This window comes from Paraburkholderia phosphatilytica, from assembly GCF_003443895.1.
Lineage (GTDB): Bacteria > Pseudomonadota > Gammaproteobacteria > Burkholderiales > Burkholderiaceae > Paraburkholderia > Paraburkholderia phosphatilytica.
In genome coordinates, this window is sequence record NZ_QQOA01000054.1 from 1 (window position 1) to 43728 (window position 43728).

Below are 43728 nucleotides of genomic sequence, written 5' to 3' on the forward strand. Positions count from 1 at the left end.
GGTGATCGCGCCGTTCGCGTTCGTGTGTGCATCGCTGATCCTGTACTGGGCGAAGTGGCCGCTGACGGGCGAGATCATCCTGCTGATGGTCGTGGCGCTGCCGGTGTTCTTCTACTACCAGGCGAAGGTGGGCTTCACGGGCTTCAACCAGGACATGAAGGCGGCGTGGTGGCTGGTTGCGTACCTGCCGATCATGGCGCTGCTGTCGCTGATCGGCAGCAAACAGTTCGGCGGCCACGACGTGATTCCGTACGGCTGGGACATGCTGACGGTGATCGTGGTGTCGCTGGTGTTTTATTTCTGGGGCGTGAAGTCGGGGTATCGTTCGTCGTATCTCGATGAGCGTGAGACGCACGACGAAATTCTCGAAGGCATCGGCGCCTGATCACGCTGTACCGGTTTTCTCGCGCTGCGGCTGTGCGTAGCGGCGGCGCGGGAGGCAAGCAAAAAGCCCGTCGGACCCCAACGGTCCGACGGGCTTTTTTTCGGCTGTCGTCCTTGCGAAGGCGCCTTCGCTCAGGCGCTTACGCCGTCCCGAACACGTAGTTCGTCATCGCCAGCACGCGCTGGTAGGTGCCGAGCGACTGGATGTCGAGCGTGTAGTCGTCGTCCGCCGCGCCGAGTGCGGAGAAGACTGGCAGCAGGTGCTCGTCGGTCGGGTGCATCAACGCTGCATGCGGCGCCTGGCGGCGGTAGTCGAGCAGGGCATCGATGTCGTGCGCGGCAAGACGCGTTTCGAACCATTCGATGAACTCGTCGACGCGCGGGTCCGCATCCTCCCGCCGCGCCGAGAAATCCGCCGCGCGCAGATTGTGGGTGATCTGGCCGGAGCCGATCACCATCACGCCCTCGTCGCGCAACGCCCGCAGCGCACGGCCGACGCGGAAGTGGTGCGCCGGATCCATGCGCGGCTGGATCGACAGCTGGGCGACGGGCACGTCCGCCTGCGGGAACATCAGCAGCATCGGCACCCATGCGCCGTGGTCGAGACCATACGGCTGCGTGGCGGATTCGATGCCGTGGTCGCGCAACGCCTGCGCGGCGCGGCGCGCGACGTCCGGTGCGCCCGGCGCCGGGTATTCGATCTCGTAGAGCGCGCGCGGGAAGCCGTAGAAGTCGTGGATCGTCTCCGGCGTTTCGGCTGTGCTCGCGACGGGCGCGAGCGTGCCCCAGTGCGCGGACAGCATCAGGATGGCGTCGGGGCGCGGAAGCGCGTTGGACAGCGTCGCGAATTCAGCCGACGGCAACGCGGGGTCGATCGGCAGCGTCGGCGAGCCGTGCGACAGGTACAACGACGGTAAGCGGTTCATGGCGGCGGTCGCCGGCAAGGCGACCCGAAAGGTGAGGTTGCCGTAGAGAATAGGGGCGCACCCGTCAGAAATAAACGGCGCCGCTGGAATTGATTGTCTCGTGCCGGTTGGGAATCGACTGGACGGCTATACGGCTGGCTATTCGTCTACGGAGCCGCGCAGCCCCGGCCACGCCGGCGAGAGCGGTTCGCCGAGCGAGAACAGGTCGAGCACATGCGCGACGCTGTGATCGACCATCTCCTCGATCGATGCCGGCCGCTGGTAGAACGCAGGCAGCGGCGGAAAGATCACGCCGCCCATCTCGGTCACCGCGGTCATGTTGCGCAGATGCGCGAGGTTGAACGGCGTCTCGCGCACGAGCAGCACGAGCCGGCGGCGCTCCTTCAGCGTGACGTCGGCGGCGCGGGTGATCAGGTTGTCGGAGAGGCCATGCGCAACGCTCGCGAGCGTTTTCATCGAGCACGGCGCGATCACCATGCCGGCCGTCGCGAACGAACCCGATGCGATGCTCGCGCCGATATCGCGCACCGAGTGCACGACGTCGGCAAGCGGATGCACCTCGTCTTTCGTGAGCTGGAGCTCGTGCTGGATATTGAGCCAGCCGGCGCTGGAGATCAGCAGATGCGATTCGACGCCGCCGACGCGGCGCAGCATCTGCAGAAGGCGGATGCCGTAGAGGGCGCCCGTCGCGCCGGTGATGGCGACGACGAGCCGGCGAGGCGCCGCGGCACGCGAAAGCGACATGGCGGGCGGCGCGTCGCGAAAGAAGCGGCGCTTAAGCCGCGGCGAACAGCTGTTGCAGCTCGCCCGACTGGTACATCTCCATCATGATGTCCGAGCCGCCGACGAACTCGCCCTTCACGTAGAGCTGCGGAATGGTCGGCCAGTTCGAGAATTCCTTGATGCCCTGGCGGATCGCGTCGTCTTCGAGCACGTTGACGGTCTTCGGCGCATCGACGCCGCAGGCCTTCAGAATCTGGATCGCACGACCCGAGAAGCCGCACATCGGAAATTGCGCAGTGCCCTTCATGAAGAGGACGACCTGGTTCTCGTCGACGATTTGCTGGATGCGTTGTTGCGTGTCCATGAGGCTGACCTTGCGGTTTCTGAAAAGGGTGAAGACAGGCTGAAATGATAGCGGATTTCGTGCGGTGGGGCTGACGGCGGTGCGGCGCGTGGGCTCGCGCGCTCACCCGCGCAGCACGCCGCCGCTGATCCGCTCGATGCCCGCGAGGTCGCGCAGCGACTCCACTTCGCTGAAGCCCGCGGCTTCGAGCAGCGCGCGCACCGCGGCGGCCTGGTCGTAGCCGTGTTCGAGCCACAGCACGCCGTCGGGCAGCAGCCAGCCGGACGCGCCCGCGACGATCGCGCGGATCGCATCCAGCCCGTCCGCTTCGTCAGTCAGCGCGCCGCGCGGTTCGAAGCGCAGGTCGCCTTCGTCGAGATGCGGGTCGTTGCGGGCGATGTACGGCGGGTTGCTGACGATCGCGTGGAAGCGCGGTGTCGTCGCGGCATCGAGCGCGTCGTACCAGCTGCTTTCGATGCAGCGCAGCGGGCCGCCCGCGCGCGATGCGTCGAGCAGCTTCGCCGCGTTGCGCGCAGCGACGGCGAGTGCGTGCGGTGAACGGTCGACGGCGGTCACGTCCGCATCCGGCCGTTCAGCGGCGATCGCGACGGCGATCGCGCCGGTCCCCGTGCCGAGATCGAGCACGCGTGGGCGTGCGATGCCATCGAGCGCGGCCAGCGCCGTTTCGACCAGCAGTTCGGTTTCAGGGCGGGGAATCAGCACGTCGGGCGTGACCTCGAAGTCGAGGCCGAAAAACTCGCGCGAGCCGATCAGCTGCGCGACCGGTTCGCCCGCCACACGCCGCGCTTCGAGCGTCCGATAGTTCGTCACCGCGTCCGCGGGCAACGCTTCACCGGCGCGCGTGATCAGCTCCGTGCGGCGCCAGCCGAGCGCGTGTCCGAGCAGGATCCGCGCTTCGAGCGATGGCAACGGCGACGCGCGCAGCAGACTGTCGACGGTATCCACGCTGATGCTCAAGCAGTTCTCTCCACAGCGCTCACGCCGCATCGCCGAGCGACGCGAGCAGCTCGGCCTGATGCTCGGTGACGAGCGCGGCGATCAGCTCGTCGAGGTCGCCTTCCATGAGCGCTTCGAGACGGTACAGCGTCAGATTGATCCGGTGATCGGTGAGCCGCCCCTGCGGGAAGTTATACGTGCGAATGCGTTCCGAGCGGTCGCCCGAGCCGATCAGGCTCTTGCGGGTCGCGGCTTCCTTCGCGTGCTGCTCGTGGTACTGCTTGTCCTTGATGCGGGCCGCGAGCACCTTCAGCGCACGGTCCTTGTTCTTGTGCTGCGAGCGGTCGTCCTGACATTCGACGACGATCCCCGTCGGCATGTGCGTGACCCGCACCGCCGAATCCGTCTTGTTGATGTGCTGGCCGCCGGCGCCGGACGCGCGGAACGTGTCGATGCGCAGATCGGCCGGATTGATCTCGACCTCGCCGATTTCGTCGGCTTCCGGCATCACCGCGACGGTGCAGGCCGACGTGTGGATGCGACCCTGCGTTTCGGTGGCCGGCACACGCTGCACGCGATGGCCGCCGGACTCGAACTTGAGCTTCGAATACGCCGCCTCGCCCGCGATCCGCACGATCACTTCCTTGTAGCCGCCAAGATCCGATTCGCTCGCCGACATCATCTCGACCTGCCAGCGATTGCGCTCCGCATAGCGCAGGTACATGCGCAGCAGGTCGCCGGCGAACAGCGCGGATTCGTCGCCGCCGGTGCCCGCGCGAATTTCGAGGAAGATGTTGCGCTCGTCGTTCGGGTCTTTCGGCAGCAGCATCTTCTGCAGTTCGGTTTCGAGCTGCGCCATCCGGTCGCGTGCGCCGCGTACTTCCTCTTCGGCGAACTCGCGCATCGACGCGTCCGACAGCAGCTCCTGCGCGGTCGCTTCGTCGTTCAGCGCCTGGCGCCACAAGCCGTAGTGCTCGACAACCGGCCCAAGCTCCGCGTGCTCGCGGGTCAGCTTGCGGTATTGGTCGAGATTCGCGGTGACGTCGCCGCGGCTCAACAGATCGTTCAGTTCGGCCAGCCGGGTGGTGAGCTGGTCGAGCTTGCTTTGCATGCTCGTTTTCATCGGACGGTGTGCGGAAACGGATTCCGGAAAGAACGGCTGGATCGAATGAAGCAGGGTGTGGACCCGGAAGTGCGCTGCCGGACCGGAATGCTGCGAAGGACGATGCGAAGCGGTCGGCGCGGGAGCGCGAAGCGGCAGAGCGCCGCTAACGGTCCGACGGATGGTTGTGGCGATAGAAGCCGCTCATCAGCTCGATGAGCGAGTCGCGATCGTTGCCGCTCGCGCTGTTAAGCGCGTGAGTGGGGCCGTGGATCAGCTTGTTCGTGAGCGCCTGCGACAAGGCTTCGAGCACGGCGGCGGGGTCGTCGCCGCGCGCGAGCATCTTCTGCGCGCGTTCGACTTCGGCGCGACGCAGCGCATCGGCCTGGGTGTGCATGTGGCGGATCACCGGCACGATGCTGCGTGCGTCGAGCCACTGCATGAAGTTCTGCACGCGCGTTTCGATGATCGCCTCGGCCTGCGCGACCGCGGCCTGCCGCGACGCATTGCCCTCGCGAACGATCGCGCCGAGGTCGTCGACGGTGTACAGGAACACGTCTTCAAGCTGACCGACTTCGGGCTCGATGTCGCGCGGCACCGCGAGGTCGACCATGAAGATCGGGCGGTGACGCCGCGCCTTGATCGCGCGCTCGACGGCGCCCAGGCCGATGATCGGCAGCGTGGACGCCGTGCAGGACACGATGATGTCGAACTCGTGCATGCGCGTGGGCAGATCGGCGAGCGGGATCGCGTGACCGTTGAAGCGCTGCGCGAGCCGCGCGCCGCGTTCGGCGGTGCGGTTCGCGACGACCAGTTCGCGCGGCTGCTGCGCGGCGAAGTGCGTCGCGCACAGCTCGATCATCTCGCCGGCGCCGATGAAGAGCACCCGCTGGTTCGCGATCTTGTCGAAGATGCGCTGCGCGAGGCGCACGGCGGCCGCCGCCATCGAAACCGACTGCGCGCCGATTTCCGTCGTGCCGCGCACTTCTTTCGCAACCGCGAACGTGCGCTGGAACAGCTGGTTCAGATAGGTGCCGAGCGCGCCCGCTTCGGACGCGGTGCGGACCGCATCCTTCATCTGGCCGAGGATCTGGGTTTCGCCGAGCACCATCGAATCGAGCCCGGAGGCGACCCGGAAGGCATGGCGCACCGCCTCGGACTGCGGCAGCGCATAGACGTGGGGGGCGAGTGTCTCGACCGGCAGGTTGTGGTACTTCGACAGCCACTGCAGCGCGGCTTCGCGCACCGCTTGGTCGTCGGTTGCGCAGTAGAGCTCGGTGCGGTTGCAGGTGGAGAGAATCGCCGCCTCAGGCGCGGCCCGTTCGAGGGTTGGCCGCGCGCCGGTACGCGACTGCCACGCCTCCTTGAACAGGGCCAGCGCGGGTTTGATCTGTTCGAGCGGAAACGCCACGCGTTCGCGCAAGGCGACGGGCGCGGTGTGGTGATTGATTCCGATCGTGAGCAGATGCATAAGTGGGGCTATCGTTAAGCCCCATATTATAGCGGTTCCGACAGTCTTTCATTCGGGTCGACTGATACCGGGACGCAGCCTTTACCGATGTCGGGGTCGTCCGCAAGTACCTGATTCAACTGATAACCGTAGCCGTAGAGCGGCTTCAGGCTGTAGCCGTGCTACGGGCGCAGGTCCAGCTTGTTCAGGACCCGTGACGCATGCGTATCCAGCGTGCGCGACCGGATGTCGCGGCGGCGCCCCCAGACCGTCTCCAGGATATGGGCGCGGGACACGGGGCGGGACAGGTTCGCGAACAGCAGGTGGGCGAAGCGGAATTCCTTCGGTGTAAGTGTCGCGGTCCGGCCCCGAAAGGTGACCGAATATCGCACCGGATCGAATGCGTATTCGCCGAAGGTATCGCGGGCGCGGTTGCGCGGCCGGCGGATTCCGGTGCGGCGCAGGATCGCGTCCACGCGCGCGAGCATTTCGGGTCCGCGTACGGGCTTTGCGACGCAGTCGTCGGCGCCGGCGTGCAGGCAGGCCACCACCTCGCTTTCGCGAGGTGCGCTCAGCATGACGATGACGGGCAGCCCCGGCAGTAGCTGGTGCAGGCGGGCGATTACCTCGTCGGCGGGCAGGTCGCCGCCCCAGTTTTCGGTGATCAGAAGGTCGAAGGTTTCGGCGCGGGCGCAGGTGAGAAGCGCAGCGGCGGAGGTGAAGTGCTGGCAGACGTGGCCGCCGGCGAACAGCAGCCGGTTGACGATTTCCGCATGCCGGAGGTCGGGCTCGAGAAGGGCGATTCGCATGAAGAGCGCGGCAGCGGGACCGGCGCGGGATAATGACAGGATAGTGTCTGCTTGCCTAAAGCTATCCCTGACCCCTAAACTCAACCGCTACGCGGAAAGCGCCGTGCTGACTTGCGATCTGTTAATGAGATAAAAATGCTAGCTGTCGATACGTCCCCCGCCCATGAGACTAATCTGAATTTGTGCGCGGGGCGTGATTGATGGGTTGGCTCGGTATCGTGGTGCTGGGCGCGGCGATCGGTCTGGCGGGCTGGTGGCTGCACCCGCTGCGCCGCACGAGTCGCGCCCGTGCATGGCTCGGCGGCCTTGCCGGCGTGCTGGGCGCGGTGCTTGCCTCGATGGCCGGCAACGTGACCGGCCTCTTCCACGATGGCGATACGCTCGAATGGCCGGTCTGCGCCGGCCTTGCGCTGATCTTTGTGGCCGTGACGGTCGGCCTGCTGTCCCGTCGATGATTGCTTGCAGGTTACTACCATGAACGCCCGACTTTCCGATCCCACCACCATTCCCGAGCGTCTCGCGCTGCTGCGCCGTGCGATGACCGATGCGGGCCTCGCCGCGTACCTGATCCCCTCGGCCGATCCGCACCTGTCCGAATATCTGCCCGGCCGCTGGCAGGGGCGCCAGTGGCTGTCCGGTTTCACCGGCTCCGTCGGCACGCTGGTCGTGACCGGTACGTTCGCCGGCCTCTGGGTGGACAGCCGCTACTGGACCCAGGCCGAAGCGCAGCTCGCCGGCACCGGCGTGCAACTGATGAAGATGCTGGGCGGCCAGCAGACGCAGCCGCACGTCGAGTGGCTCGCGGAGAACGTGCCGTCCGGCGGCACGGTCGGCGTCGACGGCGCAGTGCTGGGACTCGCGGCCGCCCGCGCCCTCGATGCGGCGCTGACCGCACGCGGCGTCAAGCTGCGCACCGACGTCGATCTGCTCGACACGATCTGGCCGCAGCGCCCAACCTTGCCGGTGGAAACGGTGTACGAACACGTCGCGCCGCACGCCGACCTGACGCGCGCCGACAAGCTCGAACGAGTTCGCCAGCAGATGCGCGAGAAGGGCGCGCAGTGGCACTTCGTGTCGACGCTGGACGATCTCGCGTGGCTCTTCAACCTGCGCGGCGCCGACGTCAACTACAACCCGGTGTTCCTCGCGCACGCGCTGATCGGACTCGAACACGCGTCGCTGTTCGTCACGGACGGCAAGGTGTCGGCGGATCTCGCCGATGCACTGGCGCGCGACGGCGTGCAGGTCGAGCCGTATGCGAAAACTGCCGCGGCGCTCGCCGCACTGCCCGCCGGTGCGACGCTCCTGATCGACCCGCGCCGCATCACGTTCGGTTCGCTGCAGTCGGTGCCGCAGGGTGTGAAGGTGGTCGAGGCGGTGAATCCGAGCACGTTCTTCAAGTCGCGCAAGACCGAGGCCGAGGCCGCGCACGTCCGCGCGACGATGGAGCAGGACGGCGCCGCGCTCGCCGAGTTCTTCGCGTGGTTCGAAAGCGCACTCGGCCGCGAGACGATCACCGAGCTCACCATCGACGAAAAACTGACCGCCGCCCGCGCGCGCCGCCCCGGCTTCGTGACGCTGAGCTTCGCGACGATCGCCGGCTTCAACGGGAACGGCGCGATGCCGCACTACCGCGCCACGCCTGCGGACCACGCGACGATCGAAGGCAACGGTCTGCTGCTGATCGATTCGGGCGGCCAGTACCTGAGCGGCACCACCGACATCACGCGCGTCGTGCCGGTCGGCACCGTCAGCGCCGAGCAGCGTCGCGACTTCACGGTGGTGCTGAAGGGCATGATGGCGTTGTCGCGCGCGCATTTCCCGCGCGGCGTCCGTTCGCCGATGCTCGACGCAATCGCGCGCCAGCCGATCTGGGAAGCGGGCATGGACTACGGCCATGGCACGGGGCACGGCGTCGGCTATTTCCTGAACGTGCACGAAGGTCCGCAGGTGATCGCGCACGCTGCGGCGGCCGAAGCGTGGACGGCGATGGAGTCGGGCATGATCACGTCGGTCGAGCCGGGCATCTACCGGCCGGGTCGCTGGGGCGTGCGGATCGAGAATCTCGTGTTGAACCGCGAAGCCGAAAAGACGGAATTCGGCGACTTCCTCGAGTTCGAGACGCTCACGCTGTGCCCGATCGATACGCGCTGCATCGAGCTTTCGCTGCTGCGCGACGACGAGCGCGCATGGCTCAACGCGTATCACGAGATGGTGCGTACCCGCGTATCGCCGCATGTGACGGGCGATGCGAAGGCGTGGCTCGACACGCGCACGCAGCCCATCTGACCCGCGCGACGGAGCCCACGCATGCCGATCAAGGCGGTCGTATTCGATTTTGGCGGCGTGATCGTCGACTGGAATCCGCGTCATCTGTACCGTCAGCTGATTCCCGACGAGACCGAACGCGAGTGGTTTCTCGCGAACGTCTGCACGATGGACTGGGTGGTGCGTCAGGATGGCGGCCAGCCGCTCGCCGAAGGCACGGAGCAGCTGGTCGCGCGGTTTCCTGAGCATGAAGCGCTGATCCGCGCGTTCTACTCGCGCTGGCACGAGATGATCGGCGGACTGCTGGACGGCGGCGTGGCGACGTTCGAAAAGCTCGACGCGGCCGGCGTGCCGCTGTTCGGTCTGACGAACTGGTCGGCCGAGACATTCCCGTATGCGTGGGACAACTTCCCGATCCTCCGGCGCTTCCGCGATATCGTCGTGTCGGGCCGCGTCGGCCTGATCAAGCCGGACCGCGCGATCTACGACGAGATGACCCGCCGCATCCACGCGGCGCTGCCCGACGTGCAGCCGCACGAGATCGTCTTCATCGACGACAATCCGAAGAATGCCGAAGCCGCAACGTCGCTCGGCTGGCATGGCATCCATCACGTCGACAATGCGCAGACCGATGCCCGGCTGCGCGAACTCGGTCTGCCGGTTTAAGACAACTTGCGGACCTAGCGGGCCGGCGCCGGACCGAGCCGTTCGGCCACCGCGGCACACGCCGCGCGCAGCGGCGCCACATAGGTGTCGAGCGGCGTGTCGCTGCGGCGAAACAGCGGAATGCTCACACTGATGCACGCCACCGGTGATCCATCCGAGCCGGGAATCGCGCTGCCGTAGCAAAAGATCTGTGCTTCGTTTTCCTCACGGTCTTCCGCGTAGCCGCGTTCGCGCGTCGCATCGAGTTCGGCGCGCAGTGCCGCGCGGTCGGTGATCGTGTTCGGCGTGAAGCGCGCGAGCGTCAGGCTGTCGAGCAATGCATCGCGCGCCGTTACGTCGAGCGATGCGAGCCACGCCTTGCCGACCGAGCTCGAATACAGCGTGACACGCGTGCCGATGCGCGACGCCATCCGCACCGCATGCGGACTCTCCAGCTTCTCGATGTAGACCATCTCGCTGCCGCTGCGCACCGCGAGGTGCACGGTTTCCTGAGTCGCGTCGCGCAGCGCCTGCAACGCATCGGTTGCGGCAACGCGCAAGTCCGAGCGTTCCCAGCTGCGGCTCGCGAGCGTCAGCAGCCGCGGCCCCAGTTCGAACGTGCCGCCACGCTGGCTTTCCACGACCAACCCTTCGGCGATCAACGCACCGACGATCCGATACACAGTTGGCCGCGGAAAGCCGCTCGCGACTGCCAGTTGCGGCACGCTCGGCGCCTGCCCGGCATCGGCGATCAGCTGCAGCACCGTCATGAACTTCGCGAAGGCGGCGGTGCCGGTGGCTCGGGCGGCTTCGAGCGCGCTGTCGGTAGCGATGACTTTCATGCGGCGACTCACGCGACGAGGTAGCCGCCATCGACGGGCAACACGACGCCCGTGATGAACGATGCTGCCGGCGAACACAGAAACGCGACCGCGGGCCCTATGTCGTCGGGCGAGCCCCAACGGCCGAGCGGCGTGCGGTCGAGTATCGCCCGCGAGCGCGAGTCGTCGTCCTTCAGCGCCTGCGTGAGTGGCGTCGCGATCCAGCCCGGCGCGACCGCGTTTACGCGAATCCGGTCCGCCGCATACGCGATCGCGAGCGACTTCGTCAGTTGCGCGACGCCGCCTTTGCTCGCGCTATAACCGGGCACGAGGCCACCGCCGAAAAAGCTCAGCATCGATGCCGTGTTGACGATCGCGCCGCCGCTCGCGCGCAGCAACGGTCGCGCGGCCGCGCAGCAGCGCATCGTGCCGGTCAGGTTCACGTCGACGACCTGCGCGAACACATCGGGGTCGAGCTCCTGCTGCTGGCGGCGGATCACGCCCGCACAGTTGACCAGCACATCGAGCGACGTCAGCGACGCGAACAGCGCATCGACGTCCGCCCTCGACGCGACGTCGAGCGGCGCGACCTCGATGCTCTCCGCGGCGAGCGTGCTGCGCTGCTCGTCGGTGGGCGAGAGCGCGGCTGCGATCACGCGCGCGCCGAGCGCCGCGAGCTGTCGCGCGATGCCCGCGCCGATTCCCTGCGTGCCGCCAGTGACGACGGCCGTTTTGCCTGCGAACAGATCCGGTTGAAACGTCATGATGCTTGCTGTTTCCTGCGATGAAAGGTCAGGCGAGTTCGACGGACGCGCCCCGATCGGCGGTCTCCGCAATCGGCACGCGAACGACGAACATGTACACGAGCGCCGCCGCGAACGACACGCCGGCGCTGATCAGAAACGCGTTGACGAATGAGTGCGTGCGGTCGACCACCACGCCCGTGATGAACGGCGCGAACGAGCCGCCGAAATAGCCGCCGAAGTTCTGGATGCTGCCGAGCGACGCGACGAGATGCCGGGGCGCGGCGACGCTGACGAGCGCCCACGCGGCGCCGCTCGCGAGATTGACGAAGTACATCGCGAGCGACAGATAGACGATCGCGAGCGTGAGGTTCGGCGTGTAGGCGGCGGGCACCGTGAATACCGCGGCGCCGATCAGGCCCGTGCAGATCGGCCACTTGCGGCTGCGCATGCGCGCCATGCCGCTCGCCATCAGACCATCCGCGATGAAGCCGCTCGACAGCATGCCGAGCGTGCCGAAGATATACGGAATCGACACGATCCAGCCAGTCTTCGCGATCGTCAGATGCCGTTCGTGTTCGAGATACGCGGGCAGCCACGTGAGGTACAGCCACACCATGTAGATCACGCCCATGAAGCCGAAGATCATGCCCCACGTAGTGGGCGAGGCGAACAGGCCGCGCCATTCCGCGAAGGTCATCCGGCGTTCGAGCCGCGCGAGCGGTTCTTCCTCGGTCAGATGCTTGACCTCGTCAGGCGCGAGCGATATTTCGGCGCGATTGCGATAGACGAGATACCAGCCGACGGCCACCGCGATGCCGAGCACGCCCATCACGACGAACATGCCGCGCCAGCCGATCCAGAGCAGCAGCACGGTGAGGATCGGCGGCGCGAGCGCCGGGCCGATCGTCGACGACGTGGTGAAGATGCCGGTTGGCCGGCCCCGTTCGCGCAGCGCGAACCATTCGCTCACCACCTTTGCGCCAGCCGGAAACTGCGGCGCTTCACCGATGCCGAGCGCGATCCGCGCGACGAGAAACTGCGGCAGCGTTCGCACGAGCCCGCCGCACAGTTGCGCGCACGACCACACGAACATGCCGAGGCCGAGCATCACGCGCGCGCCGAAACGGTCGAGCAGCGCGCCCATCGGCAGCTGCGAGAACGCATAGGAAAACGAGAACGCGGACAACAGCAGACCCATCTGCGATGCGGACAGACCGAGTTCGCCGCTCACCGAATGATTGGCGATGGACAGCGTGCTGCGGTCCAGATAGTTGACGATGCCGGCCAGCGTCAGAATGACGAGCGCGATCCACTGGATGCGCCGGATGCGTGGTGTCTTCTCCTGCATGATGTCTCCTCCGATGCTCGTACGAGTCTGTGGAAGGTGCGTGGTGACTGCCTGGATGAAGCGTCGGTAATGCCTGGGTGATCCGCCTATCGCACGAACTGGTCGACGTAACTCGCGCCGAGGCCCACGCGTTCGTAATGGGCGCGGCACATGTCGAGCTTCGTGAACACGTCTTCGTAGCCGGTGTAGTTGCCGTACGGGTCGCAGTAGTACATGACGCCGTTCACCTGGAAGTACGTGATCATCTCCTCGACGTCTTCCGGCACGTAGAGCGTGTGCGTCTCGCCGGGCGGCTCGAACACGTAGCTGCCTTCGTTCGCGACCCAGTCGTGCTCCAGATAGCGCCAGCGCCCTTTGAGCACCAGGCCGTGCACCGCCTGCGGATGGCGATGACGGCTCAGCACGCCGGACTTGCGCACGCGCAGCAGGTTCATCCAGTAACCGGTCGACACGTTCAGGCACAGCGGGCGGAACCACACGTTCTCCGCCTGCGGCACCCATAGACGTTCGTCCTGCGGGATGGCCGATTCGACGACGATTTCGCGCTGCGCTTCGGGCGGATTGGGAAGCTGATAGGGCGTCATGGCGTCGACGCCGCTGGAGGGGGCGGGCATCACATCTCCTCGCTGTCCATAATATGGATCAATCGATCGTATTATGGACAAATGCTCTGCCTGATTCGACCGGTTGTCAAGCAACCGGCGTGGACGACGATTTACTTGCCGAGCAGATTCTTCAGCGCGTTGCCGAGGCCTTTGACCGTGTCGTTGACGCCGTTCGCGACGCCTTCCACGCTCACGCCGAGCGCGCCCGCGAGCCCTGCGCCGATCTTGGTCAGCAGGCTTTCGTTGACGGAGAACTTCGGATCGCGCAGGTTGCCGTCGAGCTCGAAGTGCAGCGTGATGTCGCCGTTGTGATGCTTGAGCGCCGCGACGATAGCCTGAGTCGGGATGGAGAGGAAGGTGTCGACCGGATTGCCGCTGCTGTCGAGCTGCAGGTTGTGCAGCGTCACCGTACCCGGCGCGTGAAGCTGATAGTTGCGCACCGTCGACGTCACGTGCAGATCGACCGTGCCGCTCTTCACCTGCGCGTGTGCGCCGGTTTTTTTCAGCAGATACGGATCGAGCGTTGCGATGTCGACGCCCTGAAGGTTGGTCGTGGTCTGCGAGTCCTTACTGGAAATCACGATCCAGCCGGAGAACGAGACCGTACCCGTGTGCTGCGGACCGGCGATCGAACCGGTGACGTCGAGATTGGTGGGATCGGTGAGATCGGGCAGATGCAGCGGGCCGACTTTGGCCTGCGCGTTCTTCACTGCGATGTGATACGGCGGGTTGCTGACGGACCGGTCGTAGAAGTTGAACACGCCCTGCTGGAACACGACGCTGTCGATCTGCTTCTCGCGCGGCATTTCCGGGCCGCCGCCCGGACCGCCGCTCGCCGACGTTGTCTGCTTTAGCGAGTCGCGCAGGTTCGGCAGAATTTCGAGGCGGCCGCCTGCTGAGCGCACCAGCGGCAGATCGAAGCCCTGCACCGTGACGCTGCGTATGTGCATGCGCCGCGCGAGCAGGTCGCGCAGATCGGGGACCAGCGTGATCGTGTCGGCGTGCAGCGAATACGGCGTGGGCCAGTCGGCGGGCGCCTTCAGCTGCACGTTTACGAGCTTGACCTCGGTCAGTCCGACGTCGATGCGCTCCGCGCTGCCGATCGGCGCCAACGCTTGCACGACGCGAGACTTCACCTCGCGCTGCGCGACATAGAGCGCCACCAGCGCGAGCACGACCAGCAGCACGACGCCGCCAAGTGCGGCTAAGGCCATGCGTTTGCCCTTCGACATCGCCATGCCTCGTTCCTCGTATGCGCTGTCGCGCGTCGAACTGCCGAAGCGCCGCGCGCGTCGTGGGGATTGCGCGCGGCGTCGTGACGACTGCATGCTTACCGCGAGATCGGCTTGTAGCGCAGGCGCTTCGGTCGTGCGGCCTCTTCGCCCAGACGCTGGCGTTTGTCCGCTTCGTATTCCTGGTAGTTGCCGTCGAAGAACGTCACCTGCGAATCGCCCTCGAACGCGAGGATGTGCGTCGCGATCCGGTCGAGGAACCAGCGGTCGTGCGAAATCACCATCACGGAGCCGGCGAATTCGAGCAGCGCATCTTCGAGCGCCCGCAGCGTTTCGACGTCCAGATCGTTCGACGGTTCATCGAGCAGCAGCAGATTGCCGCCCGCGATCAGCGTCTTCGCGAGATGCAAACGGCCGCGTTCGCCGCCCGACAGGTTGCCGACCACCTTCTGCTGGTCGCCGCCCTTGAAGTTGAAGCGGCCGATGTACGCGCGCGACGGCGTCTCGTACTTGCCGACCGTGAGCACATCCGCGCCGCCCGAGATCTCTTCGAACACCGTCTTCGAGCCGTCGAGCGCATCGCGGCTCTGGTCGACGTACGCGAGCTTGACCGTCGGCCCGACCGCGATTTCGCCCGAGTCCGGCTGCTCGCGGCCCGTCAGCATGCGGAACAGCGTGGACTTACCGGCGCCGTTCGGCCCGATGATGCCGACGATCGCGCCCGGCGGCACCTTGAAGCTCAGGTTGTCGATCAGCAGGCGATCGCCGTACGACTTGCTCACGTTCTTGAACTCGAACACCTCGTTACCGAGACGGTCGCCGACCGGAATGAAGATTTCCTGCGTCTCGTTGCGCTTCTGGTAGTCCTGGCTGTTGAGTTCCTCGAAGCGCGCGATACGCGCCTTCGATTTCGCCTGACGGCCCTTGGGGTTCTGGCGCACCCACTCCAGTTCCTTCTTGATCGCTTTCTGGCGCGCCGATTCCGACGCCTCTTCCTGCTTCAGGCGCTCTTCCTTCTGGTCGAGCCAGCTGCTGTAGTTGCCCTTCCACGGAATGCCGTGGCCGCGGTCGAGTTCGAGAATCCACTCCGCCGCGTTGTCGAGGAAGTAGCGATCGTGGGTGACCGCGACGACGGTGCCCGGAAAGCGCGTGAGGAACTGCTCGAGCCATTCGACCGATTCCGCGTCGAGGTGGTTGGTTGGCTCATCCAGCAGCAGCATGTCGGGCTTTTCGAGCAGCAGCTTGCACAGCGCGACGCGGCGCTTTTCGCCGCCCGACAGGTGCTCGATCTTCGCGTCCCACGGCGGCAGGCGCAGCGCGTCCGCGGCCACTTCGATCTGCTGTTCGGGGCTGCCGCCATCGCTCGCGGCGAGGATCGCTTCGTACTTCGCCTGTTCGGCCGCGAGCGCGTCGAAGTCGGCGTCCGGCTCCGCGTACGCCGCATAGATTTCGTCCAGCTTCTTCTGCGCGCCGAACACTTCGCCGAGGCCTTCCTCGACTGCTTCGCGCACGGTCTTCTGCGGATCGAGCTGCGGCTCCTGCGGCAGATAGCCGATGTTCAGGTTCGGCATCGGCGTGGCTTCGCCTTCGATGTCCTTGTCGACGCCGGCCATGATCCTGATCAGCGTGGACTTGCCCGAACCGTTCAAGCCGAGCAGACCGATCTTCGCGCCCGGAAAGAACGACAACGAGATGTCCTTCAGGATCTGGCGTTTGGGCGGCACGATCTTGCCGACCCGGTTCATGGTGAAGACGTATTGGGCCATGTGTGTGTATCAGGCATTGACGCCGCGTGCCCAGACAAGCAGGGCGGACGGCAGGGTGAACGGGTCCCGGGCGCGCCGGCGGGCCGGCGCGCGGGAGAATCGCCATTGTACTTCGGGGCCAGGGCCGCAGCGATCGCCTATGCCGTCAGGACAAGGCGTTCGCGCGCGGCGCGCGGCCAACGCGGGGAGGGGAGCAGGAATCGGGCCGCGGTTTGCCTGGGCGCACTACAGCCACTGCGCGACGCCACCGTGGCGCGAGCAGGTGCCGCTGTGATGGCGGCTGAAGCTGTAAGTACCGTCACGACAACCAGCCGTGGCGCCTTCGGGGGCTTTGCCGGACAGCGAGCGGGCGGGGGCGTGCACTGTGTCGCCGTCGCGGTTCTGGTACGTGTGATGGTTGCTGAGGTCGGCCCCGTCGGGCGCCTGGCCAGCCGGCTGATACGCGAACGCCGTGCTGCCGGCGAGCAGCAGGACGGCGGCGAGCGAGGCGAGTTTTTGCAATCTCAATTGGCGCGACGTCCCGTTTCAGGATCGAAGAAGTGCAGATGCCGCGCCGGCAGCGACACCGTCAGCGCTTCGCCGGACGCCGGACGGTGCGCGTGAGGCAGCCGCGCCGTCACGTCGTGCGAGCCCCAGCGGCCGTGCGCGAGATTGTCGGCGCCGAGCAGTTCGCACGAATCGACGACGAGCGTCGCCGACGACGCGGCGTGCGCGCCGCCGTCGGCTGCCGGCGTCAGATGTTCGGGGCGGATGCCCAGGATCCACTCGCGTCCCGCCGCGACCTCGCGGCCGATGCACGGCACGCTGACGAGCGGCAGGGTCGGGCCGCCGTCGGCGACGACGAACGCGGAGCCGCGGTCGTCGATGCGGCCTTTGATCAGATTCATGCCCGGCGAGCCGATGAAGCTCGCGACGAACACCGTCGCGGGGCGCTCGTACACTTCAGTCGGCGCGCCGATCTGCTCGGCGTGGCCGCGGTTCATCACGATCACACGCTGCGCGAGCGTCATCGCTTCGATCTGGTCGTGCGTCACGTAGAGGCTGGTGGTGGCGAGCCGCGCGTGCAGCCGCTGGATTTCGAGGCGCATCTGCACGCGCAGCCGCGCATCGAGATTCGACAGCGGTTCGTCGAACAGGAACACCGCCGGTTCGCGGACGATCGCGCGGCCCATCGCGACACGCTGGCGCTGCCCGCCCGACAGCTCGCGCGGCCGGCGTTCGAGCAGCGCCTCGAGTTCGAGAATCTTCGCCGCGCCCGCCACGCGCCGCTCGATTTCCGTACGCTCCACGCCCGCGATCTTCAGCGCGTAGCCCATGTTCTGCGCGACCGTCATGTGCGGATAGAGCGCGTAATTCTGGAACACCATCGCGATGTTGCGATCCTTCGGCTCGAGCTGGTTGACCACCTTGCCGTCGATCGACACCGTGCCGTCCGAGATGCTTTCGAGCCCGGCGACCATCCGCAGCAACGTCGATTTGCCGCAGCCCGACGGGCCGACCATCACGACGAATTCGCCGTCCTTCACGTCGACGTCGATGCCGTGCAGCACGAACTGCTTGCCGTCGTAGGTTTTCTTTACGCTGTTGAGGGTGAGTGCAGCCATCGCGTGTGCCCTGTTATCGGTTCTTGCCGTTTGCTTGTCGGTTGTTCGGTCATTTCTCGGCGTCGACGAGGCCGCGCACGAACCAGCGCTGCATCGTCAGCACGACGACGAGCGGCGGCAGCATCGCGAGCAGTGTCGCGGTCATCACGAGATGCCATTCGGTGGCGGTGTCGCCCGACGCGATCATGCTCTTGATGCCCACCACGGCGGTCAGCATCGACTGCTCGTTCGTGATCAGGATCGGCCACAGGTATTGATTCCAGCCGTAGATGAAGGTGATCACGAAGAGCGCCGCGATGTTGGTCTTCGACAGCGGCAGCACGACGTCCCACAGGAACCGCAGTGCGCCCGCGCCGTCGATGCGCGCGGCCTCCATCAGCTCGTCGGGCAGCGTCAGGAAGAACTGGCGGAACAGGAACGTCGCCGTCGCCGATGCGAGCAGCGGCAGCGTCAGGCCCGCATACGTGTTGGTCAGATGCATCGACGCCACCACCTGCACGGTCGGGAAGATGCGCACTTCCACCGGCAGCATCAGCGTGACGAAGATCAGCCAGAACGCCGTCTGCCGGAACGGAAAGCGGAAGAACACGATCGCGTACGCGGAGATCATCGACACGGCGATCTTGCCGATCGCGATCACGAGCGCCATCACGAGACTGTTCAGCAGCATGTCGCCGAAGGGCGCGGCAGCGTTGCCGCTGCCGTGCGTCCAGACGGTCTTGATGTTTTCGAACAGGTGCGAGCTCGGCACGAGCGACAGCGGCACCGTGAACACTTCGTGCGCGTTCATCGTCGCCGCGCAGAACGCGACGTACACGGGGAACACGACGAGCAGCACGCCGACGATCAGCGTCGCGTGGCAGAAGAGGTCGAAACCACGGCGATTTTCGATCATGCGTATTGCACCCTTCGCTCGATGAAGCGGAACTGCACGACTGTCAGGCCGACGACGATCAGCATCAGCACGACTGACTGCGCGCCCGAGCTGCCGATGTCGAGCCCCTGGAAGCCTTCCGCGAAGATCTTGTAGATCAGCGTGCGGGTGGATTGCGCGGGGCCGCCGCCCGTTGCCGCATCGATCACCGGGAAGGTGTCGAAGAACGCGTAGACCAGATTGACGACGAGCAGGAAGAAGGTGGTCGGCGACAGCAGCGGCACCGCGATGCCGAAGAAGCGGCGCAGCGGACCCGCGCCGTCGATCGCGGCCGCTTCGATCAGCGAACGCGGGATCGCCTGCAGGCCCGCATAGAAGAACAGGAAGTTGTAGCTGACCTGCTGCCACACCGAAGCGAGCACCACGAGGAACATCGCCTGACCCGCGTTCAGCGCGTGATTCCAGACGATGCCGTACTTCGCGAGTGCGTAGGTGACGAGCCCGATGCTCGGGTTAAACAGAAACGACCACAACACCGCCGCGATCGCCGGCGCGACGGCGTACGGCCAGATCAGCAGCGTCTGGTAGGCTTTCGCGCCGCGCGTCACGCGGTCGGCGCACATTGCGAGCAGCAGCGAGATCACGAGGCCGCTGACGGTGACGAGCGCGCAGAAGATCATCGTCGTCTCGAACGACGACAGGTACAGTGGATCGGCGAACAGCTGCTGGAAATTCTTGAGCCCGACGAACACGCTCGACGTGCCGAATGCGTCCTGGGTCTGCGTGGACTGCCATAGCGCGACGCCGGCGGGCCACAGGAAGAAGACCACCGTGATCGCGAGTTGCGGCGCGACGAGCAGGTAGGGCAGGACGCTGGTGCCGAAGCGGGAACGCTTGTCCATCGAGACTATCCTGGGTTGATGAGGCGATGCGCGCACGCGCGACGCAGCCTTCTGGCCACGCCGCGCGCGCGGATTCAAACTGCCTGCGTTGTGCTGCTTGAATGCTTAGCTGCCTTGCTGCTGGAAGCGACGCAGCAGTTCGTTGCCGCGTGCTACGGCCGAGTCGAGCGCATCCTTCGGCGACTTCTTGTCCGCCCACACCTGCTCGAGCTCTTCGTCGATGATGGTACGGATCTGCGGCATGTTGCCAAGACGCAGGCCCTTCGTGAACGGCAGAGGCGGCTTGTTCAGCATCTGCTTGATCGCGGTTTCGCTGCCCGGGTTCTTCGCGTAGAAGCCCTGTTGCTGCGTCAGCTGGTACGCAGCGGTCGTGACCGGCAGGTAGCCCGTGTCCTGATGCCACTTCGCGGCGACCGCCGGCGAGGTCAGATACGCGAGGAACTTCGCGACGCCCTTGTAGGTGTTTTCGTCCTTGCCGGACAGCACCCACAGGCTCGCGCCGCCGATGATCGCGTTCTGCGGCGCGCCCTTCACGCTCTGGTCGTACGGCATCATGCCGGTGCCGAAGTTGAACTTCGCGTACTTCTTGATCGTCGCGAGCGAGCCGGACGAATTGGTGATGATGCCGCACTCGCCGCTGTAGAACTTCGACACCGGCTCATCCTTGCGGCCCACATACGTGAACGTGCCTTCCTTCGCCATGTTCTGCAGGAACTGGATATGCGCGATCTGCAGCGGCTTGTTGAATTCGAGCTGCGCGTCGAGGCCGTCGAAGCCGTTGTTTTCGGTCGCGAACGGCGCGCCGTGCCAGGCGCTGTAGTTTTCGAGCTGGATCCAGCTCTGCCATCCCGACGAATAGCCGCACGACATGCCCGATGCCTTCAGCTTCTTCGCGTCGGCCTCGAGTTCATCCCACGTGCGCGGCGGCTGCTCGGGATCGAGACCAGCCTTCTTGAAGGCGTCCTTGTTGTAGTACAGGACCGGCGTCGAGCTGTTGAACGGCATCGACACGAGACCGCCCGTCTTCGCGTCGCTGTAGTAGCTCGCGATGGTCGGCACGAAGGCCTTTTCGTCGAGCGGCACGCCGGTCTGCTTGAACAGTTCGGAGACCGGCAGGACGGCCTTCTTCGCCTGCATCATCGTTGCGGTGCCAACTTCATAGACCTGCAGGATCGCGGGGGCGTTGCCGCTGCGGTAGGCAGCGATGCCGGCTGCGAGCGTCTGATCGTAGGTGCCCTTGAAAACGGGCACGATCTTGTAGTCGCTCTGGGACTTGTTGAAGTCGTTGGCGATGTCGTTCAGATGCTCGCCGAGGGCGGCTTCCATCGCATGCCAGAACTGGATTTCCGTGGTGGCGTGCGCGCTTTGCGCAACGCCGAGCGCGAGAACGGCCGCGACCGACAGCGAACGGAAAAGGGGCTTGCAATCCATCGTTTGGTCTCCTTTGCGGATGACGGGCTGGTTATGAATTGCGCGATTGTATTTACGTTCTGTGACAGTTCATGCTTGGCGAATACCCTGGTGTGGAGGTATGCGCCCATTCGGTTTGGATAACTGTGGTTGATGGGGCAACGGGTGAGCATTTAACATTTTTCGCAGTACCGCCACTCCCGGTGCGTTCGCTCCGGATACAAAAAAGCCCGCGAATGTGTGTCGCGGGCTTCTTTGATTGTGCTGGTTCGCCCGTACGGACGAACTTCCCATCACACGTTAAACAGAAAATTCATCACATCCCCGTCGTGCACGACGTATTCCTTCCCTTCCGCGCGCATCTTGCCGGCTTCCTTCGCGCCCTGTTCGCCCTTGTACGCGATGTAGTCGTCGAAGCCGATGGTCTGCGCGCGGATGAAGCCGCGCTCGAAGTCCGTGTGGATCACGCCCGCCGCCTGCGGCGCGGTGTCGCCGATGTGAATCGTCCACGCACGCACTTCCTTCACACCCGCCGTGAAGTAGGTCTGCAGTCCGAGCAGCTTGAAACCCGCGCGGATCACGCGGTTCAGGCCCGGCTCGTCCATGCCCATGTCGGCGAGGAACACTTCCTTGTCTTCATCCGCGAGATCGGCGATCTCGGCTTCGATCGCCGCGCACACGGCGACCACCGGCGCCTTCTCCGCTTCCGCGTACTTGCGGATCGCGTCCAGGTGCGGGTTGTTCTCGAAGCCGTCTTCCTTTACGTTCGCGACGTACATCGTCGGCTTCGCGGTGATCAGGCAGAAGGGCTTCAACAGCGCCTCTTCCTCGTCCGACAGATCCAGCGCGCGCACCGCCTTTGCCTGGTCGAGTTGAGCTCGCACCTTTTCCAGCACCGCGACGAGTTTCGCCGCTTCCTTGTCGTTGCCCGACTTCGCGGCTTTCGAATACCGCGCGAGCGACTTCTCGACCGTGCCGAGGTCGGCGAGCGCGAGTTCGGTGTTGATCACCTCGATGTCCGACAGCGGGTCGACCTTGCCGGCGACGTGAATCACGTTGTCGTCTTCGAAGCAGCGCACGACGTGCGTGATCGCGTCGGTTTCGCGGATGTTCGCGAGAAACTGGTTGCCGAGCCCTTCGCCCTTGCTCGCGCCGGCCACGAGGCCCGCGATGTCGACGAACTCCACGACCGCCGGCACGATGCGCTCCGGCTTCACGATTCCGGCAAGCGCCGTCAGGCGCGCGTCCGGCACCTCGACGATGCCGACGTTCGGCTCGATCGTGCAGAACGGGTAGTTTTCGGCGGCGATGCCCGCCTTGGTCAGCGCGTTGAACAGGGTGGACTTGCCGACGTTAGGCAGGCCGACGATGCCGCATTTGAGGCTCATGAAGTGTCTCTATCAAGCTGATGATGGCGCGCGCCGCGAGGCGGCGCGGGACCGCGGGCGCCGACGGGAGCGGCTGCGCACGGGAAGCGGTCACGGAAAACCGCAATTGTAACCCTGTCTGGCCGTGCGGCCGGGCGGCGCGCCTCGTGCCTGGCCGTCAGCGCGACGCCGGCCGGGCGTTCCGGATGCCGTCCGCAGGCGCCTGTACGGGCTGCGCCGCGGTGCCGCATCGCCATGCCCGGCAACGCGCCACAGCTATAATGCAACGATGACTGCACACCCTCAGACATTCGATGTCGCCGTGATCGGCGGCGGCCTCGTCGGCAAGACGGCCGCGCTTGCGCTCACGCTGGGCGGCCTTCGCGTGGCGCTGCTCGCGAGCCCGTGTGCGCCGCTGCCGGCGTCGGCGCCGTTCGATGCGCGCGTGTATGCGCTGTCGTCGAGTTCCCAGGCGCTGCTCGAACGGCTGCGCGTGTGGCAGGCGCTCGACGCATCGCGGCTTGCACCCGTCTATGACATGCGCGTCTATGGCGATGCGCATGCCGAACTGCATTTCTCCGCATTCCAGGCGTCCGTGCCGCAGCTCGCGTGGATCGTCGAGTCGTCGGTGGTCGAACGCGCGCTCGATTCCGCGCTGCGCTTCCAGCCGAATCTCACGTGGCTCGACACCCGCGCTCAGGCGCTCGACGTGAAGACGGACGCGGGCGTGGTCGGCCTCGCGGACGGCAAGGTAATCGCGGCCGACCTGATCATCGGCGCGGATGGCGCGCATTCGTGGGTGCGCGCGCAGATCGGTTCGAAGATGGTGCGCCGCGACTACCGGCAGACCGGAGTGGTCGCCAACTTCAAGGCGGAAAAGCCGCATGGCGAAGTTGCGTACCAGTGGTTTCGCGACGGCGAGATCATCGCGCTGCTGCCGATGCCCGCCGGTCACGTGTCGCTCGTGTGGTCCGCGCGCACGGAGCATGCGCAGGAGCTGATCGCTCTCGCGCCGGAGCAGCTCGCGGCCGAGGTTGAGCGCGTGACGCTCGGCACGCTCGGCCAGCTCGAATGCGTGACGCCGGCGCAGGGATTTCCGCTCGCGCTGCAAACGGTGGACCGGCTGATCGCGCCGCGGGTGGCGCTGGTCGGCGATGCGGCGCATCTGATCCATCCACTCGCGGGGCAGGGCATGAACCTCGGGCTGCGCGACGTCGCGTCGCTCGCCGAAGTGATCGCCGCGAAAGAAGCGTTCCGCGATCTCGGCGACGCGGTGTTGCTGCGCCGCTACGAGCGCGCCCGCCGCGAAGACATCCGCGCGCTGACGGTCGCGACCGACGGACTGCAGCGCCTTTTTGCGGTGCCCGGGCATCTCGCGCGTGCGGTGCGCAATGTCGGCATGGCCGCCGTCGGCGCGCAGCCGCTGTTGAAGCGCTGGCTCGTCACCGCCGCGCTCGGCTAGCAGGAACCCGAAACCTCATGCGGTTCGCGGCACGGAACGCGAATCCGGATCCGACTCAACCCAGGCTGCGCGGTATTCGCCGCGCAGCCGGCCCGATCGAGATACGCCGGCGTTGTGCGAATCGCGATCGGGCAGGACGCACCATCAGGAATACGACATGAAACGCTTTTCCCGTCTCGCCGCGCTCGTTGTGGTGATCGCTGCCACGGCATTGGGCTGTTCCGCCAAGGCCGACCAGACCACCGACAAGCTCAAGGCCACGCTGCAGTCGCGCATCGGCGACGATGCGACCATCAAGAGCATCTCGAAGTCGCCGATTCCTGGGTTGTACGAGGTGAATCTCGGCACGGAGATCGTCTATAGCGATGCGAATGGCGACTATCTGTTCATCGGCGACATCGTCGATGCGAAGTCGCGCAAGAACCTGACGCAGGCGCGCATGACCGAAATCAACCGCATCGATTTCGCGAGCCTGCCGTTCGCGAATGCGGTGAAGGTCGTGAAGGGCGACGGCAGCCGCAAGATCGCGGTGTTCTCCGATCCGAACTGCCCGTACTGCCATCAGCTTGAAAACACGTTGAAGACGATGGACAACGTGACGGTCTACACCTTCCTGTACCCGGTGCTGTCGCCGGATTCGACGGTGAAGTCGAAGGCGATCTGGTGCTCGCCGGATCGCGCGAAGGCCTGGGAATCGTGGATGCTGGACCGTCACGCGCCCACGGCGGCCGGCACCTGCAATACCGCCGCGATCGACAGCAATCTCGCGCTGGGCCAGGCGATGAAGGTTGACGGCACGCCGACGGTGTTCCTTGCCGACGGTCGCCGTCTGCCGGGCGCCGTGTCGGGCGACCAGCTCAACAAGGCCATGAACGAAGCGACGCACTGATGCGTCGCCTGAACGGATCTGGAGGCGCCGCGTGCGCCTCTCGTTTCATTCGGGCACAGGTTCTCCGCGCTTGCGCCGCCGCGCCGTTCCACCCGCCATCGTCCACTCCGCGTCCGCCTCCACACATTGCCGATGAAGCCGATCCGCTACACCATCGTTCCCAAACAGACCGCCGCCCACCTGTTCGAAGTGACCGTGACCGTCGCGGACCCGGATCCGGACGGCCAGCGCTTCATGCTGCCGGTGTGGATTCCGGGCAGCTACATGATCCGCGAGTTCGCGCGCAACATCGTGACGCTCCGCGCGTTCAGCGACGCGGGCCGCAAGGTTCGCGTGACGAAGACGGACAAGCAGTCGTGGCAGGCGGCGCCGGTGAAGGGCGCGCTGACATTGCGCTACGAGGTGTATGCGTGGGACCTGTCGGTGCGCGCCGCGCATCTCGACGACACCACGGGCTTCTTCAACGGCACGAGCGTGTTCCTCGCGGTGGCGGGGCACGAGGACGCGCGCTGCATTGTCGACATCCAGAAGCCGGCGGGCGCGCAGTTCCGCGGCTGGCGCGTCGCGACGGCGCTGCCCGAAGCGCGCGGCACGAAGCGCTACGGGTTCGGGCTGTATGAAGCCCGCGATTACGACGAACTCGCCGATCATCCGGTGACGCTCGGCGAATTCGCGCTCGCCACCTTCAAGGCGCACGGCGTGCCGCACGACATCGTGATCTCCGGCCGCGTCGTGTCGCTCGACATGGAGCGGCTTGCGGCAGACCTGAAGAAGATCTGCGAAGCGCAGATCGCGCTCTTCGAGCCGAAATCGAAGAAGGCGCCCGTGGATCGCTATGTGTTCATGACGCTTGCCGTCAGCGATGGCTACGGTGGCCTCGAGCATCGCGCGTCGACAGCGCTGATCTGCAATCGCACCGATCTGCCCGTGCAGGGCCGCACGCAATTGACCGAAGGCTATCGAACCTACCTCGGCCTGTGCAGCCACGAGTACTTCCACACATGGAACGTGAAGCGCATCAAGCCGGCCACGTTCGCGCCGTATGACCTCACGCAGGAAAACTACACGTCGCTGCTGTGGCTGTTCGAAGGCTTCACGTCCTATTACGACGATCTGATTCTTGTGCGCAGCGGCCGCATCACGACGGAAGATTATTTCGGCCTGCTCGGCAAGACGGTGGGCGGCGTGCTGCGCGGCAGCGGCCGTCTGAAGCAGACCGTCGCCGAGAGTTCGTTCGACGCGTGGGTGAAGTATTACCGGCAGGACGAGAACGCGGCGAACGCGATCGTCAGCTACTACACGAAGGGTTCGCTCGTCGCGCTCGCGTTCGATCTGACGATCCGCGCGCAAACCGGCAACCGCAAGTCGCTCGACGACGTGATGCGTCTGTTGTGGCAGCGCTTCGGTCGGGACTTCTATCGCGGCAAGCCGGTCGGCATCGCGGAAGGCGAGGTCGAGGCGCTGTTTGCGGAAGCGACCGGCGCGGATCTGTCCGCGCTCTTCGCCGACGGCGTGCACGGTACTAAGGATCTGCCGCTCGAAACCTTGCTCGAGCCGTTCGGCGTATCGCTGAAGGCGGACATCGATCCGAACGGCAAGCCGTCGCTGGGTGCGCGCATGCGGGCCGGCGCCGACTGCACGCTCGCCGCGGTGCACGAAGGCAGCGCCGCGCAGAAGGCGGGGCTTTCCGCGGGCGATGTGCTGATCGCGCTCGACGGCCTGCGCATCAACGGCGGGAATCTCGATGCGCTGCTCGCACGCTATCTGCCCGGCGACAAGGTGGAGATTCACGCATTCCGCCGCGACGAGCTTCGGGTCGCGCAGGTGAAGCTCGACGGTCCGGACGTGCAGCGTTACAAGTTCGCGATCACCGATACGCGAGCCGCCGCGCGCAAGGCCCGCGACGCGTGGCTCGCGGGCTGAGCGGTTCAATAGTTTGAGCGGCGCGGCGGCGGCCGCGCTCGCGGCCGCCCAGCGACGGTGATGACATTGCGGCGCATCGGATCACCCCGCCCAGCGGATTGTTCTATCGCTGCAACAATCCGTCGCCGTCGCGGTACTTTTTCGCCAGAGGGCGAATCCACACAATGGCTCCCAACGCGCAGTACCTGACTGCGCCCCAGACTGCCTCTCAAGGAGCCAACCATGTCCTCGATTCTTCTGATCAACTCGGCCGCCCGCTCGCAAGGCGCCCAGTCCACCCTGCTCGCCAACGAACTCGTCTCGAAGCTGCAACAATCGAATCCGGGCGCGACGCTCGTCACCCGCGACCTGCAATCCGAACCGCTGCCGCACCTTGACGACGCGATCCTCGGCGCGTTCTTCACGCCGGCCGATCAACGCTCGGCGGAGCAGCAGGCGATCGCCGCGCGCAGCGAAGCGCTGATTGCCGAACTCCAGGCCGCGGACATCGTCGTGATCGGCGCGCCGATGTACAACTTCGGCGTGTCCTCGCAACTGAAGACGTACTTCGATTTCATCGCGCGCGCCGGCATCACGTTCCGCTACACCGCGAACGGCCCGGAAGGTCTGGTGAAGGGCAAGAAGGTGTATATCGTCGCGGCGCGCGGCGGCAAGTATTCTGGCACGCCGGCCGACAGCCACACGTCGTACCTGACCACGTTCCTCGGTTTCCTCGGCATGACGGACGTCACGTTCGTCTACGCGGAAGGCCTGAACATGGGCGCTGAAGTGGCATCCGCATCGATCAGCGCCGCGCGTGAGCAGATCGCTGCGATCTAAGCGCGAGAAGGTCGTGTAGCAAGTAGAGCGACGGTGCGCGCGAAGGTAGCGCGCCGGCTCGATCGAAACGCCGTGGGGCTTCAGGCTTCACGGCGTTTTGCCTTGATCAGGCGTTAGGCGTCAGGCCAGCACCTCGGCGGCATCCGGCAGACGCCAGTCGATCGGCTCGCGTCCGCGTCGCGCGAGAAATTCATTCGCCAGCTCGAAATGCCGGCAGCCGAGAAAGCCGCGATGCGCGGACAGCGGCGACGGATGCGGCGCTTCGAGCACATAGTGCGACTTGCCTTCGAGCAGCGCGCGTTTCGCCTGCGCGTGCGCGCCCCACAACATGAACACGAGGCCGTCGTGACGTACCGCGAGTTCGTGGATCAGCGTGTCGGTGCAGCGCTCCCAGCCGCGTTTCGCGTGGCTCGCCGCCTGGTTGCGCTCGACGGTCAGCACCGTGTTGAGCAGCAGCACGCCTTGTTTCGCCCATGCGTCGAGACAACCGTGACGCGGTGTGTCGTAGCCGAAGCTGCTCGCGATTTCCTTGAAGATGTTGCGCAGCGAAGGCGGTGGCCGTACGGACGGCGGCACCGAGAACGCGAGGCCATGCGCCTGCGGCGTGCCGCGATCTTCGCCGTGGTACGGATCCTGGCCAAGGATCACGACCTTCACGTTATCAGGCGACGTGAGGCGGAGCGCGCGAAACACGTCGGCAGGATAGACGGTCTTGCCGGCTGCGCGCTCGCCGTCGACGAAACCGCATAGCGACGAATACGCATCGCTATCGATGAACGATTTCAGATGAGCGTGCCAGTCGGGCGGCAGCGCGTCGAACTGCTGATCGAGCGTGGACGCACCGGCGGGCATCGAGGGCGTTTGCGCTTGCGTCGTGACGACGTCGTGCGCCGGTTGCGGCTCGTCGAACAGCGAAGCCTGCGAGTTGGATTTCGCGCGGGTGCGGGGTGGATTCATGTTGAGTGTCATTCCGCGACGTTTTCGCGCAGGCGATAGCCGCGCTGCGCCTTGCTCACGTCGTCCGGTTTCAGACCGTGAACTTCGGCCATCAAGGCGTTCGACAGCGTGTGCAGCGCCGCTTCGTCGCCCGACTTCAGTTCCAGCTCGATCTCGCGAATTGGCGTGCGGCGCGTTTCGCCATCCACGTCCGCGCGCACTTCACCCTGGTCGATCGCCGCTTCGATCTGCGCGCCATCCACAGTCATTTGCCATAGCATGCGCGTGAAATCGGTGCTGAAGAGTGGAATCAGATTCGTTGCGGCGGCGCGGAGCGCGTCCGCGGAGGGTGGGTCGTCGCAGGCGTCCAGCAGTGCGTCGAGTTCGAGCGCATTGCCCGCTACCGGCAGTTCCCACTCGTGGCGGTTGTGCAGGCCGGACGTCGCTTTGCCCACTGTCTTGTAGGTCTGCAGCCAGCCATCCGGCGTATGGCGAACGCGCAATGCGCTTTTCGCGCGCGCGAGCGTCAGCTGCGGCGTGTCGAAATAGCGGTTCTCGAGACGGATCGCGTGACCCGCCTGACCCGTGCGGGCCGTGAACCAGTGTGTCGCGTTGTCTAGCTGATCGGCTGGCAACGCCAGCTTGATTTCACGTTCGATCGCCATCGCTCCAGCTCCAATTGAATCGTGCCTTGCAGCGATGCGGCAAAGCTCAGAAAAACATCTTCGCGAGTTCGGCGCCCGGATTGTCCGCGCGCATGAACGCCTCGCCGACGAGGAACGTATTCACCTGAGCCGCACGCATGCGCTCGACGTCGCCGCGCGCGAGGATACCCGATTCGGTCACCACGATACGGTCGCCGGGGATCTCGTCGAGCATGCCGAGCGTCGTGTCGATCGACGTTTCGAACGTGCGCAGGTTGCGGTTGTTGATGCCGATCAGCGGTGTCTTCAGCGTCAGCGCTTCGTGCAGCTCATCGCGGTCGTGCACTTCGACGAGCACCGCAAGACCGAGCGAATGCGCGAACGCTTCGAAGTCCTGCATCTGGGCCGTATCGAGTGCCGCGGCGATCAGCAGGATCGCGTCGGCGCCCATCGCGCGGGCTTCGACGATCTGGTACGGATCGACGATGAAGTCCTTGCGCAGCACAGGCAGCGAGCAGGCCGCGCGCGCTTCTTTCAGGTACGTCGTGCTGCCCTGGAAGAACTGCACGTCGGTCAGCACGGACAGACAGGCCGCGCCATGCTCCGAGTACGAACGGGCGATATCCGCCGGCACGAAGTGCTCGCGCAGCACGCCTTTCGACGGGCTCGCCTTCTTCACTTCGGCGATCACGGCCGCTTCGCCGAGTTCGTGCTTCGCGCGCAGCGCGCCGACGAAATCGCGCAGATCCTGCGCCGATGCCGCCAGACGCAGTTCTTCGAGCGGCGCGCTCTGTTCCGCCACGCGCACTTCTTCGCGCTTGACTGCGATGATGCGTTCGAGAATGTCGCTCATGATGTTCCTGTGTTGCACGGTCGCCGCGCGCAACGCACGGCGGCTTTCATGCGTTGATTTACGCCTTGAATTGCTGGGTGAAACGCACCAGCTCGTCGACCTTCGCGCGGGCCCGGCCGCTCGCGATGGCCTCGCGCGCCACTTCGATGCCTTGCTCGATCGACGGCACGGTGTTCGCCGCGTAGAGCGCCGTTCCCGCGTTCAGCGTCACGATTTCGCGCGCGACGCCCGGCTTGTTGTCGAGCGCATCGAGCATGATGGCCTTCGATTCCGTCGCATCCGCCACCTTGAGCGTACGGTTCGACACCATCTGCAGCCCGAAGTCTTCCGGGTGGATCTCGTACTCGTGCACTTCGCCGTCGCGCAGTTCGCCGACGAGCGTGGCCGCGCCGAGCGACACTTCGTCCATGCCGTCCTTGCCATACACGACGAGCACGTGCTTCGCGCCGAGCCGCTGCATCACGCGCACCTGGATGCCGACGAGGTCCGGATGGAACACGCCCATCAGCTGGTTCGGCGCGCCCGCGGGATTGGTCAGCGGACCGAGGATGTTGAAGATGGTCCGCACGCCCAGTTCACGGCGCACCGGCGCGATGTTCTTCATCGCGGGATGATGGTTCGGCGCGAACATGAAGCCCATGCCGGTCGCCTCGATCGACGCGGCCACCTGCTCCGGCTGCAGATCGATGTTGACGCCGAGCGCCTCGAGCACATCGGCGCTGCCCGACTTGCTCGATACGCTGCGGCCGCCGTGCTTCGCGACCTTCGCACCCGCCGCGGCCGTTACGAACATCGTCGCGGTGGAGATGTTGAACGTATGCGAGCCGTCGCCGCCCGTACCGACGATGTCCACGAAGTTCGAGTTATCCGCGACGTGCACGTGCTTCGCGAATTCGCGCATCACGGTGGCCGCCGCGGCGATCTCGCCGATGGTTTCCTTCTTCACGCGCAGGCCGGTAATGATCGCGGCCGACATCACCGGCGACAGATCGCCGCGCATGATGAGGCGCATCAGGTGCAGCATTTCGTCGTGGAAGATCTCGCGGTGCTCGATGGTCCGTTGCAGCGCTTCCTGTGGCGTGATCATGATGTTCTCCGCGCTCATGCTGTGCGCTCTGCGACAACGCGCTTCGATTGCTTGACGAAGTTCTCGAGCAGCGCGTGACCGTGCTCCGAGAGGATCGACTCCGGATGGAACTGCACGCCTTCCACCGGCAGCTTCTTGTGGCGCACGCCCATGATCTCGCCGTCTTCCGTCCACGCCGACACTTCGAGGCAGTCGGGCAGCGTGTCGCGTTCGATCGCGAGCGAGTGATAGCGGGTGATCGTGAAGTGCTTCGGCAGATCGGCGAACACGCCCTTGCAGTCGGTTTCGATCTGGCTGACCTTGCCGTGCATGATGGTCTGCGCGCGCACCACGCGGCCGCCGAATGCCTCGCCGATCGCCTGGTGGCCGAGACACACGCCGAGAATCGGAATTTCGCCGGAGAACTTGCGCAGCACATCGAGCGTGATGCCCGCATGCTGCGGATTGCTCGGCCCGGGCGACAGGCAGATGCGTTCGGGGTTCAGCTTCGCGATGTCGTCGAGCGTGATTTCATCGTTGCGATAGGTCCGCACGTCTTCGCCGAGTTCGCCGAAGTACTGGACCAGGTTGTACGTGAACGAGTCGTAGTTGTCGATCATGAGCAGCATGGTGGTTCTCCGGTCAGAAATCGCTGTCGAGGCCGTCCTGCACCTGTTCCGCTGCGCGCAGCACCGCGCGCGCCTTGTTTTCGGTTTCCTGCCATTCGGACTCGGGTACCGAGTCCGCCACCACGCCCGCCGCCGCCTGCACGTACAGATTGCCGTTGTGGATCAGGCCCGTGCGGATCGCGATGGCCAGGTCCATCTCGCCGGTGAACGACAGATAGCCGACCGCGCCGCCGTACAGGCCGCGCTTCACCGGCTCCAGTTCGTCGATTAGTTCCATTGCGCGCACCTTCGGCGCACCGGACAAGGTGCCCGCCGGAAAGGTTGCGCGCAGCACGTCGTAGTTCGTCATGCCGGGCTTCAGCTTGCCTTCCACTGAACTCACGATGTGCTGCACGTGCGAGTACTTTTCGATGATCATCTTGTCCGTCACCGAAACCGAACCGATCTGCGCGATGCGGCCCACGTCGTTGCGCGCGAGGTCGATCAGCATCACGTGCTCGGCGATTTCCTTCGGGTCGTTCAGGAGTTCGGTGGCGAGTTCGGCGTCGCGCTCGGGCGTGTTGCCGCGCGGACGCGTGCCGGCGAGCGGACGGATCGTGACGATCTGATCTTCGCCGCGTTTCTCCTGGCGCACCAGAATTTCCGGCGATGCGCCCACCACGTGGAATTCGCCGAAGTTGTAGTAGTACATGTACGGCGACGGATTCAGCGAACGCAGCGCGCGGTACAGCGACAGCGGATTGTCGCGGTACGGCTTGATCAGCCGCTGGCCGACCTGAACCTGCATCAGTTCGCCGGCCGCGATGTATTCCTTCGCTTTGCGCACGGCGGACAGGTAATCGTCTTTCTTGAACTCGCGGAAGATCTCGGTGCGCACGCTTGCCGACGTGACCGGCGGCTGCACGGTCGTGCGCAGACGCTGCTTCAGTTCGCGCAGCCGCTGTTTGACGCGCGTGTACGCTTCGGGCTGCGACGGATCGGAATACACGACCAGATAGAGCTTGCCGGCGAGATTGTCGATCACCGCCACTTCTTCGGTCAGCAGCAGCTGAATGTCGGGCAGGCCGAGATCGTCGGGCGGCGCGGAGTTCGCGAGTTTCTTCTCGATGTAGCGCACCGCGTCGTAGCCGAAGTAGCCAGCCAGGCCACCGCAGAAACGCGGCAGACCGGGACGCTGCGCAACCTTGAAACGCGCCTGGAACTGTTCGATGAATGCGAGCGGATCGCCTTCGTGCGTCTCGACGACCTTGCCGTCGCGCACGACTTCCGACACGCCGTTGCGCGCCCGGATCAGCGTGCGTGCCGGCAGGCCGATGAACGAGTAGCGCCCGAAACGCTCACCGCCCACCACGGACTCGAGCAGGAACGAGTTCGCGCCGCCGCGCTCGGGCTGCGCGAGCTTCAGGTACAGCGACAGCGGCGTTTCCAGATCGGCGAGCGCCTCGGCGATCATCGGGATGCGGTTGTAGCCCTCGTTCGCGAGGGACTGGAATTCGAGTTCGGTCATGTTCCGATCCTGTTCGTGCGTCCGGTGCCGGTCGGTCGTGAGCGGCGAAGGACAAAGCGGGGCGCTGCGCTGCCGGTCTGGCATTGCATTCTATTGGATCGACCGGCGCTCGTTTCCACCGACGGTTGCGGCACACGTCATCGCATCGCTCTGCAGGCGCGTCGCGTTGGTTCGGCGCGATGCGTGAGCAGTGTGCGGTGACAGGATACCAACCGCGTCGCTCCGTGCGCGGAACGCAGCTCAACGCGGCGTTCAACGACGGCAATCTTGCGACGAATCGGGTACGACCTGGGTGGAAAACGCGCGGTGAGCGCAGCGAAGTAAAAAACGAGCCGAAGACGAGCTTCAGCGATCCTCAGGTAGAGGTTAGTTCGACCAGCGACGCCAGGGCCATGCTCCCCGGTCAATGCTGCTCAGACTCCGTTTTTTATTCAGAAACATGAAGGTGAAGGGATGTTCAGGCTGGTGACTGGTGTGCCGCGATGACCTTGGCGGCCTCCAGCAGCGAGGCAACTATACCATCCGATTTTATCGTTTGTACAGATTGTCCATGGTTGTAGCCGTACGGCACGGTGAGCGTCGCCATGCCGGCCGCGCGGCCCGCGAACGCGTCGTTTTCCGAGTCGCCGATCGCGACGGCTGCCGCTGGCGCGACACCGAGCCGTTCGCACGCGGTGAGCATCGGCAGCGGGTCGGGCTTCTTCTTCGGCAGGCTGTCTCCGCCGAGCACGACCGCGAAGTAGTCGTGGAGGCCGTACTGCTTCAGCAGCTCGACGGCGAACCGGTGCGGCTTGTTGGTCACGCACGCGAGCTTGACCCCGTTGCGATGCATCGCCCCGACCCCCGCTTCGACCTCCGGATAGAGGCGCGTGCGTAATCCGTTGATTTTCGCGTACTCGTTCTGGTAGATCGCGAGCGCTTCGTCGAAGCGGGTTTGCGCAACGGCTGCGTCGAAGCGCGGCGCGAGCACGCTGCGGACCAGGTGCTCGGAGCCTTTGCCCACGTATCCGATCACTTCCTCGCGCGAGGTTTCTTCGGCGTCGAGCTGCGCGAGCATGCCGTTCAGGCCCGCGGTGAAATCGTCGGCGGTGTCGATCATCGTGCCGTCGAGGTCGATGATGGCCGCCTCGATGCGCGGGCCGGTCAGCACCGGCGCCGGATATGTGGCGCCGCTCATCGGGCTTGCCCGACTTTCGCGAGTTCGGCGCGCATCTCGTCGATGATCGCGCGGTAGTCCGGCTTGCCGAAGATCGCCGAGCCCGCGACGAACGTATCCGCACCCGCCGCCGCGATTTCGGCGATGTTGTCGACCTTCACGCCGCCGTCCACTTCGAGGTGGATTTCGCGGCCGGTCTTCTCGCGGTACGCGTCGATGCGCGCGCGCGCGTCGCGCAGCTTCTGCAGCGCTTCCGGAATGAACGACTGCCCGCCGAAGCCTGGGTTCACCGACATGATCAGGATGATGTCAACCTTGTCCATCACATAGTCGAGATAGTGAAGCGGTGTGGCCGGGTTGAACACGAGGCCCGACTTGCAGCCATGATCGCGGATCAGCGACAGCGTGCGGTCGATGTGATCGGACGCTTCCGGGTGAAAGCTGATCGAGTTTGCGCCGGCCTTCGCGAAGTCGGGCGCGATGCGGTCGACCGGACGCACCATCAGATGCACGTCGATCGGCACCTGCACGTGCGGGCGAAGCGCCTCGCAGACGATCGGGCCGATCGTCAGGTTCGGGACGTAGTGGTTGTCCATCACGTCGAAGTGGATCCAGTCGGCGCCGGCTGCGACGACGTTGCGGACTTCTTCGCCAAGCCGCGAGAAATCGGCGGACAGGATGCTCGGAGCGATGCGGAATTGCGTCATGGGGATGGGAGGGCAGACAGAAAAGCGCCATTTTACGCCTGGCTCGTGGCCGTAGCCCGCGCGGCGGAATGCTTTGGCCGTCCGTCGCACCGGGTTTGCCAGGTTGCGGCGGGGCGATCCATCAAGGACAATGCGGAACCATCGCAAAGCCTCTGCCAGCGCGCGTTCGGCGCCTGCGGCGGCGAGCATTGCACCGCTATTCATCGAACCGGGATCAGGATGAGCCAGTACGAATTCAGTGTGCAGGCGCAGGTGCGCTACCTGCCCGAAGAGTCGGACGCGGAACGCCGACAGTATGCGTTTGCCTACACGCTGACGATTCGCAACACGGGCCAGGTGCCGGCGCAACTGATCGCGCGCCACTGGATCATCACCGACAGCGAGCAGCACGTGCAGGAAGTGAAGGGCCTCGGCGTGGTCGGCCATCAGCCGCTCCTGAAGCCGTCCGAGCAGTTCGAATACACCAGTTGGGCGGTGATCGCGACGCCGGTTGGTACGATGCGGGGATCGTATTTCTGCGTTGCCGAGGACGGCGAGCGTTTCGAGGCGCCGGTTCCCGAGTTCATCCTGCAGATGCCGCGCACGCTGCATTGAACCCGCGAGCCCTGCGAAGGTCTGTCAGCCCTGTCGCGGGTTGCCCGACGTGGCGTCCGGCGGAGTGTCGGTTGCGGCGCGGGTGGTCCGGGCGCTTTGCTGCCTCGCCGCCTTCTTCTTGCCCGACGCGGTCCAGAACACGATAAAGACGAGCAGGGACAGCGCGATCAGCGCTTCCAGCGCAAACATGAGCATCGGGTATTCGTCGAACAGATCAAACATGGCGGTTTCCATTCAGAACAAGCATTGTATGCGGTTTGCCCGGCGCGCTCTGCAATGGGCGGGGACGGCCGCACTGGCCGCGATCCTGGCGGCGTGCGGCGGCGGCAACGTGGTGCGGACCAGTGTCGCGCCGTCCGGCCCACCCACTATTTCAGGCAGCCTCGCGCCTGCGCGATTGACCCAGGTGGCGTGGCAGCAGGTGCCGGGCTGGCAGGACGATTCATTGATCGGAGCGACCGCCGCGCTGCGCCAGAACTGCACGCGGCTCGCGCGGCAGGCGAACTGGCAGCGACCGTGCGCGGCGGCCGCGCAACTCGACGACCTCGACCCCGCAGCCGCCCGGACCTTCTTCGAGACGTACTTCACGCCGTTCCAGCTGGCCAATTCGGACGGTACGCTCGACGGTCTCGTCACCGGCTACTACGAGCCGCTGCTGCATGGCTCGCGCACGCGTCACGCACAGTATCAGGTACCGCTCTATCACTGGCCGAGCGCGTACCGTCCGGGTTCGGCGCTGCCGGCGCGCGCGCAGCTCGAACGGTCCGGCGCGCTGAACGGCAATGAATTGGTGTGGGTCGACGATCCGATCGAGGCGTTCTTCCTGCAGGTGCAGGGCTCCGGGCGCGTCGTCATGGACGACGGCAGCGTGATGCGCCTCGGCTACGGCGGCACGAACAACCAGCCGTACCGGTCGATCGGCCGCTGGCTGCTCGATCATGGCGAGCTCACGCCGGCCCAGGCGACGATGCAGGGCATCAAGGCATGGGCGCGCGCGAATCCGGGGCGTGTCGATGCGCTGCTCGATACGAATCCGCGCTTCGTGTTCTTCCGCGACATGCCGACGGGCGAATCCACCGGCATGGACGGCGCTGATGGTCCGATCGGCGCGCTCGGCGTGCCGCTAACGCCCGAACGTTCGATCGCAGTCGATCCGTCGTCGATTCCGCTTGGCAGCGTCGTGTTCCTGCAAACCACGAGGCCGCTCACCAATACGCCGATGAACCGTCTCGTGTTCGCGCAGGACGTCGGCACCGCGATTCGCGGCGGCGTGCGCGCCGACTACTTCTGGGGTCTCGGCGACGAAGCCGGCGATCTGGCCGGCAAGATGAAGCAGGCCGGCCGGATGTGGTTGCTGTTGCCGAATTCCTGACGGCTTGCTGCGGGTTGCTTCGCTTTACGTGCCGCGCCGGTCGATCACGCGGCGCGCCTTGCCCACCGACCGTTCGATGCCGTTCACCGCGAGCACGTTGACGATTGCCGTTACGCCGATCAGCGCTTTGATGTCATAGGCGAGCGCCTGGCGTTGCGTCTCCAGCAGCGGCTGGTCCGGCGCGGTTTCGGGGCAGGGCTCGACGTTCAGCGTCATCACGTCGAGCGGCCCTTCCTTCGTCAGCACGATCTGATAATGCGGCGCGAGCGCGTGCTGCTTCAGCAGCAGTTCTTCGATCTGCGTCGGGAACACGTTCACGCCGCGGATGATCATCATGTCGTCCGAGCGGCCCGTGATCTTTTCCATGCGGCGCATCGTGCGCGCGGTGCCGGGCAACAGACGCGTCAGGTCGCGCGTGCGGTAACGGATGATCGGCAGCGCTTCTTTCGTCAGCGACGTGAACACCAGTTCGCCGAGCTCACCCTCGGGCAGCACTTCGCCCGTGTCGGGATCGATGATCTCGGGGTAGAAATGGTCTTCCCAGATCGTCGGACCGTCTTTGGTTTCCACGCATTCCGCCGCGACGCCCGGCCCCATCACTTCCGAGAGCCCATAAATGTCGACCGCGTCGATGCCCATGCGCTTTTCGATCGCGGCGCGCATGTCGTTGGTCCACGGCTCGGCGCCGAAGATGCCGATGCGCAGCGAGCAGTGCGCCGGATCGACACCTTGCCGTTCGAGTTCATCCGCGATCGACAGCATGTAGCTCGGCGTCACCATGATGATGTCGGGCCGGAAGTCCTGGATCAGCTGCACCTGCTTCTCGGTCTGCCCGCCGCCGAACGGAATGACGGTGAGGCCCGCACGTTCCGCGCCGTAGTGCGCGCCGAGTCCGCCCGTGAAGAGGCCGTAGCCGTAGCTCACGTGCACCTTGTCGCCGCGCCGCGCGCCCGCGGCGCGAATCGAGCGTGCGACGAGATTGGCCCACGTGTCGAGATCGCGCGCCGTGTAACCGACGACCGTCGGCTTGCCCGTCGTTCCGGACGACGCGTGGATGCGCGAAATCTGGTCTTGCGGCACCGCGAACATCCCGAACGGATAGTTGTCGCGCAGGTCCTGCTTCGTTGTGAACGGGAAGCGCGAGATATCCGCGAGCGTTTTCAGTTCTGATGCATGAACGCCCGCTTCGTCGAACTTGCGCCGGTAGACGGGTGAGTTCTCGTACGCGTGCGTGAGCGACCATTTGAGGCGCTCGAGCTGGAGCGCGGCGAGTTCGTCGCGACTCGCGGTTTCGATCGGATCGAGCGGAAGCGGGGCGTTCATGGTGTCTCCATTTGTCGACCAGAGTTAGCGCTTTAGCGCTTACTCTGGTCCCATGCAAAGCGTTCGACGGGAATTGGCGCTTCAGCGCTTGCTCCCGTTCTATATCCAGCAACGATGGTGTGCTCGCGATGCCGGCGTGGCGTTCAGGTGGCGTCGGCGGCGCTATCGGTTGGGATCACGGTGCCGCGAATCTGCGCGGACTTGCCGCGGAACATCGCGACGGTCTCATCCGCGCGGTTGCTCACGCGTATGTCGTAGATCCCGGTGCGGCCCGACAGCGTCTGCTCGACGGCTTCCGCTGTCAGCACATCACCCTTTTCGACAGGGCGCAGAAACTCGATCGAGCAGCCCGACGCGACGGTGCTCAGGTTGTACGAGTTGCACGCGAACGCGAAGGTCGAATCCGCGAGCATGAAGATCATGCCGCCGTGACAGATCTGATGGCCGTTCAGAAAGTCGTCGCGCACCACGGCGCGCATTTTGGCGTAGCCTGGGCGCACGTCGAGCAGTTCGAAGCCATGTGCGCGGCTGCATCCGTCGGCGTCGAACATCGATTGTGCGGTGGCGCGCGCGAGTTCGTCGGGCGTCATGTCGGCCACGGTCTTGCGGGACGGTTGAGTTTGCGTCGACATATCAGCGGCCCTCGAAGCGCGGTGCGCGTTTTTCGATGAACGCCCGGACACCTTCCGCGTAGTCGTGCGATGCGCCGAGCTCGCGCTGCAGGTCGCGTTCGAGATCGAGCTGTTCGTCGAGCGTCGCGGACAGCCCGTGACGCATCGCCTGCTTGATCGCGGCGAGCGCGCGCGTGGGCTGCTTCGCGAGCTGGATGGCGAGGTTCTGCGCGGTGGATTGCAGCGCTTCGTCATCCACCGCTTGCCAGATGAGGCCCCAGGTTTCCGCTTTTTCCGCGCCGAGTTTCTCGCCGGTCATCGCGAGGCCCAGCGCGCGCGCCATGCCGACGCGTTGCGGCAGGAACCATGTGCCGCCCGAATCCGGCACGAGGCCGATCTTCACGAACGCCTGGATGAAGCTTGCGGAGCGCGCAGCGAGCACGAGGTCGCAGGCGAGCGCGAGGTTTGCGCCGGCGCCTGCCGCTGTGCCGTTCACCGCGGCGATGACCGGAAACGGCAGCGCCTGAATGCGGCGGATCAGCGGGTTGAAGTGCTCGCCGATCAGATCGCCGAGATCGGTCATCGCGCCGGGCGTGAAGTCGAGGTCGGCGAGATCCTGGCCTGCGCAGAAACCGCGGCCGGCGCCGGTGAGCACGAGCGCGCGAGCGTGAGCTGCTACCACTTCATCGAGCGCGGCGGCGAGTTCGCCGTGCATCTGGCGCGTGAAGCTGTTCAGCTTGTCGGGCCGGTTCAGCGTGATCGTCGCGACCTGGTTCGCGGCGTCGATCGTGACGTTGATCGCTTCGTACGACATCGATTGTCTCCTCTCTGTCTCGGTGGCGTGTCTTTCGTTGCGCGGGTTTCGCTCGTTGCGTTCTGCGCGCGGTGTTACATGGTCAAACGCGTTCGATTGCGAGCGCAATGCCCTGGCCCACGCCGATGCACATCGTGCACAGCGCGTAGCGGCCATTCGCGCGTTCGAGCTGATACAGCGCGGTCGTGATCAGACGTGCGCCCGATGCGCCGAGCGGATGGCCGAGCGCGATCGCGCCGCCGTTCGGGTTCACGCGCGGGTCGTCATCGCGCAAACCGAGCTGGCGCAGCACGGCAAGACCTTGCGACGCGAACGCTTCGTTCAGCTCGATCACGTCAAACTGGTCGAGCGACATGTTCAGCTGCTTCAGCAGCTTCTGGGTGGCGGGCGCGGGGCCGATGCCCATGATGCGCGGCGCGACGCCGGCCGTCGCCATGCCGATCACGCGGGCGCGGCGGCGCAGGCCGTATTGTTCCGCCGCTTCGTGGTTCGCGAGCAGCAGTGCGCAGGCGCCGTCGTTGACGCCCGACGCATTGCCCGCGGTCACGCTGCCGTCCGGGCGCACAACGCCCTTCAGCTTGCCGAGCGCTTCGAGCGAGGTTTCGCGCGGATGTTCGTCGAGCGTGACGCGGATCGCGTCGCCTTTGCGCTGCGGAATCTCAACCGCCACGATTTCCTGCGCGAGCGTGCCGTCCTGCTGCGCACGCGCGGCTTTCTGCTGGCTGCGCAGCGCAAACGCGTCCTGATCGGCGCGGCTGATGGCGAAATCCACCGCGACGTTTTCCGCCGTTTCCGGCATCGAATCGACGCCGTGTTGCTGCTTCATCAGCGGGTTGACGAAGCGCCAGCCGATCGTCGTGTCGAAGATGTCGGCCTGGCGGGAGAAGGCGGTGGCCGCCTTGCCCATCACGAACGGCGCGCGCGTCATGCTCTCGACACCGCCCGCGATCATCAGCCGCGCTTCGCCCGCCTTGATCGCGCGCGCAACCGTGCCGACCGCGTCCATGCCGGAGCCGCACAGGCGGTTGATGGTGGCGCCGGGCGCTTCGGTGGGCAAGCCGGCCAGCAGCGCCGACATGCGCGCGACGTTGCGGTTGTCTTCGCCGGCCTGATTGGCGCAGCCGTAGATCACGTCGTCGAGCGCGCGCCAGTCCACGCCGGGATTGCGCTGCATGAGCGCCTTGATCGGCACGGCGCCGAGGTCGTCGGCGCGGACGTCTTTCAGCGCGCCGCCGTAGCGGCCGAACGGGGTGCGGATCGCATCGCAGATAAAGGCATCGGTCATGGTGTGTCCTGAAGTTGCCGGACCCGGCGTACTCGCAGCGGGTCCGGTGAACTCATATTAGAGAGGCGCGTATCGGGAATCCATTCGGCCGAATGGTCTATGCCTTCTGGCCGACTTCCGCAGGCTGCGTTTTCGGCTCAACATGAACCCGGCTCTGAACCACGCGGAAGCGGTTCGCGACGAAGGCCGCGTCCGCGAGCGCAGCGTTGGCCGCAGGGTTCGCGCCGGTGCCGTGGAAGTCCGAGAACGCGGCGGACTGATTGACGAACACACCGCCCGTCAGGTTGATCGACAGCGCGACGCCGCCTTCGATCGCGGCTTCATGGGCCGCTTCGATCACCGCTTCGTCCGTGCTGTAGACCGACAGGGTCAGCGCGCCATGCTCGCGGGCGATGGAACCGGCGAGTTCGAGCGACTGCGCGGTGGAGTCGGTTGCGATGACGAACGAGATCGGGCCGAACCATTCGCGCGTGAGCTGGGCGCGGTCTTCGTTCGCGTCGAGTTGCAGCACGAGCGGCGTGCGGACGCGCGCGTCCGCAAAGTTCGGATGTTCGAGTTGCGTGCTGTCGGCGAGTACGTGGCCGAGACCACGCGCTTCGTCGATGCGCTTCAGAACGCCTTCGTTCTGGATTGCGCCGAGCAGCTCGACTGCGCGAGCAGCGTCGCTCGAGAGCTTCTGCACTGCGCCGGCGATGGCCTGTGCGACGTCGTCGAAGGCGAGCGTGCCTTCGGGCGTGCGGATGCCGTCGCGCGGCACGTAGATGTTCTGCGGCGCGGTGCACATCTGGCCGGAATAGAGCGTGAGCGAAAACGCGATGTTGCGGGCAACCGCTTTGATGTCGGCGGCGGAATGGATCACGATCTGGTTCACGCCGGCCTTTTCGGTGAACACCTGTGCCTGATGCGCGTTGCGTTCGAGCCAGGTGCCGTTCTGCGTGCTGCCGGTGAAATCGATCAGCTTGATCTCCGGGCGCTGCGCGAGCGACTGGACGAGTTCGCCGTCGTTCGGATCGGTGGCGAGCAGCGTGACGACGTTGGGATCGAAGCCGGCTTCGCGCAGCACCTCGCGCGCGATTCGCACGGTGATCGCCAGCGGCAGGATCGCGCCGGGGTGCGGCTTGACGATCGCCGTGTTGCCGGTGGCGAGATCGGCGAACAGGCCCGGATAGCCGTTCCACGTCGGGAACGTGCAGCAGCCGAGCACGAGGCCGGTGCCCCGCGGCACGATCGTGTAGCGCTTGTGCATCGCGAGTGCGGGGTTCTTGCCTTGCGGCTTTTCCCAGTGGGCGTCGGCCGGAATGCGGCGCAACTGGTCCCACGCGTAGGCGATGGCTTCGAGCGCGCGGTCCTGCGCGTGCGGGCCGCCTGCCTGGAAGGCCATCATGAACGCCTGGCCGGTGGTGTGCATCACGCTGTAGCCGATCTCGAAGCTCGCGCGGTTGATGCGCGAGAGGATCTCGAGACTGACGCCGGCCCACGCCTGCGGACCGGCGGCACGCCATTCGCGTTGAGCCACGGCCGCAGCCGCAATCAACTGGTCCGGCGACGACTTCGGATAGCGGATGCCCAGCGCGAACCCGAACGGCGATGTTTCGCTGCCGACGGTGTCGTCGCTTGCGGGCTGGTCGAGTTCGAACGGGCGATTCAGGTGCGCCTTGAAGGCTGCTTCCCCATCCGCGTTCGCCGTTTCCCCGTACACTTTGGGACTGGGCATTTCGGCGAACGGGCTCCAGTAGCCGCGGGTCTCGATGGCGGCGAGCGCCTTGTGCAGCGTGGCTTCGTGCTTCGTGAATAGCGGATGTGTCATGGGTCAATGGGCGAGTTGAGCGGTTGGGATGAACCTGGTCTAATAATTAACCGACCGGTTGGTTGGTGAATGGTAGCATTGTTGATACGGCAGCGCGAAGCGTTTTCGCGTGTCTTCATTTCGAGGAGGGTGCATGGCTTACGAGAACATTCTGGTTGAGACGCGCGGACGGGTGGGACTGGTGACGCTGAATCGTCCCAAGGCGCTGAACGCACTCAACGACGCGCTGATGGACGAACTCGGCGCCGCGCTGCGCGCATTCGACGCTGATGAAGGGATCGGCGCGATCGTCGTGACGGGCAGCGAGAAAGCGTTCGCCGCGGGCGCGGACATCGGGATGATGGCGAGCTACACCTATATGGACGTCTACAAGGGCGACTACATTACGCGCAACTGGGAGACGGTGCGCTCGATCCGCAAGCCGATCATCGCGGCGGTTGCGGGATTCGCGCTTGGCGGCGGCTGCGAGCTGGCGATGATGTGCGACATCATCTTCGCGGCCGATACGGCGAAATTCGGTCAGCCCGAGATCAAGCTCGGCATCATGCCGGGCGCGGGCGGGACGCAGCGTTTGCCGCGGGCGGTATCGAAGGCGAAGGCGATGGACATGTGCCTGACCGCTCGCTTCATGGATGCGGAAGAAGCCGAGCGCGCGGGGCTTGTGTCGCGCGTGATTCCGGCAGCTTCGCTGATCGATGAGGCGGTCGCTGCCGCTACGACGATTGCGGAATTTCCATTGCCCGCGGTGATGATGGTGAAGGAGTCGGTGAACCGCGCATACGAGTCGACGCTTGCGGAAGGCGTGCATTTCGAACGGCGTCTGTTCCACTCGCTGTTCGCGACGGAGGATCAGAAGGAAGGGATGGCAGCCTTTGTCGAGAAGCGCAAGCCGACCTTCAGGCATCGCTGATCGGCTTGTTCGAAATACCGCTTGCGCGTGAAGGGCTGAGTGACTAGAATCTCGGTCTTTCGCGCTTCGGGAACGGGGCGCGGGGAAGCGGGAAGGTGTGGTTGGGCGCGGTTCGCGGGTGGTTTGCGGGTCGTGTTCA

42 protein-coding genes and 2 pseudogenes are annotated in these 43728 nt (G+C 65.5%); 11 read left to right on the forward strand and 33 right to left on the reverse strand.

Annotated features, from left to right (window positions below):
* Nucleotides 1-385, forward strand: a pseudogene (locus DVS29_RS33145) (amino acid:proton symporter); the annotation flags it as partial.
* A 139-nt stretch (nucleotides 386-524) separates the two neighbouring features.
* On the opposite strand, the gene DVS29_RS33150 reads toward DVS29_RS33145, so the two are convergent.
* From DVS29_RS33150 to DVS29_RS33180, 7 genes and pseudogenes are all read right to left on the reverse strand, one after another.
* On the reverse strand, nucleotides 525-1310 hold the full coding sequence (locus DVS29_RS33150) for a DODA-type extradiol aromatic ring-opening family dioxygenase (RefSeq protein WP_118184908.1): 786 nt from the start codon (nucleotides 1308-1310) through the stop codon (nucleotides 525-527).
* Between the two features lie 138 nt (nucleotides 1311-1448).
* On the reverse strand, nucleotides 1449-2054 hold the full coding sequence (locus DVS29_RS33155; RefSeq protein ID WP_118184910.1) for a UbiX family flavin prenyltransferase: 606 nt from the start codon (nucleotides 2052-2054) through the stop codon (nucleotides 1449-1451).
* 31 nt (nucleotides 2055-2085) lie between these two features.
* Nucleotides 2086-2397, reverse strand: a complete 312-nt coding sequence (grxD, locus tag DVS29_RS33160; protein WP_118184912.1) for a Grx4 family monothiol glutaredoxin — start codon at nucleotides 2395-2397, stop codon at nucleotides 2086-2088.
* 102 nt (nucleotides 2398-2499) lie between these two features.
* On the reverse strand, nucleotides 2500-3384 hold the full coding sequence (prmC, locus tag DVS29_RS33165; RefSeq protein WP_118184914.1) for a peptide chain release factor N(5)-glutamine methyltransferase: 885 nt from the start codon (nucleotides 3382-3384) through the stop codon (nucleotides 2500-2502).
* A complete protein-coding gene (prfA, locus tag DVS29_RS33170; RefSeq protein ID WP_118184916.1) occupies nucleotides 3374-4456 on the reverse strand; it encodes a peptide chain release factor 1 in 1083 nt (360 codons plus the stop codon). Before prfA ends, prmC begins: the two co-directional genes overlap by 11 nt.
* A 145-nt stretch (nucleotides 4457-4601) precedes the next feature.
* Nucleotides 4602-5906, reverse strand: a complete 1305-nt coding sequence (gene hemA / locus DVS29_RS33175; protein WP_118184918.1) for a glutamyl-tRNA reductase — start codon at nucleotides 5904-5906, stop codon at nucleotides 4602-4604.
* Nucleotides 5907-6070: 164 nt separating this feature from the next.
* Nucleotides 6071-6694: pseudogene (locus DVS29_RS33180) on the reverse strand (response regulator transcription factor); the annotation flags it as partial.
* 200 nt (nucleotides 6695-6894) lie between these two features.
* Here DVS29_RS33180 and DVS29_RS33185 point away from each other — a divergent pair.
* From DVS29_RS33185 to DVS29_RS33195, 3 genes are read left to right on the forward strand one after another with little or no spacing between them, the layout of a single operon-like run.
* Nucleotides 6895-7149 (forward strand): hypothetical protein, encoded by a 255-nt coding sequence (locus tag DVS29_RS33185; RefSeq protein WP_118184922.1) that lies wholly within the window; start codon nucleotides 6895-6897, stop codon nucleotides 7147-7149.
* Nucleotides 7150-7168: 19 nt separating this feature from the next.
* Nucleotides 7169-8983, forward strand: coding sequence for an aminopeptidase P family protein (locus DVS29_RS33190; RefSeq protein ID WP_118184924.1), 1815 nt, complete (start codon nucleotides 7169-7171; stop codon nucleotides 8981-8983).
* Between the two features lie 21 nt (nucleotides 8984-9004).
* A complete protein-coding gene (locus DVS29_RS33195; protein ID WP_118184926.1) occupies nucleotides 9005-9628 on the forward strand; it encodes an HAD family hydrolase in 624 nt (207 codons plus the stop codon).
* Nucleotides 9629-9642: 14 nt separating this feature from the next.
* On the opposite strand, the gene DVS29_RS33200 is transcribed toward DVS29_RS33195, so the two are convergent.
* The 12 genes from DVS29_RS33200 to ychF form a co-directional block, all read right to left on the reverse strand.
* Nucleotides 9643-10449 carry an IclR family transcriptional regulator gene (locus tag DVS29_RS33200; protein ID WP_118184928.1) on the reverse strand — a complete coding sequence of 269 codons (807 nt, stop codon included), beginning with the start codon at nucleotides 10447-10449 and terminating at the stop codon, nucleotides 9643-9645.
* A gap of 8 nt (nucleotides 10450-10457) precedes the next feature.
* Entirely contained in the window at nucleotides 10458-11192 is a 735-nt protein-coding gene (locus tag DVS29_RS33205) for an SDR family NAD(P)-dependent oxidoreductase (protein WP_118184930.1), read from the reverse strand.
* Between the two features lie 28 nt (nucleotides 11193-11220).
* Nucleotides 11221-12522, reverse strand: a complete 1302-nt coding sequence (locus DVS29_RS33210) for an MFS transporter (RefSeq protein WP_118184932.1) — start codon at nucleotides 12520-12522, stop codon at nucleotides 11221-11223.
* Between the two features lie 86 nt (nucleotides 12523-12608).
* Entirely contained in the window at nucleotides 12609-13136 is a 528-nt protein-coding gene (locus tag DVS29_RS33215) for a 2,4'-dihydroxyacetophenone dioxygenase family protein (protein WP_118184934.1), read from the reverse strand.
* 101 nt (nucleotides 13137-13237) lie between these two features.
* Nucleotides 13238-14365, reverse strand: coding sequence for a DUF748 domain-containing protein (locus tag DVS29_RS33220; RefSeq protein ID WP_118184936.1), 1128 nt, complete (start codon nucleotides 14363-14365; stop codon nucleotides 13238-13240).
* Between the two features lie 92 nt (nucleotides 14366-14457).
* A complete protein-coding gene (gene ettA, locus DVS29_RS33225) occupies nucleotides 14458-16125 on the reverse strand; it encodes an energy-dependent translational throttle protein EttA (RefSeq protein WP_118184938.1) in 1668 nt (555 codons plus the stop codon).
* Between the two features lie 225 nt (nucleotides 16126-16350).
* Nucleotides 16351-16632 carry a DUF3761 domain-containing protein gene (locus DVS29_RS33230; RefSeq protein ID WP_118184940.1) on the reverse strand — a complete coding sequence of 94 codons (282 nt, stop codon included), beginning with the start codon at nucleotides 16630-16632 and terminating at the stop codon, nucleotides 16351-16353.
* Nucleotides 16629-17729, reverse strand: a complete 1101-nt coding sequence (locus DVS29_RS33235) for a sn-glycerol-3-phosphate import ATP-binding protein UgpC (RefSeq protein WP_118184941.1) — start codon at nucleotides 17727-17729, stop codon at nucleotides 16629-16631. Before DVS29_RS33235 ends, DVS29_RS33230 begins: the two co-directional genes overlap by 4 nt.
* A 49-nt stretch (nucleotides 17730-17778) precedes the next feature.
* Nucleotides 17779-18624, reverse strand: a complete 846-nt coding sequence (gene ugpE / locus DVS29_RS33240) for a sn-glycerol-3-phosphate ABC transporter permease UgpE (protein ID WP_118184943.1) — start codon at nucleotides 18622-18624, stop codon at nucleotides 17779-17781.
* The gene (ugpA, locus tag DVS29_RS33245; protein WP_118184946.1) at nucleotides 18621-19505 is read right to left on the reverse strand and encodes a sn-glycerol-3-phosphate ABC transporter permease UgpA; all 885 of its coding nucleotides are present in this window, start codon (nucleotides 19503-19505) and stop codon (nucleotides 18621-18623) included. The genes ugpE and ugpA overlap by 4 nt, the downstream gene beginning before the upstream one ends.
* A 105-nt stretch (nucleotides 19506-19610) precedes the next feature.
* Entirely contained in the window at nucleotides 19611-20936 is a 1326-nt protein-coding gene (gene ugpB, locus DVS29_RS33250; RefSeq protein ID WP_118184948.1) for a sn-glycerol-3-phosphate ABC transporter substrate-binding protein UgpB, read from the reverse strand.
* A gap of 272 nt (nucleotides 20937-21208) precedes the next feature.
* Nucleotides 21209-22303, reverse strand: coding sequence for a redox-regulated ATPase YchF (gene ychF, locus DVS29_RS33255; protein ID WP_118184950.1), 1095 nt, complete (start codon nucleotides 22301-22303; stop codon nucleotides 21209-21211).
* 268 nt (nucleotides 22304-22571) lie between these two features.
* On the opposite strand from ychF, the gene DVS29_RS33260 reads away from it, so the two are divergent.
* From DVS29_RS33260 to DVS29_RS33275, 4 genes are all read left to right on the forward strand, one after another.
* Complete coding sequence (locus DVS29_RS33260; RefSeq protein ID WP_118184952.1) at nucleotides 22572-23744, forward strand: UbiH/UbiF family hydroxylase; 1173 nt, start codon at nucleotides 22572-22574, stop codon at nucleotides 23742-23744.
* Between the two features lie 157 nt (nucleotides 23745-23901).
* Entirely contained in the window at nucleotides 23902-24633 is a 732-nt protein-coding gene (locus tag DVS29_RS33265) for a DsbC family protein (protein ID WP_118184954.1), read from the forward strand.
* A 132-nt stretch (nucleotides 24634-24765) separates the two neighbouring features.
* Complete coding sequence (locus DVS29_RS33270) at nucleotides 24766-26556, forward strand: M61 family metallopeptidase (protein ID WP_118184956.1); 1791 nt, start codon at nucleotides 24766-24768, stop codon at nucleotides 26554-26556.
* 222 nt (nucleotides 26557-26778) lie between these two features.
* Nucleotides 26779-27375: an FMN-dependent NADH-azoreductase gene (locus DVS29_RS33275; protein ID WP_118184958.1), complete on the forward strand. Its 597-nt coding sequence runs from the start codon at nucleotides 26779-26781 to the stop codon at nucleotides 27373-27375.
* Nucleotides 27376-27495: 120 nt separating this feature from the next.
* On the opposite strand, the gene DVS29_RS33280 is transcribed toward DVS29_RS33275, so the two are convergent.
* The 8 genes from DVS29_RS33280 to rpe form a co-directional block, all read right to left on the reverse strand.
* A complete protein-coding gene (locus tag DVS29_RS33280) occupies nucleotides 27496-28227 on the reverse strand; it encodes a uracil-DNA glycosylase (protein ID WP_420816184.1) in 732 nt (243 codons plus the stop codon).
* 113 nt (nucleotides 28228-28340) lie between these two features.
* Nucleotides 28341-28976, reverse strand: a complete 636-nt coding sequence (locus tag DVS29_RS33285) for a CYTH domain-containing protein (RefSeq protein WP_118184960.1) — start codon at nucleotides 28974-28976, stop codon at nucleotides 28341-28343.
* Between the two features lie 46 nt (nucleotides 28977-29022).
* Nucleotides 29023-29808, reverse strand: coding sequence for an indole-3-glycerol phosphate synthase TrpC (gene trpC, locus DVS29_RS33290; protein WP_118184962.1), 786 nt, complete (start codon nucleotides 29806-29808; stop codon nucleotides 29023-29025).
* 58 nt (nucleotides 29809-29866) lie between these two features.
* Nucleotides 29867-30913: an anthranilate phosphoribosyltransferase gene (gene trpD / locus DVS29_RS33295; RefSeq protein WP_118184964.1), complete on the reverse strand. Its 1047-nt coding sequence runs from the start codon at nucleotides 30911-30913 to the stop codon at nucleotides 29867-29869.
* Entirely contained in the window at nucleotides 30910-31503 is a 594-nt protein-coding gene (locus DVS29_RS33300) for an aminodeoxychorismate/anthranilate synthase component II (protein ID WP_118184966.1), read from the reverse strand. The genes trpD and DVS29_RS33300 overlap by 4 nt, the downstream gene beginning before the upstream one ends.
* A 13-nt stretch (nucleotides 31504-31516) precedes the next feature.
* Nucleotides 31517-33010, reverse strand: a complete 1494-nt coding sequence (gene trpE, locus DVS29_RS33305; protein ID WP_118184967.1) for an anthranilate synthase component I — start codon at nucleotides 33008-33010, stop codon at nucleotides 31517-31519.
* 457 nt (nucleotides 33011-33467) lie between these two features.
* Entirely contained in the window at nucleotides 33468-34187 is a 720-nt protein-coding gene (locus tag DVS29_RS33310; RefSeq protein WP_118184969.1) for a phosphoglycolate phosphatase, read from the reverse strand.
* A complete protein-coding gene (gene rpe / locus DVS29_RS33315) occupies nucleotides 34184-34873 on the reverse strand; it encodes a ribulose-phosphate 3-epimerase (protein ID WP_118184971.1) in 690 nt (229 codons plus the stop codon). The genes DVS29_RS33310 and rpe overlap by 4 nt, the downstream gene beginning before the upstream one ends.
* 219 nt (nucleotides 34874-35092) lie before the next feature.
* Between rpe and apaG the strand changes: the two genes are divergently transcribed.
* Nucleotides 35093-35467, forward strand: coding sequence for a Co2+/Mg2+ efflux protein ApaG (apaG, locus tag DVS29_RS33320; protein ID WP_118184973.1), 375 nt, complete (start codon nucleotides 35093-35095; stop codon nucleotides 35465-35467).
* Between the two features lie 24 nt (nucleotides 35468-35491).
* Here the strand turns inward: apaG and DVS29_RS37510 are convergent, their stop codons facing one another.
* Nucleotides 35492-35701, reverse strand: a complete 210-nt coding sequence (locus tag DVS29_RS37510; RefSeq protein ID WP_240655945.1) for a hypothetical protein — start codon at nucleotides 35699-35701, stop codon at nucleotides 35492-35494.
* On the opposite strand from DVS29_RS37510, the gene mltA reads away from it, so the two are divergent.
* Complete coding sequence (gene mltA / locus DVS29_RS33325) at nucleotides 35610-36839, forward strand: murein transglycosylase A (protein ID WP_118184989.1); 1230 nt, start codon at nucleotides 35610-35612, stop codon at nucleotides 36837-36839. The genes DVS29_RS37510 and mltA overlap by 92 nt on opposite strands.
* A 24-nt stretch (nucleotides 36840-36863) precedes the next feature.
* Here mltA and paaK read toward each other — a convergent pair whose 3' ends face one another.
* The 5 genes from paaK to paaN form a co-directional block, all read right to left on the reverse strand.
* Nucleotides 36864-38162: a phenylacetate--CoA ligase PaaK gene (paaK, locus tag DVS29_RS33330; RefSeq protein ID WP_118184975.1), complete on the reverse strand. Its 1299-nt coding sequence runs from the start codon at nucleotides 38160-38162 to the stop codon at nucleotides 36864-36866.
* A 143-nt stretch (nucleotides 38163-38305) separates the two neighbouring features.
* The gene (gene paaI, locus DVS29_RS33335) at nucleotides 38306-38794 is read right to left on the reverse strand and encodes a hydroxyphenylacetyl-CoA thioesterase PaaI (RefSeq protein WP_118184977.1); all 489 of its coding nucleotides are present in this window, start codon (nucleotides 38792-38794) and stop codon (nucleotides 38306-38308) included.
* Between the two features lies 1 nt (nucleotide 38795).
* Nucleotides 38796-39587: a 2-(1,2-epoxy-1,2-dihydrophenyl)acetyl-CoA isomerase PaaG gene (paaG, locus tag DVS29_RS33340; protein WP_118184979.1), complete on the reverse strand. Its 792-nt coding sequence runs from the start codon at nucleotides 39585-39587 to the stop codon at nucleotides 38796-38798.
* An 82-nt stretch (nucleotides 39588-39669) separates the two neighbouring features.
* The gene (gene pcaF, locus DVS29_RS33345) at nucleotides 39670-40872 is read right to left on the reverse strand and encodes a 3-oxoadipyl-CoA thiolase (protein ID WP_118184982.1); all 1203 of its coding nucleotides are present in this window, start codon (nucleotides 40870-40872) and stop codon (nucleotides 39670-39672) included.
* A gap of 97 nt (nucleotides 40873-40969) precedes the next feature.
* Nucleotides 40970-42679, reverse strand: a complete 1710-nt coding sequence (gene paaN, locus DVS29_RS33350; RefSeq protein WP_118184984.1) for a phenylacetic acid degradation protein PaaN — start codon at nucleotides 42677-42679, stop codon at nucleotides 40970-40972.
* A gap of 133 nt (nucleotides 42680-42812) precedes the next feature.
* On the opposite strand from paaN, the gene DVS29_RS33355 reads away from it, so the two are divergent.
* Nucleotides 42813-43589 (forward strand): enoyl-CoA hydratase, encoded by a 777-nt coding sequence (locus tag DVS29_RS33355; RefSeq protein ID WP_118184986.1) that lies wholly within the window; start codon nucleotides 42813-42815, stop codon nucleotides 43587-43589.
* The last annotated feature ends 139 nt before the right edge of the window (nucleotides 43590-43728 follow it).

What these genes read in the sequence shown, in the direction of transcription:
- paaN (WP_118184984.1), bottom strand. Translation starts at nt 42,679, where the DNA reads ATGACACATCCGCTATTCACGAAGCACGAAGCCACGCTGCACAAGGCG.
- DVS29_RS33235 (WP_118184941.1), bottom strand. Translation starts at nt 17,729, where the DNA reads ATGGCTGCACTCACCCTCAACAGCGTAAAGAAAACCTACGACGGCAAG.
- DVS29_RS33210 (WP_118184932.1), bottom strand. Translation starts at nt 12,522, where the DNA reads ATGCAGGAGAAGACACCACGCATCCGGCGCATCCAGTGGATCGCGCTC.
- paaI (WP_118184977.1), bottom strand. Translation starts at nt 38,794, where the DNA reads ATGTCGACGCAAACTCAACCGTCCCGCAAGACCGTGGCCGACATGACG.
- DVS29_RS33220 (WP_118184936.1), bottom strand. Translation starts at nt 14,365, where the DNA reads ATGGCGATGTCGAAGGGCAAACGCATGGCCTTAGCCGCACTTGGCGGC.
- DVS29_RS33280 (WP_420816184.1), bottom strand. Translation starts at nt 28,227, where the DNA reads ATGCCCGCCGGTGCGTCCACGCTCGATCAGCAGTTCGACGCGCTGCCG.
- paaG (WP_118184979.1), bottom strand. Translation starts at nt 39,587, where the DNA reads ATGTCGTACGAAGCGATCAACGTCACGATCGACGCCGCGAACCAGGTC.
- DVS29_RS33285 (WP_118184960.1), bottom strand. Translation starts at nt 28,976, where the DNA reads ATGGCGATCGAACGTGAAATCAAGCTGGCGTTGCCAGCCGATCAGCTA.
- pcaF (WP_118184982.1), bottom strand. Translation starts at nt 40,872, where the DNA reads ATGACCGATGCCTTTATCTGCGATGCGATCCGCACCCCGTTCGGCCGC.
- rpe (WP_118184971.1), bottom strand. Translation starts at nt 34,873, where the DNA reads ATGACGCAATTCCGCATCGCTCCGAGCATCCTGTCCGCCGATTTCTCG.
- DVS29_RS37510 (WP_240655945.1), bottom strand. Translation starts at nt 35,701, where the DNA reads ATGGAAACCGCCATGTTTGATCTGTTCGACGAATACCCGATGCTCATG.
- ettA (WP_118184938.1), bottom strand. Translation starts at nt 16,125, where the DNA reads ATGGCCCAATACGTCTTCACCATGAACCGGGTCGGCAAGATCGTGCCG.
- prmC (WP_118184914.1), bottom strand. Translation starts at nt 3,384, where the DNA reads ATGCGGCGTGAGCGCTGTGGAGAGAACTGCTTGAGCATCAGCGTGGAT.
- trpD (WP_118184964.1), bottom strand. Translation starts at nt 30,913, where the DNA reads ATGAGCGCGGAGAACATCATGATCACGCCACAGGAAGCGCTGCAACGG.
- ugpE (WP_118184943.1), bottom strand. Translation starts at nt 18,624, where the DNA reads ATGATCGAAAATCGCCGTGGTTTCGACCTCTTCTGCCACGCGACGCTG.
- paaK (WP_118184975.1), bottom strand. Translation starts at nt 38,162, where the DNA reads ATGAACGCCCCGCTTCCGCTCGATCCGATCGAAACCGCGAGTCGCGAC.
- DVS29_RS33265 (WP_118184954.1), top strand. Translation starts at nt 23,902, where the DNA reads ATGAAACGCTTTTCCCGTCTCGCCGCGCTCGTTGTGGTGATCGCTGCC.
- grxD (WP_118184912.1), bottom strand. Translation starts at nt 2,397, where the DNA reads ATGGACACGCAACAACGCATCCAGCAAATCGTCGACGAGAACCAGGTC.
- DVS29_RS33200 (WP_118184928.1), bottom strand. Translation starts at nt 10,449, where the DNA reads ATGAAAGTCATCGCTACCGACAGCGCGCTCGAAGCCGCCCGAGCCACC.
- DVS29_RS33275 (WP_118184958.1), top strand. Translation starts at nt 26,779, where the DNA reads ATGTCCTCGATTCTTCTGATCAACTCGGCCGCCCGCTCGCAAGGCGCC.
- DVS29_RS33185 (WP_118184922.1), top strand. Translation starts at nt 6,895, where the DNA reads ATGGGTTGGCTCGGTATCGTGGTGCTGGGCGCGGCGATCGGTCTGGCG.
- prfA (WP_118184916.1), bottom strand. Translation starts at nt 4,456, where the DNA reads ATGAAAACGAGCATGCAAAGCAAGCTCGACCAGCTCACCACCCGGCTG.
- trpE (WP_118184967.1), bottom strand. Translation starts at nt 33,010, where the DNA reads ATGACCGAACTCGAATTCCAGTCCCTCGCGAACGAGGGCTACAACCGC.
- DVS29_RS33215 (WP_118184934.1), bottom strand. Translation starts at nt 13,136, where the DNA reads ATGCCCGCCCCCTCCAGCGGCGTCGACGCCATGACGCCCTATCAGCTT.
- DVS29_RS33260 (WP_118184952.1), top strand. Translation starts at nt 22,572, where the DNA reads ATGACTGCACACCCTCAGACATTCGATGTCGCCGTGATCGGCGGCGGC.
- DVS29_RS33190 (WP_118184924.1), top strand. Translation starts at nt 7,169, where the DNA reads ATGAACGCCCGACTTTCCGATCCCACCACCATTCCCGAGCGTCTCGCG.
- apaG (WP_118184973.1), top strand. Translation starts at nt 35,093, where the DNA reads ATGAGCCAGTACGAATTCAGTGTGCAGGCGCAGGTGCGCTACCTGCCC.
- ugpB (WP_118184948.1), bottom strand. Translation starts at nt 20,936, where the DNA reads ATGGATTGCAAGCCCCTTTTCCGTTCGCTGTCGGTCGCGGCCGTTCTC.
- DVS29_RS33355 (WP_118184986.1), top strand. Translation starts at nt 42,813, where the DNA reads ATGGCTTACGAGAACATTCTGGTTGAGACGCGCGGACGGGTGGGACTG.
- DVS29_RS33205 (WP_118184930.1), bottom strand. Translation starts at nt 11,192, where the DNA reads ATGACGTTTCAACCGGATCTGTTCGCAGGCAAAACGGCCGTCGTCACT.
- hemA (WP_118184918.1), bottom strand. Translation starts at nt 5,906, where the DNA reads ATGCATCTGCTCACGATCGGAATCAATCACCACACCGCGCCCGTCGCC.
- DVS29_RS33150 (WP_118184908.1), bottom strand. Translation starts at nt 1,310, where the DNA reads ATGAACCGCTTACCGTCGTTGTACCTGTCGCACGGCTCGCCGACGCTG.
- trpC (WP_118184962.1), bottom strand. Translation starts at nt 29,808, where the DNA reads ATGAGCGACATTCTCGAACGCATCATCGCAGTCAAGCGCGAAGAAGTG.
- DVS29_RS33155 (WP_118184910.1), bottom strand. Translation starts at nt 2,054, where the DNA reads ATGTCGCTTTCGCGTGCCGCGGCGCCTCGCCGGCTCGTCGTCGCCATC.
- DVS29_RS33270 (WP_118184956.1), top strand. Translation starts at nt 24,766, where the DNA reads ATGAAGCCGATCCGCTACACCATCGTTCCCAAACAGACCGCCGCCCAC.
- DVS29_RS33310 (WP_118184969.1), bottom strand. Translation starts at nt 34,187, where the DNA reads ATGAGCGGCGCCACATATCCGGCGCCGGTGCTGACCGGCCCGCGCATC.
- ychF (WP_118184950.1), bottom strand. Translation starts at nt 22,303, where the DNA reads ATGAGCCTCAAATGCGGCATCGTCGGCCTGCCTAACGTCGGCAAGTCC.
- DVS29_RS33195 (WP_118184926.1), top strand. Translation starts at nt 9,005, where the DNA reads ATGCCGATCAAGGCGGTCGTATTCGATTTTGGCGGCGTGATCGTCGAC.
- ugpA (WP_118184946.1), bottom strand. Translation starts at nt 19,505, where the DNA reads ATGGACAAGCGTTCCCGCTTCGGCACCAGCGTCCTGCCCTACCTGCTC.
- DVS29_RS33300 (WP_118184966.1), bottom strand. Translation starts at nt 31,503, where the DNA reads ATGCTGCTCATGATCGACAACTACGACTCGTTCACGTACAACCTGGTC.